This window comes from Bavariicoccus seileri WCC 4188, assembly GCF_000421665.1.
Classification (GTDB): domain Bacteria; phylum Bacillota; class Bacilli; order Lactobacillales; family Aerococcaceae; genus Bavariicoccus; species Bavariicoccus seileri.
Genome location: NZ_ATXL01000006.1, coordinates 1 through 56160 on the forward strand (window position 1 = coordinate 1; position 56160 = coordinate 56160).

A 56160-nucleotide genomic window follows, 5' to 3' on the forward strand; every position below is an offset into this window, starting at 1 on the left:
CATCTAAGCGTGAAGCCCCCCTCAAGATGAGATTTCCCATCTTTTTAAAAGAGTAAGATCCCTGAGAGACGATCAGGTAGATAGGCTGGAAGTGGACATTTAGTGATAAATGGAGCGGACCAGTACTAATCGATCGAGGACTTATCCAATTTTGGCTTCAAGAAGATTCAGTTTTGGGTAGATGGGTTTAGAGCAAGGAAGTTATTGTTAGATTCAGTTTTGAGAGAACAATGTTCTTTCGATTAGTGTGGTGATGATTGCCAGAAGGATACACCTGTTCCCATCTCGAACACAGTAGTTAAGCTTCTCGGCGCCGATAGTAGTTGGGGGTTTCCCCCTGTGAGGGTAGGTATCGCCGCGCTTTTTTATTATTCCGCAATAGCTCAGTTGGTAGTAGCGCATGACTGTTAATCATGATGTCGTAGGTTCGAGTCCTACTTGCGGAGTTTGTTTTTAAAAAGAGCTCTCTCCTTGAGCGATTATAAGTTGATTCCTGCCGCTTTAGCTCAGCAGGTAGAGCGCTTCCATGGTAAGGAAGAGGTCGCCGGTTCAAACCCGGCAAGTGGCTTCCAATAGTCCCGACAGGGGCTTATTTTTTTTGCCAAAATTTGATTGGTTGTATGTGCTAGCTTAGACAGCAATCAAAAGATAGTAATCAAAATCAATGACAAATGTCTCCTCACCCCTTAAAATGAATAGTAGGAAATGTGGATTGTATGGCGCTTAGTAAGGCTAATAAAAGTAGAAGGAGAGATAATAAATGATAAAACATGTGCCCGAGGCCTTTGAATATATAACTGATGAAGGAAAAAAACTAGGAGAGTTGACTTATAGTCAGAGTAATGGGGTCATAGATGGAAATCATACGTTTGTTGATCCAAGTTTGAGAGGACAAGGGATAGCTGGAAAACTATTTGATGCCTTTATAGCATATGCAAGGGAGAATGATTTGAAAGTAGTAGGATCTTGCTCATATGTGGAAAATAAGTTAAGAAGTGCTAGTGATTTGGACGATGTAAAAGCATAGAGGTGACTCTAGACTAGATTACAGCTTAACTATTTCTTTAGAGAAATTTTTCCAAGAGAGCTGGATTTGTCTATTTGTAGCCATGCACAAAACTCAAAAGCTTAGAACATCAAAAGCTCAATGGCCAAAAAGCTCAAAAACTAAAGAGATCAAATACACAAAAGATTAAAATTTAATGAAAAAGTATTGACATGAATTGTGATGTTTTGGTATTCTAGTGGCAATCAAATAATTTGCGATGAAAAGATAAGTAAGTTTAGCGTTTTCTTGAAGAGAGCTCATGGTCGGTGAAAATGAGTAAAACAAAGAACTGAAAATGGTCTTGGAGCATTTGACAGTGAAATTTAACTGTCACGGAGGGCAACCGATAAAATGTCGCAGTATATCATACTTTTATGACGTACTGACTGAGAAATAGATCGTGAGATTTATTTAAAATAGAGTGGTAACGCGAAACTTTCGTCTCTGGATAAACAGGGGCGGAAGTTTTTTATTTTATACTCAGTCAATCAACAAAAATAGTTAAATAAGGGGGCGAAGACTACTAGATTACTAAGAAAGAGATGTACAGTCATTATTTAAGTCATTAGGTGAAGCAGTATTTTAGGAACAAGAGACGATTTCCTAAGCGCAGCCACATTATAAAGATTATAATATATCCCAAATAGCCTTTTGGTTATATCAAAAAACAGGTTGAATCGGATAGAGAATCGAAATAACTCAAACATAACAAAGGAGATAAATAAAATGACGTTTAACAAATTAATCAAAGGATTCTTACTAACAGCAGCAACTATTTCTTTAGCAGCTTGTGGAAACAATGCGAATGACTCAGATAATGCTGATAAAGAACCAGAAGTCATCAAAGTAGTAGCTAGTCCAGCTCCTCATGCTGAGATTCTAGAACAAGTCAAACCAATTCTGGAAGAAGAAGGGTACGATTTAGAGATTAACATTGTGAATGACTATAACACACCAAATCAATTAGTGGTTGATGGTGGTGCTGATGCAAACTTCTTTCAACATACTCCATATTTAGATACATGGAATGAAGATCATGGTACCGATTTGGTAGGTGTTGGTAATGTCCATATTGAACCAATGGCCGTATACTCACAAAAATATGATTCATTAGAAGACTTGCCAGAAAATGCAACTGTCTATGCTTCTACTAATCCCGCAGAAGTTGGTCGTTTCTTAGGATTCTTTGTAAATGCTGGATTAATCACACTTAAAGAAGGCACTGACCCTGTTAAAGCGCAACTAGAAGATATCGAAGACAATCCAAAAGACATTACAATCGAGACTTCTATTGCGCCTGAACTATTGGTCCAAACGTATCAAGCTGGTGAAGGGGATGCTGTCATAATCAACTCTAACTTTGCAATTGATGCTGGTTTGTCACCAATCGAAGATTCAATTGCATTAGAAGATCAAGATTCACCTTATGCAAACTTAATAGCTGTCCGCCCAGATGAAAAGGATGATCCAAAAATCAAAGCATTGATAGAAGCTGTACAAAGTGAGACAGTTAAGAAATATATTGAAGATAACTACAAAGATGGTTCTGTTATTCCAGCCTTTTAATTGCTAGTATAGAGGTACTAGTCATATATAGGGATTACTGTGAAAGTACTAGCCTGTTGATATGATACAGCTTGCAGGTATTATCATGTAGGGACTAGCGTGTGTAGGTGTATAGTTGCCAGTATGATGGTCAACCCGTATGATAATCAATAGAATAACAGTTAATACTAAAATGACTGAGGATTAAGCTTTTATGGGTTAAGCCCTAGGAAGTAAAGTCCTAAGGTACTACTAATAAGTAATAAGTTAATAAACCGATAAACGTAATAAACGGATAAACAGAAGTAATTGTAAGACAAATTGGAAATGAAGGAGCACGTAGTGATATGATCTCGTTACAACATGTCAGTAAGCAATACGACACAAAAAAACATTCAATCAAGGCAGTTGATGATGTTTCATTGACAGTCGATGATTGTGATATATTTGGTATCATTGGCTTTTCTGGAGCGGGGAAAAGCACGTTAGTTCGTTTAATTAATGGACTGGAATCAGTTTCTGAGGGAAAGGTCATCGTTGATGGAAATGATATAACAACCTTAAAGAAAAAAGATCTTTTGAACGAGCGTAAGAAGATTGCGATGATATTCCAGCATTTCAACCTTTTGTGGTCGCGGACTGTTGCCGAGAATATTGAGTTTCCACTAGAAATTGCTAATGTTCCAAAAGCAAAGCGAAAAGAACGAGTGAAAGAGCTAATCCGGCTCGTTTCTCTTGAAGGGCATGAGGATTATTATCCTGCACAATTGTCAGGTGGTCAAAAACAACGGGTTGGTATTGCCAGAGCCTTAGCAAATGAGCCAAAGTTATTATTATGTGATGAGGCCACAAGTGCTCTTGATCCAAAAACAACTGATGATATTTTGGACTTACTAGTTAAGATAAATAAGGAACTCGGATTGACGATCGTCATCATTACTCATGAGATGCATGTGGTGAGCAAGATCTGCCACCATGTAGCTGTCATGGAAGATGGTAAGATTGTTGAAGAAGGATCGGTTGTAGATGTCTTTCGTAATCCACAACAACCAATCACGAAACAATTTATTGGTGATGAGCAAGAAACAGTACCATTAGATGATTTGTTAGAAACTCTATCAGATGAACTATCGACTGGTTATGTTATTAGACTTCACTATACTGGCGCCAGTGTGTTAGAAAGTCGTTTGACCAATACATCAAAAGAGTTGGATATTCCGATTTCAATCCTTCAGGCAAAAATGAATATCACTCAGGCTGGCAGTGTCGGTAGCATGGTCGTTCATGCCGCTTGTACACCTGAGCAACTTGAGCAATTAAAGAAGAAGTTTGACGTTCCAAGTATTAATTTGGAGGTGATCGCTAATGTTGAATAAGGCATGGGTTATTCTTGCTGCACAAAATGGATCAGTTAAAAGTGTTTGGCAAAATATGTTCTCTTTTGAAAATGTCAAATTAACGGACGTTTGGCAAGCAACTCTTGAGACGATGTATATGGTAGGTTTATCAAGTATATTTGTCTTAGTCCTAGGACTTTTGATTGGATTATTAATGTACTTGACAGAACCTAATAGGCCTCTGCAAAATCGATTCATAAATTTTGTGGTTAGTGCGATCGTCAACATCTTTAGATCAATTCCGTTTATTATCTTGATTTTACTGTTGATTCCATTTACCAAAGTAATCATGCAGACGATGTTGGGACCGAAGGGGGCCATTCCTGCACTTGTAGTCAGTGCAGCTCCATTCTACGCACGATTAGTCTGGATTGGTTTGAATGAAATTCCCAAAGGGGTTATAGAAGCATCAGAGTCTATGGGGGCTTCTACGACCCAAATCATTACAAAAGTTCTGATTCCAGAAGCATTACCGTCTCTTATCTCAGGTCTTACAGTCACTGCAATTGCTATAATTGGTTATACAGCTGTTGCGGGAGCTATCGGAGCTCGTGGCCTAGGTGATTATGCTTATCTAATTGGATATACGCGAACGAAGCTAGATATCGTGTTAGTGGCTACAATCGCTATCTTAATCTTAGTATTTATCATTCAATTTATTGGTGATGTAGCAACAAAACTAGTGGATAAACGTTGAAATCGTCTAACTTATGTCTGCTGGTAGTCTAGCAGACCAATTGCTTCAGAAACTACAATCCAAACTAAAGAGAACTAGAGTCACAGGAGAACTAGAGTCACAATTGAAATAGCATCACACTTTGAGATTACAAGCATAACTTTATCAACGATGACAGAAATATGATAAGATTGTTTTAGTAGTGATATGATATATGGAGTTTAAGGGGGAGAAACGATGACGAAAAAGAAATGGTCAACTATAATAGCAGCGGCATTGACAGGGTTGGTGTTGGTTGGCTGTAGCTCGTCTCCGAACACTGATAATGACAGTGCTGAAAGCAATGATACCGCAAGTATCACGACTTTCGGGGAGTTAACGACATTGGATAGTGCTGTCTATGATGATGTACCAACATCAGATGTGATCGGACAAGTATTTGAAGGCTTGTATCGTGTAAAAGACGGTAATACAGTAGAACCAGGAGTAGCGGATGAACCAGAAGTCAGTGATGACGGCTTGGTTTACACATTCAAAATAAAAGATAATGCTAACTGGACAAATGGTGATCCTGTAACAGCAGAAGATTTTGTATATACCTATAAAAAATTAGTTGATCCTGCTGAAGGGAACGTTGCTCAATCAGCAGATGTTTTTAAAAATGCAAAAGACATCCGAGAAGGCAATCAACCAGTTGAAAACTTAGGTGTAAAAGCTCTTGATGATAAAACACTTGAAATTACCTTAGAATACCCAGCTCCTTACTTATCAAAACTTTTGACAGGAACAAGATTCTTACCACAACATCAAGCAACTGCTGAAAAAGAAGGCGAAGATTACGGCACTAGTGCTGATAAAATCGTCTCTAATGGTCCCTTTAAAATCGAAGGGTGGACTGGTAGTGAAACTAGTTGGAAACTCTTAAAAAATAAAGATTATTGGGATGCTGATAATGTTAAGCTAAATGAAGTTGACATAGTTGTGTCTAAAGAAGTATCAACTGGTGCAAATCTTTTTGAAGTAGGAGATGTCGATTATACTGTCTTAACTGATGAATATGTGGCTCAAAATAAAGAGAATGAGCACTTCCATACTCAACCTAAAGCGTTGATTGGCTACCTTGGTTTTAATGTATCGGGCGACATAACCGGTAATGTGCATGTCAGACGAGCAATTGGTCAAGCTTATGATAAAGAAGCGTACGTCAATCAAGTATTACAAGATGGCTCTATTGCTTTGAATGGGCAAGTTCCATCTAATTTTGCCAAGAATGATCAAACGGGTGATGACTTCAGAGATGATAGCGGAGATTTGTTGACTTATAATGTCGAAGCTGCTCAAGAAGAATGGGAGAAGGCTAAAGAAGAACTCGGGCAAGACGAGATTACTTTAGAGATTATTACTTCGGACACAGGTGTTTCGAAGACAACTGGAGAATATTTGCAAGACCAATTGGAACGAAACCTACCAGGATTGTCAGTATCGTTAAAAAATGTTCCTTTGAAAAATCGGTTAGATTTACAACGTAATTTAGATTACGATATTTTCTATGGTACATGGACACCAGATTACCAAGATCCGTTGAACTTCTTGGAACAATACCAAACTGATGGTGGTATCAATTTCTCGGATTATTCTAATTCTGACTATGACGCGTTAGTGCAAAAAGTACGGAGTGATTTAGCGAATGAACCTGAACAACGGTGGGACGCTTTACTTGAATTGGATAAGAGATTGATTCAAGAAGATACAGTAGTTGCACCAATTTATCAAGGTTCACAAGCTTATTTATTAGATGATCGTTTGAAAGGATTAGAAATCTTACCATTTGGACGAACCATCAATCTCAGAACGGCTTATGTTGAATAAATTATGGCTGTTCAATCAGAGGTTAACTTCGAATCATAAGTCGTGATTCGAGTTATAAGTCATCATTAATGGTTACTTAATTTTAGAAAGGGACTGAGACAGGCATTTATCCTGTTTCAGTCCCTTTTCACAGTTCTAGTAATAAAATATTGAGTAATATAAATCTCTAGTGATGAAAAATCTGGTAATAAAAAAACTGGTAATAAAAAATAGTTAGGCCAATCCTAAAACAAACGAGTCATATGATCATACTGATGACCACTGATCACGCAATGGCCATTATCCTTAAATCCAAGCGATGTATAAACGGCTTTTGCATGTGGATTCTGGAGGTCTACGTTTAGATCTAATCGATGACCGTGTTCTTTTTTGACACGCTCAATAGTTGCATTGATCAATCCTTTTGCAACGCCATGTCCCCTTGCTGTTGATGACACCACAATGCTATCGAGATAGTATTCTCCAGGTCGTGTTTCTCTGTCAACAAATAGTTTTAAGGATTTATCGAATCCTAAATCACATAAAGCTTGGGTAAACGGCTTATCAACAATAGGCTCTTCTGCACCATCATAGCTTGCACAGACACCGACTATCTGGTTATCAATCACAGCAACAATACAACGGTTTTTACTGTAGCGATAGGTCGGATCAGCCATAGCCTGACATGTGATTCTCTTGATATCTGCTAGAGATAGGCGTTTTAAAAGAGGTAACTCCATATCTTGAAAAATAATAGTTAGAAGATCAAATACCACTGGGAAATCTGGGGTTTCCATTTGACGGTAGATGACAGTTGAATCGCTCATTTAGTTCTCCTTATTCTTCTAATGCAAATTTGCGAATGGCTTGAGCAACTCCTGCTTCGTCATTTGAACCAGTAATGAAGTTTGCTTCTTTTAGGACTATTGGGTTTGAGTTTGCCATCGCCACTCCATAACCAGCGTATTGGATCATATCCAAATCATTTTCATTATCCCCTAGTGCCATCACTTCATCAGGTTCCAAACCTAAATGTTCAGCTAAGCTCTTAAGTGCATGACCTTTGCTAGCTTTAGGATTAAGTATTTCCAAATAGTAATCTTCGCTTCTTAAGGTGTTAAATCGTGTTGTAAAGGTGTCATCTAGTGATGCGATAAAAGCATCTAAGCCTTCTTTAGTGTCGATGACCATCATTTTGGTGAAATTCTTGTCATCAGGTATGGCCTCTAAGGCACGATACCTAATGGGCATCCGAACTAGATAGGATTCTCGGCTAGTGTACCAACTCATGTCTTCTAACGAAGTGTAGATATGATCAGCATCGATAGCGTGATAATAGGTACCAAAATCTCTGGTAACTTGGTCCACGTAGGCATAGTCGTCTTTCGATAATTCGTATTGGACAAGTGCTTTTCCTGTGGCTATTTCTTGAACCAATGACCCATTATAAGTAATCGCATACTCGTTTGGACTATTGTAATTTAGTTGTTCTAGAAATGGTTTGATTCCTGGTAAAGGTCGTCCAGTTGCGATCACAACATATATTCCTTTTGAACGTGCTTCTGTGATGGCGTCAATGACAGGTTGTGTTAGTTGGTGCTTTGAATCAAGCAATGTGCCATCGACATCTATTGCAATGAGTTTTATGTTTGACATAGTAATCTCCTTTGAGTCAATAACTAGTTGTGTTTTCAAGTGTCGTCACGATAGTTTGAAATTCGAATTGATCATCCGCAAATAAATCATCAGATAAGGTATCGGATTTAATAACTTCTCTTGGAAAATAGAAGCGTTTATCTCCTCTAGCTTTCCCCGCAATGGTAGCTACAACTTCGCTAGCTTTCGATAATTCGATATGCTCCCCATTTTTTTGGATTAATTCAATCTGTGTTCTATTTTTGATTTGATCTGGTCGGTAAAAATCGTACGGTAAGTCATAGCTTGAGTTTTTAGCAACATAATAGCGTGTGTCATACCCCATATTATCAAGCAATTCGGTTAAATGTTCTATGGTGGCAGCGTCCTTATCGAAGTTGAGAGCAACTGATTTAAAAGGTTTGCGATTCAGAAAGCGACCAGCTAAATCACTTAATATTTGATCGGGTTCATCTAACCAATGCAAAAAGTAAGTCGTTAAAACCCCATCATCTAATTTAAGATAGTCTTTAAGCGTCCAGTTGTCCTCAAAAAATGGGATTAATAGGGAAGCACTATGATTCAAGCCATACTCAGGCGAGCGATAGCATTCGTGTGCTCTAGCAAGTAGTTTGTTCAAGATGACTTCAACACCCCGAGAAACGGGATGGAAGTAGACTTGCATATACATTTGATAGCGGCTTAAGATATAATCCTCTACTGCGTGCATTCCAGAAATGGTAAAGGCAATCCCATCTTTGTGAGGGCGCATAACTCTTAGAATACGGGAGATATCAAAGCGCCCATAATTAGCACCTGTATAATAGGCGTCGCGCAGTAAATAATCCATCCGATCGGCATCTATCTGACTGGAAATCAATTGGACAACTTGAGGGTTAGGATAGGTTTTGTTAATAACGCTAGCAACTTCATTAGGGAATGTCGGGCTTACTCTGCTCAGAACCTGGTTGACTTCAGTTTCTGGTGATAGGATGATATCGATTGTGATCTGTTCATGATTCGTTTGAAAAATCTTTTCAAACGCGTGAGAGTATGGGCCATGGCCGATATCATGTAATAAAGCTGCACAAAGAACAACCGGTCGTTCTCCATCATCCCACAAACCATCGCCAGGAGTCAAAGAAGGATAATTGCGGACAAATTTGTCGCAGATCCGTCTGGCTACTTCATATACCCCAAGGGAGTGGCCGAAGCGAGAGTGTTCTGCGCCATGAAAGGTAAAGAGTGTTGTCCCGGTTTGTTTGACCCGTCTAAGGCGTTGGAATTCCGCAGTATTAATAAGATCTAGGATCAATTGGTGTTGGACGTGGATGTAATCATGTACGGGATCTCGAAATACTTTTTCTCTAGGCAAAATAGGGATATTATAAGCCATATTCTATCACTCCTTTAAATCGACTTGTCGTCGCGCTAGTTTTGTTTCATTTTTCTGAAAATCAGTCTTGATTGTCTCTAAATCAAGAGGTAAAATGCCGCTGTCGTTCAATTGTAATTGTTCTTTTAAATGGGTTATCAGTTCTTTCTTAACGGTGTCAAGATCAGGTATTCGGTCATTAAAGTCGCTTAAGGATCGCATGCAATCAGGATCAATATCTGGATACTTGAATGCCGTCTGCTCACCCTGTAGTCCACAAGCGTAAAAGTGTTGCATCAATGCTGTTCGGCGGTGTTGATCGCCGTTGATACTGATATAAGTCATGATGGCTAAAGCGTTTCTAAAACGTCTTTGAGCGACACCAGCAACTTTATAGCCATTAACAACTAGATCATAGGTCCCCGGACAATACGAACGAGGGACTTCTTCAGCTTTAACGGTCAGTCCATAGTCTGACAGCCAGGTTGAGACAAGTTCTAACAAAAAGTCATAGGCATCATCAATGCTAATGTGATTGTCAGGATTCGGTAGTAGTATGGTAAAATTGAGAACACCTTTGTCAGCAACGACACCTAATCCCCCAGCTGCCCTTACGACGATAGACAGTCCCTTATTCTTGAGGAAAGTGATTGCGTCGGTGAGATGTGGTAGCCTTGTATCCGACATGCCTAATATAATGTAAGGATCCATTTCCCAAAAATGTAGCGCCCCAATATCTTGACGCTTATCGATATAATGTAAGAGACTCTCGTCAGTTGCAAATGGTGCTAAACGTGTCTTAAGTGATGATACAAGTGTTTGATGGACGAGCAATCTTGAAATAGCAGTCACAGTTATCCCCCCGATTGTTTATATTATAACAGATAGATACACTGTTGAGATGGTATTGTGTGGCTTTGGTCATATGGTTTCGATTTAAAGGTCGACAGCCAATACTATAATTATAGTATAATAGACGCTAGTGGTGTGGTAATGCACGTGAAAAATGGGATAAAATGGAAAATAGCTTTTGTGAGATAGAAAAGGAGAAATTTAGTGAAAGATAACTTTAAATTAACAGATATTGGCAACGGACTGTCACGACTCAAAAGAATCCTATACGCTAGTTTTATTGGTTTGATTGTGATGTTGTCATTTGCGGTTGTAGTTATGTCGAGTGGCGATTTTTCAAATAGGTCTCTACTTGAAATGGTGCTACGGTATGGGACTTTGGCAGTGTTGATCAGTTTGGTTGCCTACTGGTATCTTTTTTTGACACCAAAACCAGAGTTTGAACGCGTCACACGATTCACAAAGATGTTAGTCCTTATCTTTTCAGCACTCGGATTTAATGGGATCCTTGGTCTCAATCAACAACCTTATCTTGGTGTGACATATTTGGTGATTGCAGTGTTATTTACAGTTAGATATTATCAAAAATTCTGAACTCGCTTTTTCGAGTTCAGTTTTTTTATAAATTGTATTGGTACTGTTTTGAAGCTTTATGATGAGTTGATTTCTTGGAGATGGCTGTCTTGCTTTGTTAAACTATAGGTAAGCTTCGTTATGTACTACCTAGCGACCAAATTTATCTAGTGTTCGTAACAAAACGCTTAGTTATTACTATAGAAACACTTTTTGGAGATATACCTTAGAGACACTTCAGAGCTACTTCCGATTACTGAAAAGTGCTGTCTATAAGCTAATGACTTGTCAATCATACAAGGAGGAAGACCGTTATGGCTGAACCACATTTGATAGATCCAAGAACACTGTACAAAGCAAATGAGTATCCAAAGCAAGAACAGGATACGCCAGCTTTAGAGGAAAAAATGATTCCAAAACCGGATTGTGGGGAAACAAGCTACAAAGGTAGTGGTAAGTTACTGAATCGTCGTGTATTGATCACTGGTGGGGATTCTGGTATTGGTAGAGCTGCCGCTATTGCTTATGCTCGAGAAGGTGCTGATGTTGCCATCCAATTTTTCCCAGGAGAAGAACCTGATGCTGAGGAAGTGGCTGAACTGATTAAAAAAACTGGCCGTAAAGTCAAACTGTTGCCTTATGATTTAAGAGAAGACGAGGCTGCTACTGCCATCGTTTCTGAAACGGTTGAAGCTTTTGGAGGCTTAGACACTTTGGTTTTGAATGCTGCACAACAGATTTCAAGACCTACTTTGAGCGAACGCCCAATGAAACAAGTAGAAGATACGTTTAAGGTGAATATTATTTCAATGTTTGCGACAGTACAAGCGGCAGAAGCCTATCTGCCAGTTGGAGGCGCGATTGTCTTATCGACGTCGATCCAAGCTAATGATCCTAGTGAGGATTTAATGGATTATGCTGCCACAAAGGCTGCCATTGCTAATTATACTGTCAGTCTATCCAAGTATTTTGCACCAAAGGGTATAAGAGTTAATGCTGTAGCGCCAGGTCCGATTTGGACACCTCTACAATTAGATGGTGGTCAAACGCAAGAGGTCATTCAAAAATTTGGATTAGATACACCTCTAAAAAGAGCTGGACAACCAGCAGAACTTGCTCCAGTCTATGTTTTTCTGGCGTCTAATGACGCAAGTTATGTTACATCACAAATTTATGGTGTTACTGGTGGCGGAAATATCAACTTATAAAGGCATAGAAATAGGCTAAACATAGGCAAAATATAAGTGAAATTATGCTGAATATAGACGCTAATATAGGTTCTCAAAAAACTTTCTAAAAAATTAGCACTTTACTTGACTGAGTGCTAATGTGGGTGTACATTATAGTCGTAAGAACGATTTGGCTATAAGAATTAAAGAGAAAGAGGGAGTTTATGATGGCTAATATGATTCCTACAAACAGAGATATGCGTGTGAATGATTTCTTTGGAGATGTCTTTTCAAACTTCTGGCAAGATGACTCGTTCAAAGTCGACATCAAGGAAAATGATGACAACTTTGAAGTAGCTGCTGATTTGCCTGGTTTTGATAAGAAGGATATTCATGTAGACTATGATAATGATGTCTTGTCGATACAGGCCTCCCATGAACATGAGAGTGAAGATCAAGACGAAGAGTCTGGTTATATCAGAAAAGAACGTTCTTCTTATTCTCAAAGTCGTCAATTTATGTTGAAGAATATTGACGAAGATAAGATTTCCGCAGAATATGTTGATGGTGTTTTGAACATCACCTTACCTAAGGCTAAAGAAAACGACACGGAAAGAAAACAAATAGAAATTAAATAACGGATTAGAATAAATTAGTGATGCTCACTTAAGAGATGACACAAACGTTTATTCATTGATTTATGAGGATCATACCAGTAAGGAGTTACCCGAGAACAGTTCGTTCTTGAGTAGCTCTTTTTTTGTTATTTCCAGTAGTCTTCTGTTTCAATTTTCTCAGTGAAACGAGGAATTAGTCGGCACTGTAAGCGACAGAGTTGTTCTGTTTTAGCGATTTTATGGTGTCATTTTAGTCGCTATCTGGCTAATCAATATTAATAATACGAACAATAAAAGTGTAAAGATTAAATAATGTTTGCAAATTTGGTAGAATTATAACGTGCTTTGTGATATTCTTACTAAACAAAAAGGAATTGTCGACTAAAAGAAAGCAATGAAGTACAACTAAAGTGTTTGTCAAATTGCCATTAGATTTAGAAAATAAGGAGGGTTATCTTGCCAATAAATGAAGCGTCAAGGCCACGTGTGGCTGTGGTGATGGGAAGTATTTCTGATCTAGAACAATTAAAGGGGTGCTTAGACCTTTTAGAAGAACTGAAGATCGACTATATCAAGGAAGTGGTCTCAGCTCATCGCATGCCAGATGAAATGTTTTTATTTGCGGAAGAAGCAGCGGGAAAGGGCATCAAAGTCATTATTGCTGCAGCGGGGGGAGCTGCTCATTTACCAGGAATGATCGCAGCTAAAACGTATTTGCCAGTTGTTGGTGTTCCAATAAAATCGAGTGCTTTAAGTGGCTTAGATTCCTTATTATCGATTGTTCAAATGCCTGCAGGGGTGCCAGTAGCCACTATGGCGATTGGACCAGCTGGGGCTAAAAATGCTGCTCTTTTTGCTGCGCGAGTATTAAGCACGGAAGACCAGGCTATTTTAAATGCATTAAAAACCTATAGTAGTGAACAACATCAGAAAGCCAAAGAAAGTAGTGTCGTACTAAATGAAACTGTCTAAACCACTAGCTCCTTCAACGACAATTGGCATTGTTGGTGCCGGACAACTTGGAAAAATGATAGCCTGCTCTGCCCAGAAAATGGGTTATAAAGTAGCAACTTATGATCCAAACCCCACCTCATGTGCATTTGCTGTTTCTAATTGGTATAAGGTAGCCGCCTTTAACGATAGAGAAGCACTGTTAGAATTTGCACGCTCTGTCGATGTCTTGACCTACGAATTTGAAAACATTGATGGTCCACTGATCGAAGAGATCGCACAAGATACTGATTGTTTTTTGCCCCAAGGGTCTAAACTACTCCTTCTATCACAAAATCGTCTCACTGAAAAAAATTGGTTATCGTCAATCGGACTGCCAGTTGTTAACTACGAGGCTGTTTTGAGTCAAGATGACTTAAAAAAGGCTCTAACAACAATTGGTCTACCAGCGATCTTAAAAACGACACGCCTAGGTTACGACGGAAAAGGACAGATCAGAATCACTGATAGTACGGATGTGACAGAGAAAAAAGAAGAGATCAACCGTTTGTTGGAGTCGCCATGTGTTCTTGAAGCCAAATGCTCTTTTGAACTGGAATGCTCAGTGATGGTATCAAGAGACCAATCTGGCACTATTGAGTTGTTTCCAATCAGTGAGAATGTTCATCGCTCCGGAATCTTACACAGTAGCTTAGTGCCTGCTAGAATTTCTCAGGTAATCAGGGATGATATTCATCTGATGGCAAGGAAAATTGCAGAAGAGGGACAGCTAGTTGGTGTGTTGGGGATTGAGTTTTTTATCGAAAAAACACCATCTGGCGAAAAAGTGTTCATAAATGAATTGGCACCAAGGCCACATAATAGCGGACACTATTCTATAGAAGCCTGTAATTTTTCACAGTTTGATCAGCACGTCGTAGCAATCACTGGACGGCCTTTAGCAAGCATAAAACTGCTAAGCCCGGTGTTGATGGTCAACCTACTAGGACAAGATATGCCACTCGTCAAAGATATCTGGCAAAACGAAAAGAATGCCGTTGTCCACCTCTATCAAAAAGGAGAAGCCAAAGTAGGACGCAAAATGGGACATGTGACTTTCTTGGACAGTACCGTTGAAAAAGTGATCAAAAAAGCAGATTTGTGGTAAGACGCACTGTAAGATACGAGCCACTGATCTCAAAAAGTGAACTGACGCTTGAGCTGACTCTTGAACTGACCCTAATGAAGATAAACTTGCCAATTAAAAGGAGAAAAATAAGATGATCGAACGCTATACCCGGAAAGAAATGGCTGAACTTTGGTCTGACCAGACACGTTATAACACGTGGTTAGAGGTAGAGATAGAAGCCGTTGAAGCTTGGTCGACTCTTGGGGTAATTCCACCAAAAGAGGCCAAGGCTATCAGAGAAAAGGCGCGCTTTTCTATTGACCGGATCTTGGAAATAGAAGAAGAGACGCATCACGATGTCGTGGCTTTTACCCGTTGTGTCAGTGAAAGCCTTGGGGCAGAGCGCAAATGGGTCCACTATGGTTTAACTAGTACAGATGTCGTTGATACAGCTTATGGTTATCAACTACGGTTAGTCAATGACGTCTTAAGAAAAGACTTACATCGTTTAATAGATGTTGTTAAGGACAAGGCTCAAACTTACAAATATACGATTGAAATGGGACGTACACATGGCGTTCATGCAGAACCAACGACATTTGGGCTAAAACTAGCTGGTTTCTATTCTGAATTAAAGCGACAGTTGAAACGGTTTGAAGAGGCTGCTGACGGTATAGAGGCTGGAAAAATAAGTGGTGCAGTTGGGACTTTCGCCAATACGCCACCAGATGTTGAAGCTTATGTTTGTCAAAAATTAGGGATAAGGGCTCAAGAAATATCGACGCAAGTTCTTCCAAGGGACTTGCACGCGACTTATGTAGCGACTTTAGCCTTGATAGCAACGAGTGTTGAGCGATTCGCAACTGAAATCAGAGGGTTACAAAAATCTGAGACACGAGAAGTAGAAGAATACTTTTCGAAGGGTCAAAAAGGATCATCAGCAATGCCTCATAAGAGAAATCCTATTGGTAGCGAAAATGTAACAGGGTTAGCTCGAGTAATGAGAGGGTACATGGTTCCTGCTTACGAGAATGTATCGTTATGGCACGAACGCGATATTTCACACTCTTCCGCGGAACGAATTATTTTACCAGACTTAACGACGTTACTAGATTATCAGCTTAACCGTTTTGCTACGATCATCGAACGGCTAACAGTATTAGAAGATAATATGAAACGTAATATATCTGCCACGCATGGCTTGATCTTCTCACAACGCGTCTTGCTTGCACTTGTAGATAAAGGGTTGAGTCGAGAAGAGGCATATGACCTGGTACAACCACTAACGGCAATTTCATGGGATAAACAGACGGATTTCAAAACGTTAGTCAAGGCAGATCCAACTATTAGTTCAACGTTATCTAGTGATGAGATTGAAGATGCTTTCGACCCACGTTATCACCTCAAACAAGTAGACACCATTTTCAAACGTGTAGGCTTATAGCCGAAAAAAGACAAAGGACGGGTTGTGACATGAAAAAAATTTATGAAGGTAAAGCCAAAATTCTTTACCAACTTGAAGATCCAGAAACTATTTTGATGGTATTTACCAATCAAGCAACAGCACTAAATGGTAAGCGAAAAGAAGATATTGCCGGCAAAGCTATCCTTAATACCCAAATCTCCACACTGATTTTTGAATGGCTCGAATCAGTTGGCATCGCCACTCAGTTTATCAAAAAAATCGATGACGACCGTCAAGTTGTTAAACGATTGGAGATGATTCCTCTAGAAGTAGTGGTCAGAAACCGTGTAGCAGGATCGTTCGCTAAAAGATTTGGTCTAGAAGAGGGCGGTGTTCTTTCAAAACCAACTGTTGAGTTTTTCTTGAAGGACGATGAGTTGGATGATCCCTTCGTAAATGTCAGTCAATTGACTAGTTTGAATAAAATCACTGAGGAAGAGTGCCAAACAATCAGCGACTTAGCGCTGAAAATCAATGATAAATTAATACAATTGTTTGATGAGGCAGGGTTGATTTTAGTCGATATTAAGTTTGAATTTGGTAAAGATAGCTCAGGTAACATCATTTTGGGAGATGAAATTTCTCCAGATAATTGCAGATTGTGGGACAAGGTAACTGAAGAGAAGCTCGATAAGGATCGTTTCCGTCGTCATTTGGGGTCATTGACAGATGCCTATGAAGAGGTTAGCAAGCGATTGGATGCAGTGATTGCACATCAAAAGTAACCAAAATAGTAGAAAAAAGGGAGTGTCATCATGTTTTTAGCGAAGGTTTACGTCACTTACAAGGAATCGATCTTGGATCCTAAAGGTGAAGCAGTGAAGAAAGCCATCAATCAGTTGACAGACACTGATATCACATCAGTGCGTATCGGGAAATATTTTGAAATCAAGTTACAAGAATCCTCTATCGAGAAGGCTGAAGAAGTTATCAATACCATGGCGGATCAGTTGTTGGCCAATGTGACAATGGAAACTTACCGTGTTGAAATCGAGGAGGTCTAAGAGTGAAATTTGCAGTGATCGTCTTCCCAGGTTCTAATTGCGATATCGATATGTATGAAGCTATTGGCTCTGTATTAACTGAAGAAATTACCTATGTTAGGCATACTGAGACATCGCTTGATGATTATGATGCCATCCTCATTCCAGGGGGCTTCTCTTATGGTGATTATTTGCGGTGTGGTGCTATTGCACGCTTTGCGCCAATCATGAAAGAAGTCATTCGAAAGGCAAAAGAAGGTGTTCCTATTTTTGGGACATGTAACGGATTTCAAATTTTGACAGAAGCCGGCTTACTACCGGGAGCACTGCAACGCAATCAAGACCTACATTTTATCTGTAAACCCCAACGGTTGGTCGTTGAAAATAACCAGACAGCTTTTACTCACCTTTACGACAAAGGGGAAGAAATCGTCTTACCGATTGCTCATGCTGAGGGTAATTATTACTGTGATGAACAAACGCTTGAAACATTAGAAAAGAATAACCAGATTGTCTTTCGCTATGCGAAGGGTGATAACCCCAATGGAAGTGTCAATAATATCGCGGGTATCATCAATGAAGCCGGAAATGTGTTGGGCATGATGCCACATCCAGAACGGGCTGTTGAGGATCTATTAGGATACTCGGATGGTCTTCGATTATTTAAAGCGATGGTCGAAGCACACCAACAGAAGCTACAAGGCGCCAAAGTGAGAGAAGGTTGAATAATGGTTAAACAAGAGACGGTTCAATTGCAAGCCATGACGGAAGAAGAGTTGCGTGATAGCCAGTTTTATAAAGAGTGGGGATTAAAAGAAAAAGAATACGATTTAATTGTTTCCCTATTAAAACGTCTGCCAAACTACACTGAAGCAGCTCTTTACGCGGTAATGTGGAGTGAACACTGTTCCTATAAAAATTCCAAACCAGTTTTACGGCAGTTTTATACAGAGGGAGAACACGTTCTACAAGGCCCAGGTGAAGGAGCTGGAATCGTCGATATCGGTGATCAACAAGCAGTAGTGTTCAAAATGGAAAGCCATAATCATCCCTCAGCCGTTGAACCCTATGAAGGGGCTGCAACAGGCGTTGGTGGGATTATCCGGGACATTTTTAGTATGGGAGCACGACCAATCGCTATCCTTGACTCTTTACGATTTGGCGAGCTGACCGATCCCTTAACGCAATACATCTTTTCGGGCGTTATCGATGGGATTGGTGGCTATGGGAACTGTATTGGTATTCCAACAGTTGGCGGAGAAACGAAATTTGATAGTTCTTATCAAGGCAATCCACTCGTGAATGCCATGTGTGTGGGTCTGATAGAGCATCAACATATTCAAAAAGGCCAGGCAAAAGGAACGGGTAACCCGATCATGTATGTGGGAGCCAAAACTGGTCGAGATGGCATTCATGGTGCTACATTTGCTAGTGAAGAATTCAGTGAGAAAAACAGTGGTCAACGTTCAGCAATCCAAGTAGGAGATCCATTCATGGAAAAATTGCTTTTGGAAGCCTGTTTAGATTTGATCACTAACCATTCTGATATCTTAGTAGGGATTCAAGATATGGGAGCAGCTGGTTTAGTTTCCTCAAGTTCTGAAATGGCCTCAAAAGCTGGATCGGGTCTTGATTTAGATCTTGACTTGGTTCCAAAGCGTGAAACTGCAATGACACCATACGAGATTTTATTATCTGAATCGCAAGAACGGATGTTGATTTGTGTCAAAAAAGGCCACGAAAAAGAGGTCGAAGATCTTTTCAAAACCTACGACTTAGATGCAGTGGTTATCGGGGAGGTCACTGATGGTGATCGCTACCGCGTGTTTCAAGAGGGTGTCTTAGTAGCGGATATTCCCGTGAATAGTTTGGCTGAAGACGCTCCTATCTATCACAATCCAGCTGTTGAGCCCAAGCGATTAGCCCAATTTAGGGCCATGGCGCCTTATACACCTAAAATAAGTGATTTAAAAGAAAGTCTCTTTCAGTTGATGACAAGTCCAGATTTGGCCTCTAAACGGTCTATTTTTGAGACATATGATTCTATGGTGAGAACGAATACGGTTGTTGGTCCAGGTAGCGATGCAGCTGTTATTAGAATTCGCAATACCAAAAAAGCGCTTGCGATGACGACTGACTGTAACGCCCGCTATATTTATCTCGATCCGTTTCTAGGTGGACAAATTGCTGTGAGTGAGGCCGCTAGAAATATTGTGGCTTCTGGTGGGTATCCATTAGCGATCACTGATTGTCTGAACTTTGGAAACCCAGAAAAACCAGAAATTTTCTATGAATTACAAGAATCAGCACGAGGTATTTCAAAAGCGTGTCAAGCCTTCAACGCCCCTGTTATTTCAGGAAATGTCTCACTTTATAATGAAAATCAAACAGGAGCAATTTACCCGACTCCAACGATTGGAATGGTTGGATTGATCGAAGATACCGCACAAATTTTGAGACAGTCTTTTAAAAAAGGGCAGGATTTGATTTATGTGGTTGGAAGGACGACTACAGATTTTTCGGGATCAATGATCCAAAAGTTGCGGGAAGAAAAGATTTCGGGAACGATTCAGTTCGATTTAGAGCGTGAAAGTGCCAACCAAAAATTAGTTTATGAGTTGAATAAAGCTGGACTTTTGGAAAGTGCTCATGATGTGTCAGAGGGCGGTCTAGCAGCCGGGTTACTAGAGGCAGTCTTTGAGACAGAAGTCGGCTTTGATGTTCAACTAGACCTTGAGGATGCACTATTATTTAGCGAAACTCAATCTCGGTTTGTTGTGACAGTTTCTAAAGAGCAGAAACAAGCTTTTGAGGACTTTTATCAGTCGTATGAGGATGCTCACGTGGATAAACCTGTTCTGATCGGAACGGTGACGGAGCAACCAACAATTCGGTTAAAGACCCGTAATAGTCAGATTGAATTTCCAAAATCAGAGCTTGAAAAACAGTGGAGAGAGGCTATACCATGTCTAATCAACTAACAGCAAAAAATAGAGCATCCATGGCACTCGATACTGAAAAAAGTCTGAATGAAGAGTGCGGGGTCTTTGGGGTGTGGCGACATCCACATGCTAATCAAGTCACCTATTTTGGCTTACATGCGTTACAGCATCGTGGTCAAGAAGGGGCTGGAATCACGTGTGGTGATGAGAAATCCTTATCCAATTATCGTGGCTTGGGATTACTGAGCCAGGTTTTCTCGGACCCCTCTCATCTCGAAAAACTAGTTGGTGATCGATCAATCGGTCACATCAGATACTCTACTAGTGGTGGACGGAGCAACGTCAATAATGTTCAACCTTTTTTGTTTCATTTTAACGATTTTGATTTGTCTCTTGCCCATAATGGCAATCTAACGAATGCGCGATCCTTGCGAAAAGAATTGGAGGGAAATGGAGCTGTCTTCCATTCAACATCTGATTCCGAGATTTTGGTCCACTTGATCCGCCAAAGCAAGGCGATTAGTTTTCACGAAAAACTAACTGAATCTCTGAGACGATTACGTGGTGGGTTCAATTATGTGTTGCTAACGAATAATGAGTTGATCGGCATTGTTGATCCTAATAGCTTTAGACCTTTAGTTATCGGAAAAATGCAAGAAGGCTCCTATATTATTGCTAGCGAAAGTTGTGCCTTACAAGCTGTGGGAGCGACTTTTGTCAGAAACATTCATGCAGGGACTTTTGTAGTGATCACAGACGACGGTATTAGCGTTAAATTTTATACAGATAAGACAGAGATTGCAATTGAAGCGATGGAATATATTTATTTTGCCCGACCAGATTCTGATATTGCGAGTGTCAACGTTCATGCGGCTCGTAAAGCACTCGGAAAGCAATTAGCGATTGAAGAGCCGTGTCCAGAGGCAGATATGGTCATAGGAGTTCCAAACTCTTCTCTATCTGCTGCTAGTGGCTACGCTGAAGAGAGTGGGCTTCCTTATGAAATGGGTATTGTCAAAAATCAATATGTAGCACGGACTTTCATTGAGCCAACACAGTCATTAAGAGAACAAGGCGTTCGCAAAAAACTATCAGCTGTTGTCAGTGTAATCAAGGATAAATCGATTGTTTTGGTAGATGATTCAATTGTTAGAGGAACGACTTCGAGACGATTGATCAGCTTGCTCAGAGAAGCAGGAGCTAAGGAGATCCACTTAAGGATTTCAAGCCCACCTATCAGATTTCCTAATTATTACGGAATCGACATGAGCACGAGTGCGGAATTATTAGCTGCAAATCATACGATTAGCCAAATGCGCGATTATCTTGGAGCAGACAGCCTTGGATTTGTGTCAGTTCCAGGTTTAATCGACGCCATTGGACTTTCTTTTGATACCCCTAATAAAGGCCTCTGTGTGAGCACCTTTACGGGAGAATATCCAGCTGAATTATGTGATTATCAAGATTATCTGACCAACCAACTTACCCCTATTCAAAAAAAAGTATTAAAAGGAGAAGACGTTGATGGAATCCTCAAACAGTCAGGCGTATCAAGCAGCAGGCGTTAATATAGAACAGGGCTATGAAGCTGTCAAAAGGATGCAAAGACATGTTGCTCGAACGAAACGAGAAGGTGTTTTATCAGGTCTAGGCGGTTTTGGTGGTACATTCTCGCTCAAAGCATTTGATTATGCGCATCCCGTTTTGATCTCGGGAACAGATGGTGTTGGCACCAAGCTTTTATTGGCGCAACAATCTGGGAAATTAGATAGCATCGGGATCGATTGTGTGGCGATGTGTGTCAATGATGTATTGGCTCAGGGAGCAGAGCCACTGTTCTTTTTGGATTATCTTGCCGTTGGGAGTAATGACCCGGAAAAAATCGAGAAAATAGTAGCAGGTGTTGCTGAAGGCTGTGTTTTAGCTAATGCAGCATTGATAGGTGGCGAAACAGCTGAAATGCCCGATTTGTATGCCACCGATGAATTTGACCTCGCTGGTTTTTGTGTAGGGATAGCTGATCAAGAGAGCCTGATAGATGGCAGCAAGGTAGGCGTCAACGATGTCTTGATTGGTCTTCCAAGCAGCGGACTCCACTCCAATGGCTTTTCCTTAGTGCGTAAAGTTTTCTTCAAAGATCATGACTTTGACTTTAATCATCAACTGGCAGATGGCAGTAAGCTGATTGACACCTTATTAAAACCGACAAAAATCTATGTTGAAGAAGTATTACCATTGATCAAAAAAGGACTCGTCAAAGGTATCTCTCATATTACAGGTGGTGGTTTTTACGAAAATATCCCACGCATGTTTGACCAAGCATCTCTTAAAGCTGAGATTACTCGTCACCAATGGGAAGTTCCAATGATCTTTAATGAGATACAATTACTTGCATCTATCTCTGAAGACGAAATGTATCATGTTTTCAATATGGGAATCGGTTTAGTGCTCGCTATTTCTCCAAGTGATGTGGCTGATGTCTGTTCTGAGTTACCACATGCCATAATCTTAGGAAAAATCGCAGAAAGGCATGAAGGGGAAGAGGCAGTTCAGTTCGTTTTAGGAGAGGATAACAGATGAAAATAGCCTTATTTGCTTCTGGCAATGGGACAAATGTTGAATCAATCATCCGTTCTGTTGAAACAGGACAATTAACGGCAGAAATCAGTGGAATCTACTGTGATGTCGCTACAGCGAAAGTGATTGGAAGAGGGAAGAAGCATGGCTACCCTGTCTATGTGTTCTTACCAAGTGATTATCAGTCTCGCAGAGCGTTTGAAGAGGCTATCGTCGATCAACTCCAACAAGATCAAGTGGAACTAGTTGTTCTAGCGGGTTATATGCGAATCATTCGCTATGCCTTATTGGATCATTATACCAATAAGATTGTTAATATCCATCCGGCACTATTACCACAATTTCCCGGAAAACAAGGAATTAAGGATGCGTATGTAGCTGGTGTTACTGAAACGGGTGTTACAGTCCACTGGGTCGATCGCGGGGTCGATACCGGTCCAATTATCGCGCAAGAGCCGTTAAAGGTTGATCCTAATTGGGAATTGGCGGAATTAGAGGCAGAGATTCATGCCATCGAACATCGCTTGTATCCAGCTGTTCTCCAATCGATCATTGAAGGATCACACTAACTGTTTTATCTAACTAGCTCATCCAATTATTTCATACTCACTAGTCAACTCTGACTCATTCAATAATAGAAGATAGAATCATATAAAAGGGGCGATCATTTAAATGACACGTTATGCGTTGATCAGCGTATCAGACAAGTCTGGCATCGAAGAGGTAGCAAAAGCATTAGTTGAGAAGGATATCAAGATTTTATCGACAGGTGGGACATTCCGCTTATTGAGCAGCAAAGGGATTCCAGTCGAACCAGTCGAAAGTATCACGCACTTTCCAGAAATGATGGACGGGAGAGTCAAAACACTTCATCCTATGATCCATGGTGGCTTATTATCTGTTAGAAATAATCCAGATCATCAACAAGCGCTTATTGACCATCAGATACCTGTCATCGATTTTGTGGTTGTTAATCTCTACCCATTCAAGGAAACAATCCAAAAAGAAGATTGTCGTTTTGAAGATGCTATTGAAACAATCGACATTGGTGGACCTAGCATGTTACGCAGTGCTGCTAAGAACGCCGAGAGCGTGACAGTAGTAACAGACCCTAGGGACTATGACACAATGATTGCACAACTGAAGCAAAGTGGTCAAACGTCTGAATCATTCCGACGGTATTTAGCACGCAAAGTTTTCGCTTTGACTGCTTATTATGATTCATTGATCAGTAAGTATTTGTCTGAACAAGCACCAGAAGATGCTGATTTTAAGGCCTACGACTGGGACCACATCACACTGTCTTACGACTGGCAACAAACCCTACGCTATGGGGAAAACAGTCACCAATCTGCTGAATTTTATCGCGAAATCGCTGGGCCACAATTCTCAATTGCTAACGGGATCCAGTTACATGGGAAAGAATTATCCTACAACAATATTCGTGATGCGGATGCAGCTATCAAAATCTCGCGAGAGTTTTCACAACCATGTGCTGTTGCGGTCAAACATATGAATCCATGTGGTATTGCGGTAGGTGAAACGATTGAAAAGGCCTTTGACCTCTGTTATGCCGCTGATTCTATTTCTATATTTGGGGGCATTATCGTGTTGAATAGACCAGTATCACTTGCCCTTGCTGAGAAGCTCCATCATATCTTCTTAGAGTTGATTATTGCACCTTCTTTTGAAGAGAAAGCATATGATTTATTGGCTCGTAAGAAAAACCTAAGATTAATCACGCTTGATTTCGACAAGCGTTCTGACTCCTATGAAGATGAGTATGTGTCGGTTATTGGAGGAATGCTCAAACAATCTCCTGATCAGTCTCATGAACTAGCAATTGAAGCAATAGACACCTTGCCAGTGGAGTGGGAAGTCATGACTGAAACAGCCCCTAACGCTGAAGAAAGCGCAGCACTGAACTTTGCGATGAAGGCCTGTAAACACGTTAAAAGCAATGCTATTGTCATCAGTAATGGCAAAATGACGTTAGGAATCGGCGCTGGGCAGATGAACCGCGTAGGATCGGCAGCGATTGCGCTGCAAGAAGCCAAAGAAAAAATTGAGCAGTTAGGTGATACAACTGAACCATTTGTTATGGCAAGTGATGCCTTCTTCCCTATGGATGATACGGTTCAACTGGCACATGAGTACGGCATCAAGGCTATCGTCCAACCAGGTGGTTCGATCAAGGATAAAGATTCTGTCGATAAGTGTAATCAGTTTGGTATTGCAATGGTCAAAACTGGGATTCGTCATTTCAAACATTGATTTAGACTGCAATAATGAAGGAGATAAGCATGGCACAAAAAAATATACTGGTTATTGGTTCTGGTGGTAGAGAGCATGCGATTGCACGAGCATTTGCAAAAAGTAAGCAAGTCAAGACAGTCTATGTTGCCCCTGGGAACCCCGGCATGACTCTAGTTGAACGTCCTGGTGAATGGATCGAATGTGTCCCAATCGATCAGTTGGACTTTGAAGCACTGAAGTCATTTGTTAAGACTTATGATGTGACAGTCACTTTTGTAGGGCCTGAAGTCCCCTTAGACAAGGGAATCGTGGATAGTTTTCGTGAAGAGAATCTAGCAATCGTAGGACCGCAAAAAGAAGCCGCTCAAATGGAAACATCAAAAACATTTGCCAAACGGATTATGGAAGAAGCTCAGGTCAAAACAGCTGCTTATCGTTCCTTTAGTCCAGATCAATATCCCTCAGCAAAGTCATATCTTGAGACAACTGAATTACCGATTGTGATCAAGGAAGACGGATTAGCCGCTGGAAAAGGTGTTACAATTGCTGAGACGAGAGAGGTAGCACTTAATACGATTAAAACGATGATGGTTGATGAACAGTCTTCAATCGTGATTGAAGAATTTTTGACAGGTAAGGAATTCTCCTATTTCTTTTTGGTCAATCAAGAAGCTATTATCCCAATTGGAACAGCTCAAGACTACAAAAGAGCCTATGATGGACAAACAGGACCCAATACCGGCGGAATGGGAGCTTATGCTCCAGTAGATTGGGGGGATGAAACCTTGAAACAGCAAGTAATGACAGAAGTTATGCGCCCGCTGAGTCAACAACTCGTCAAAGGGGGTATCCCTTATACAGGTGTGCTGTACGCCGGAATGATGCTGACTCCAAAAGGGTTAAGAGTTATTGAATTCAACGCTAGACTCGGAGATCCTGAAACACAAGTGTTACTCCCGTTGATTGAGCAAGATTTCTACGATATCATCAGTGCTCATTTGAGCAAAAAAGAAATAGAAGTGACACTGAAAAAAGAAAGTAGCATCGGAGTCGTGATTGCTGCGAAAGGTTATCCAAGAGCTTATTCAAAAGGCATGCGGATTACGGAAATACCCAATGAAACCCTAGAACATACCCTGTTCTCAGGAGTCGATGTTGACCAAAATAAACACATAATTACCACCGGTGGACGAATCGCGATGGTGACAGCTACGGGGAGAAATCTTGAAACCTGCCGTCAAGAAGTCTATGATCGCGTTAAAACAGTGGAAATACCAAATACGTTCTACCGGTCAGACATTGGACAACTATAACTTTTGGGTGAAACCAATCATAGCAGAGTGACTTTGGTTGAGACAGTTTTAGTTGGGATTTAAACGATAGAATCTATCATCGCAAATTTGTTGCAGTTCATTTTTAAACACACCCTAATCACAAATTTGAATTGGCAGTAAAAAGTATTTGAAAATCCCACCTAAAACGGTTAAACTGGTTACTGTTGATTATGAGCCGGCTTAGCTCAGTTGGTAGAGCATCGCACTCGTAACGCGGGGGTCGTAGGTTCGAATCCTATAGCCGGCATATAACATGTTGATATATCAATGTTTTTAGGAGGTCGGTGCAAAATTAGCGCAAAATCTGTTCATTTTTGCTCTGAAAAATGTGACTGACCTTCTTATTTTCAAGTTGTTCCATCTCATCTATGACATGACTGTAGGTTCCTATAGTTGTGTCTATTTTTTTATGTCCAAGTCGTTTGCTAACATAATTGATGTTGATTCCTTTGAATATCAGAAGGCTAGCATGTGTATGCCTAAGTGAATGAAAAGTGATCTCTTTTATCCCTAATTGTTTGCAAAGACCCTTAAGTCTTTTCGAGACTCCATTGTGAGAGAAGGCAGGTTCCCTAAAATTATCTATATAAAGGTACTGGTAGGTATGCATCAATTTGAACTTCTTCAAATAAAGAATAGTATCATCATCAATAGTGATAGTTCTGTGGCTTGATACAGTCTTACCACTAGTAAAGTTGTGAGAGAAGACCGCATCGAAACTTTTGTTGATTCTAATGGTCTTAGACCCAAAATCGATATCTTTCCAAGACAAAGCTAGAATCTCGCCATAACGCATGCCAGTGGTTAGGCCAAGAATAATCATTAAGAACATATCTGGCTTTTTGTCGAAGTTGTTCTTAACATAGTTTAAAAGTTTGTTAGCGTCTTTCTCAGAAAGGTACTTTTTACTTTCATCTTTTGGCTTAACATCTGCTGATAAAGTAATTTGGTATGTAGGATCTTTAGAAATCAATCCATCGTAAATAGCATCCTTAATACACTTCTTGACGTGACTATGTGTTTTAACAACTGTATCCATGGATCTTCCTTTACCACGACTCGTTATGAAATCCTGGTACATGGACCTAGTTACTTTAGAAATTGGAGTTTTCTTGAAGTGTTTTTCAACCAAAATAATGTCACGTTTATATTTCTTTTGAGTGCCAATTGATAAATCATCTGAAACGTAACGAGCTACCCATTTTTTAAAGTAATCCGCAAATGGAATGTCTCCGCCAGTAAAGAATGATCCATCCTCTACTTTTTTCTTTATTTCAGCTTCTTTTAATCTTGCTTCAGTTTTAGTAGCAAAGTTTTTACGAGTGATCTGTTTGTATTTCCCATCATCATCCTTGTAGGAAACACGACAATACCATTTCTTAGTTTTCTTATTTTGTTTAACTGACATAGTTAACTCCTTTCTGCATTTGTACTTGTTGGAAAAATGTACTAAGGCCACTACATAGATACATTGACATGCTGATTTTTAGACTAATTGACGTATTTTTAGTTAATAAATACGAACATATGTTCTTTTAGAGGGTAAAAAGAAAAGCCCTAAGGCTAATCTTTGGAATTATACTTTTGTAAGCTCTACTTTGTCCGATGATTGAAGATTAAGAATTGGACTTGCAAAAATATACTCTTGAGCAACTCTTTTTTTATTTGCGGAGTAGGTAAGGTTATATTCGTAAGCTTGGTCCGCTCCACTATACAAGTCCGATATTTGAGCAGTTTTATCGTAAGTAAGAATCCAGTACCAGTCTTCTAATGATAAAATCTTATCTCTGACTTCTATATGTTGTTTGTGGTTGTAAAACGAAAGGTATAAAGATTTTCCTTGTTCATAATAAGGTGGGTCGAAGAAGATGAATAAGTTGTTTTGATCATAATTACTTTTTAAAATATCTACTAATTCGCAGGCGTCGACATTAAATAAAGTAATTTGATCTCGATAATGAGAAATTTCCTTTATCTTATTTATTGAGGTTTTCTTATTAAATCGACAATCCAATTTATACTTGCCTTGTTGAGATTTGCCACCAATCGGGCCACCAGAGATAATCCCACTAACATTAGTCCGGTTTAGAAAGAAAGTAGCAAATGCACCTTCGAGTGATCCAATAGTTTTCCCGTGTAGTTCGTATATTTCTTTTTGTCGATGCCAATCCTTTATTGTGATATCAGTTTGATTTATTAAGTCGATAAATTCATCAGTATCCTCAAGTATGGCTCTCCAAAAATTAAAGATTGCGGGATCATAATCATTAATAACGATTTCATTAACTGAGCCGGTTAAAAGTAGTTTTAGACCAACTCCACATCCACCGGCATAAGGCTCGCAATAAACGGTATCAGTGATATTGTTGAGTTCGATAGTATCTTTTACAAAATTACACAGCTGTGTTTTACCACCGGGATATCTTAGCGGAGAGTGCGTAACTGGCATTTTATACACATCCTTTTTTGTTCATGATAACAAAAAAATAAGATTATGGACAACATTAAAATTGCGTAGCTTTGTTTTTCACTTCTATATGATTAAGGGCTTCATTTAATTGCTTAATGAACGATTCTAATTGGACAGTGTTCTTATTAAAATAATCTTTCAAAATTTGTGTTTTTTCAGCGAATAAAATCATATCTTTCCAAATAGATTTTAAATAGTCAAGTTTTAAATTTTCATTATCTACAAGGAATTTTGATTCTACACGTTCGCTAGTATAAGTTGAAGTATCGGGATTTCTATCAAGGCTTCGCCAAAAATCTCTATGCTCTAAGTAGTTTTTGCAATAATCATAGATTACGGTATATAAAAATCCTTCTGGCGGTAAATAACTAGGAAGCGCCACAATGTTTTTTTTGAAATTTTTTGGTGTTTTTCCTTTATCAAACTCTTTGTTTTTAATCCAGTCTTCTATAGTAATTTTTTCCTTGGATTTGGCATCGCCATCAAGAATAATCAAAACTTTTTTAAAATGAGTGTCGCAATTGGGTAGCTTTTGTAGTTGATCACATCCTAGAAAAATAGGCATGATGTTAAGAGACAAAGTACTTATTTTTAATTTATCGTGTGCAGATAAGTTAATAATGTAATTAAATAACCAAACAGTCTGCTCGTCTTCACAATATACTTTTACTTTTGGAGCTATGCTAGAAATATCATCAAATAGGTCGGACTTCAAACTATTGTAATTGTGATAAGAAGTCAAATAAGGATCCCTTATTCCCTTTAAATAATTTAATCTGTATTTTTTAGGTTCATTATTTTGTAAATCAATCATTTGCTTTAATAATATGAGTGAATGAGATGTAAAAAATATTTGAAGGTTTAATTCTCCCGACAAAACTATTAATAAATCTAACAGTTTAATTGCTGCGCTAGGATGGAGAGCAGCTTCTATTTCATCAATAAATAAACAGCCACCATTATATCCTTTTTTTAAGGATAAGCTATAAAAATCTATAAGCGAAGATATAATACTACCTAAATTGTCTTGTCCAACTGATTGAGTATTTGCAAAACTATCCACTAAAGGCATATATAACTTTGAAGATTTAGTGACATTTTTGGTTAGAGTTTCGATGTCGTCAGATTTTGTATCTATTGATCCTGGTATTACAACGTTGTACCACTCTTTATATTTATTAAAATATTTATTTTGATATACATTGGTATTCTTACTAAGTTGTTCTGTCTTGATGTCTGATTCTCCAGGAGGTAATAATCTAGCTAAACTTACATATATAGAAGGGATAGGAATCCTTGAGGAATCAGTGAGACCAAGATTCTCTTTGACTTTCAATCTGGCTGTTTTGATTAGTTCATTGGAATTAGGACTTTTAGTAATTCTAGGAATCGGTCGAATGCCACGATTCGAGTCTCTATAATCATTAAAACTAACTCTTTTATAGAAATCAAAATCCTTCTCCTCATTAAAAAATTTAGTTACAACACTATATTCCGAAAACTTTTCTTCGGGATTTATTAAGAAATAATCAGTAAACTCAGGTTGAAATGATTGGTTGTCAATTCGTTTATCACTAGTACCACTGAGTGAAGCAAAAAGAGAAAGTAAGCTAGATTTACCAACACCATTATGCCCTGATAACATTGTAATATTACTTCCAAAGTACAAAGTATTTAGTTGATTCAATTTTCTAAATTTTTCAATATAAGCCTCTTTAAATTTGTATGTCATTTTATCCTCCAATCATCAATTTTTCATTCACCACATCAAAATTCAGCTGGTTTTACTAAGAAAGGGAAAACCAGTTTTCAATTATCAATTACTCCCCTTCCTGAAATCTTCAATAATCACGAAACAAAACTTACTGCCATTGTCATCCTAAATCCGTTTAAGCATCTCTTTCTTCTTATCATCAAATTCATCTTCAGTAATGATTCCGTTATCTAATAACTCTTTCAATTTTGTCAAATCTGAGAAAGCAGAATCTTTAGGATCGTCTACAGACCTATTGCTAATGATGTAATTTAAACCTGAAAGGGTAGCTTTGGCATTCGCTTGTGCCAACTTGTATATCGTTTTAGATTTGTCTGTCTTAAACGTAATCAAAGGAACTAACAATGATCCTTGTTTTGTATTTTTGAGGGTAAGTAAAATTTGCATGTTCGTGCAATAATGCTTATCCTCTTTTTTGATTTTAGACAGAGCTCCAATTGCTGCACCTTCAGTGCCAAACAAAGCACCTCCGATAGCAGCGTTCCCGATTCCTACGCCACCTTGTGTTACGGTAGTCCCATCTTCAACTAACTCAAAAGATACCAGATCAGCATAGTTAAAGACCATACCTTGAATTTTACATTGCTTTGTATCGTCATTTACTTTTAAAAGACCGTAAGTACTAGTTGCATCAAATTTAGGCTTTTTGCTAAACAGTCCCATTAGATCACCTACTGTGCTGCATAATCTGTATAGGCTTTTTGAATCTTAGCGGCTTCTGAAGAATAAACATCTTGTAACTTTTTGGCCCATTCTTCATAATCATCAGTTTTGCCAGAACCATTTTCCAAATGAACTTCTGCCATTTTTTCAGTGCCTTCAGTGGTAATCTCAGCCAGCTTTGTTACTTTTGCAGTAGATATTGTCGCAAGTCCCTCAAGTCCATCTTGGTTTTGATCAGCCTCAGAATTAAATTCATCAATTAAGCCCGGCGTTGCATTTTGAATTTTATTAGAATACTCGTCCAAAATAGATTGATATTGATCATCTGCACTTACCTCTTCAGTAGATGTATTTTCGGATGCTTCTTCTGTAGTAGTTTCTTTGTCACTAGTATCTTTATTTGAATTGTCGTTTGACGACCCACAAGCAGCTAATAATAAAGCGGTTGCAATTAATAGTAAAGATTTTTTCAATTTTTTCACTCCTAATAAAATGTTTTTAAAATCTCTTTATTCACAAAAATACTCCGCAAGTTCTTCTTTTACACCATATGAGTTAACCAACTCCTCATATCTTTCAGGCATTGAGCCTGTTTCTTCCACGTAACAAGACAACATCAATTCTGTTGCAAACAGATCAGCTTCGCGCTCGAATTTACCACGGCCATTATAGAAATTAGCATAGAAACCAGGTAAATCAGAATGGTAAAGGGCATGACATAGTTCATGTGCCATCACAGTATAGCTCGTCTTATTATCTAGTAAATTCTTGTTTAGTAAGATAGTCGGACTACCATCAAATGAAACTGTCGTTCCTGGTAATGATTTACCAAGATCTACTAAGCGGACATCTATTCCTTCTTTGGAGGCTATAGTGAAGGGATTAGCTGTCTTATACCTAGTAATTAAGCATTGAGCATTATTTTTGCTCGTCATTCTTTTCTTTCTTTCTTGCCTCCAGTTTTTCCCACATAACTGCACGAATAACACGATCTATCTGAGCACGATCCTCTTCATCCAATTCGATGCCATCATAATTCATTGGTACGTTATCCTTAATTGCTTTTTCTATATCTAAAACATCTTGATCAGTCGCCCAAGAGGGAACTTCTCTTCCATGTAAATAATCTAAGGAAACGCCAAAGTAATCAGCGAGTTTAGATTGTATGGTTGGGTCTGGAGTTCTAGCATTTTGTTCATATGAAGCTATAGTTGTTTTTGCAACACCAATTTTATTAGCAAGCTGTTCTTGAGTTAGTTTTGATGCTTTTCTAAGGACTTTCAAGTTATCACCGAACATAGATTCCCTCCAATCTGATTATAAAATAGCACACAAAATGCGTACATGATACCAACAATAATAAAAATACGCGAAAAGAGTAAATAAATGTTGACAAGTACGCAAAACGTGTTATTATAAAAGTACGCAATACGAGTAGGAGGTGATTTAATGGATTGGCTAAAAAAAATTAGAAAAGAAAAAGGTTATACACAAGAATCTTTAGCAAAAGCTATTGGTATCGCTAAAACTACATATAGTTCTTATGAACAAGGATACCGGAGACCAAGTGTGAAAACTGCAAAAGCATTAGCCGAAAAGTTAGACATTAAGTGGACTATTTTTTTTAAATAGTCAATACGCGTATTGCGTTATGAATCTATAGTAATACGGTTTGTATGGATATTACTCAATGTAATACGAAAGGAGGCGAACAACATGAACGAAGGGAAAAATAAAACACTTCGAACTGAAACCATGGAGATTTCAAAAACGAAGTGCAAAAGATGTGGCAATAATTTTCACAAACCATCTGCTAATTATTGCTGGAATTGTGGGACAAAATTGGAGAAGTATCCACAGGGACAAAATTCTTTTCATGAAAGTATTGTCTTTTACTCAAAGGTAAATAATAGAAATATTTATTTGTTTGAGTCAAATGAAATAGCAGGTACTGAAGAGTACATAGATATAAAATTCAAGCATTTAAAACCATATATTTATGCACTTGTGGCTGGGGTTGAAATAAAGCTTTTTAAAGACCAAGAAGTTTAGTAGAAATTGAACTTGCCACAGCACCTATTATCTGTATAGAAGCTGATCCAACGGTGTTAGAGATCTTATCCTTAGTTTTATTCCAAACCGTTTCACTTCTAATCGTATCTAAAAGCTCGTGTCCTTTCCAAGATATGTTTAGGAAAATTCCATCAAATGAGGGACCACCTAAACTTCTAATTACTTTAAATTCAATAAAACCTGCTTCAACAAGTTTTTCCATGGAGTAGCTAATATCTTCTTTAGAGTAGTTTGGTAAAACATCACTACCAAAAAAATAATCTAATGTCGGATGAGAATCATAAGGCAACTCCTCACACGATATTAGCAAATCTCTGACACAATCAACATTCAGTTTCATAAATTACATCTCCTTTGAGGTGATTATATCAAAACTTATATTAAAAAGTTAAAGGAGCAAAGGAAAATGAACAAAATAGGCAGATTGTTTAATTCTCTTTCGGAAAGAAGGGGGATAAAGCAAAAAGATTTAGCAGAAGCGGCGCATATCAGTAAGCAGTCAATGAATGGCTATTGCAATGGAGGAAATGTTCCACTTGATATTGGAATGACAATCTCAAGAACGGTTGGTGATGATCAATACAGGGCTGAGTTAGCTAGTGAAATACTTGGAGGACTTCCATATTTTAGCGGAGATGGCTTTGAATCTAGTTCGGTAGCATTGCAAGTGATCAGTGACAAAGAGCAGAGCGAACGGATGGCCTTGAAAGACAGAGCTATTTATCTCATGACAAAAAGAGACGGAAAGTTAACTGATTCAGATCGTGCCATTTTGGATGACTATCGAAATGAGTTCGAAGATGAGGTTCTTGTTGAACTTAGCTTGCTGATTACTATTGCTAACAAGTTAGGAACGACAACGCTAAAAAGCCGAGAAGCGCGAAAGGTTCAGTGGACTAGAGATGGTTACATCAAGAATTATTAATTAGGGAGGGATAAGTCATGGAGGAAGTTGAGGCATTAAATCTTTCAAATGTCGTTTTGATCTCTCGTAAAACTTATGATGAGTTAATTAATCGAGAAGATGATCTTGGAAAAGTAGAAAGCATGAAATGGTTCATGAATCAAATAGATCAAAAGAACCCAACGACAGTCAAAGCAAAAATTCTATATCCATATCGAGAAGAACTCGAAGCGTTTGTTAAATATCCTAAAAACTTGGGGCAACCTTGGAAGTTTCTAAAAAGACCAGTCCAACAATGGATTGAAAATAATCCAGAGAAGGTGCTGATATGACTGAAAAAGGGAAGCTAGCTATTCTTACTTTCAGCTTAATAGCTTTACTGCTGGTATTGGTTGTGCGCCCTGGAGAGCTTGATTCAGTTGAAAAACAAAGGTATGAGGAAGCCCAAGAGAGATTGGAAAACATGAACGATTGGAATAGCAACTATCATCCAAAAACAGTTTTCAACACTAACTGGAGTGGAAATCATGCGAAATGATGAATGGGTTAAAGGAAAAAGAGTAGCAAGCAAAATATTCTGGACAGTCGTTTTTATCTGGGTATTGATCATTTCTTTGATTGTTTTAGGTGTTGGAAGCTATGCCAGCTTATAGGGGGTGATTGAGTGACGAAGCAAGAAGTATTAAGGCAAGTTAACATTAGTGTTGCGATGTATATAAAAACTGGAGATAGAGAGCATCTTAAAGATGTGAATCGTATTTTGAGATTTTCAAACAACAAAAAAAGCCTGCTCACCACAGCAGACTAATAATACAAGGCTTTGTAAAAATGTTACATCTGTATTTTACCAGAAAGGAAGATCGTATGACAGGCCCATATGATGGAAATTTAATGTTTTTGCGAGAGTGGGAACACATGGAAGCAGAATCAGAGAAACGTGAACAAAGAGAAGAGTGGGAAGCGGAAAAAGCTGATGAATCTTACGATTCTGATATTCCCGAGCTAGAGGAGGACAAAACATGACTCAATACGATATTGCAGCTAACGAGAAAGAGTGGTTAGCGTTACGTTCAAAAGGTTTAGGCGGTTCAGATATTGGATCAGTTTTAGGTTTAAACCATTGGAAGTCTCCATTCCAATTGTGGGCAGAAAAGACAGGACAAGTTGAACCGGATGATATTTCGGATCACATTCCAATCATTGTTGGTAATGAGCTTGAAGAGACAGTTGCACGATTATTTGAACGTGAGAGTGGTCTAAAAGTTCAACGGGATAATAAAACACACTACCACAAAGAATTTCCGTTCTTATTGGCCAATATTGACCGCAAGATAATTGGTCAAAAAGCCTTACTAGAATGCAAAACGACCTCAGTCTTTAACAAAGACGAATGGACAGACGATGAAGTCCCAGTTAGTTACCTCTTGCAGGTACAGCATTACTTGAATGTATTAGATTATGACGTGGCTTATATTGCTGTTCTGATAGGCAATACAAACTTTGTTTATAAAAAGATTGAACGTGATGATGAGCTGATTGAAATATATCAAGCCAAAGCCGTTAAGTTTTGGGAAGAACATGTTGTTAAGGGTATTCCTCCAGTGATTGATGGATCAGATGCCTCAACAGCATTTATCTCAAAGATGTATGCAGACGATTACCAAGAAAGTGCTACAGAGCTTGACGTCAGAACGGTTCGCTTGATTGATGAACTGATGGAAATAAAGGAGGACAAAAAGCTCTTGGATAAATCAATCAAGGAGAAAGAAAACCGCATCAAAGACTATCTAGGAAGCCGAAAAGCCACCTATGGCAACAGTCCAACTTGGAAGGTTACTTATGATCTTCGAAATCGTGTTGGTGTTGATAGTAAGAAATTGAAGAGTGAATTTCCTGATATTTATGACCAAGTCGTTAAAACAACATCGTATAAAACAATGACAGTGAAAGGATTGAAATAAAAATGGCAACTAATACATCTTTAAAGCAACAAATGCAAAATGCTCCAGCAAAGACTAATCCAAACGAATATGGTCTAAAGGCCCTACTAAAAAGTGACACCATCAAACATAAATTTGAAGAGGTCCTTAAAGATCGCTCACAAGGCTTTACAGCCAGTGTTTTATCACTAGTGAATAATGATTCCTATCTGAGTGAATCTGAGCCAATGAGCATCATTACAGGTGCTATGACCGCAGCAACGTTAGACCTGCCTTTAGACAAGAACTTAGGTTATGCCTATTTAGTACCATTTAAAGACAAGAATAAGGGTTACAGACAAGTCGCACAGTTTGTTCTGGGTTATAAAGGCTATATTCAATTAGCACAACGTAGTGGCCAATATAAAGCATTGAATGTCATAGAAGTATATGAGGGAGAACTTAAGAGCTGGAACAAGTTAACTGAAGAAATTGAGTTTGATCCTGAAGGCAAGGTTAGTGACAAAGTGATCGGCTATGTTGGTTACTTCAAACTCGTGAATGGTTTTGAAAAGACAACTTATTGGACTAAGGATGAAATTGAGGCACATCGCATTAGAAACAACAAAGGGAAAGATGCAAAGGCGCTATCTGGTGTATGGCGTTCTGATTACGATGCTATGGCCAAGAAAACCGTTCTGAGAAACCTTTTAAGTAAGTGGGGTATCTTATCCATCCAAATGCAAACCGCTCAAATTACAGATGAATCAGTACAGGAAATTGATACTAACACAGGAGAAATTAAGTTTGCAGATCCTGTTGAAGATGACGAACAAGATGATTCAACTGATATTGAAGTTAACGAAGATGGTGAAATCATCGAACCAAATTCTAGTAAGACTGAAAATGTTGAAAAGGATCAAACTGAATTATTTAAGGGCTTAGGAGATTAATTCTCCTTTGCTTTGATGGGTGGTGAGATAGTGGCGATATTCAGACAGATCCATACGACATTTTGGGAAGATGCTTATATAGAGGAGTTAGACCCCTTGGGAAAGCTTTTCTACTTATATGTTCTAACTAACAGCAAAACATCGATATGTGGCGTTTTTGAGCTAACGGTTAAGAAAGCGGCATGGGACACAGGATTAACCATTGAGCAGGTTAAACAGTATATTAATCAACTTATCAAGGACCACAAAATTAAATATGATGTCCAGAACAAAGAAGTCCTGGTAATCAACTGGTTAAAGTACCAGGGACATCTAAAGTCAGAAAAAACAGCAATGTCTGTTGATAAAGAATTACTCGAAATAAAGACAAGTGAATTTGAATCAGAAGTCATCATGACTTGTCAGGGGTTGGGATACCCTATCAAAACTAAATTGAATGCAGATGATACGGTATCGATACCCTATACAGACGGTATAGATACGGTACCCATACCCTATGCATACAATAAGAATAAGAATAAGAATAAGAACAAGAATAATAATAAGAACAAGAAGGAGAAGGAGAATAAGAGTAATGGAGCTGACGCTCCTAAAGCACCTCCTGCGCCTGCAAATAAATCCACAAAGCCTTATGACATATACCAAGAAGAATTTGGAGTGTTGTCTCCAATGATTTCTGAGGATCTTGAACACTGGGTTGAGCAGGTGGGTGAAGATATGGTGATTGAAGCCATGAAACGTTCAAGCCTAGACAAAAAAGGTTATCGCTATGCGGTTGGCATTATTCGTAGTTGGATCAAGAATGGTATAAAGACCATCGAAGATGCCAAAGCGGAGCAAGTTCAATTCGAGAATAGAATGTCTAACAGTTCATTTCAAGGCAAAAAGCAAGGCAGAGTTGAACCGATGCCAGATTGGGCAAAAGAGGACTATGACAGTCTTTACAGTGATGTTTCAAGTCAAGAGGACAATCCTTCAGAAGAACTTAATGGGGTTGATAGCGAACAGGCTGAGAGCCTAAAAAAGCGCATTGCTAATCTGAATAAGCTGAAGGAGGGAAGACCATGATTGATAACACCGGGAGGCATTATGATCGTGCTAAATTTAAAGACCCTACAGCAATCAAAGCCATTTCTTTAGCGTCTAAGAATAAATACGGCAATAAAAAACTCGTGATCGATGATCACAAGTTTGATAGCAAACGAGAGGCTAGACGTTATCAGGAATTAAAGATGATGCTCCATGCAGGCATGATCACAGACCTGGAACTGCAGAAGCCATTCGTTCTTCAAGAGACCTGTAAAAATGGCAATGGAGAAACGGTTAGACGTATCAAATACGTTGCTGATTTTGTTTACAAACAGAATGGGATAACCATTGTAGAAGATACGAAAGGGTTCAGGACCAAGGATTACATAATCAAAAGAAAGTGGTTTGAGCACAAGTTCTATCCGTTGGTGATAAGGGAGATATAGCATACAAAAACGAGCTAGTTCAAAACTAGCCCGTTACAAAAGGTCTATCTATTGAATAACCGTTACTTTTGAGTAACACCTTTAAACTTCCCGCCAGAAGTTTTTACATCCATAAATTTTCCTGTTGCTCTATTAACTTTTACTGATAAACCAGTTTTAGGATTTTTGTACTGAACTCTTCCCTTAACTGCGCCTTTGCGTCCGCCACCTTTAGGACCATTCTTAGCCATAGTACTTCCTCCTTTCGTTTAAGAATTTGATTCGTATTTATATGGTTGAATGTACTTCCAACAGTTAGTTTTAAACAGTGGAATCTATGTGAATTATACCACGTATGAGTTATGAAACACAATATAATGTGTAGATAATATTAAAGAACACTATATATAGGGGTGGTAGTGTGAACAAACTAAAAAAATTGGTATTAAAAAATGGAATTACTCCATATAAGTTGTCAAAAAAGACTGGAATTGACCATTCGACAATTTATAGGCTAATAAGCGGAGAACAAGAGGATATTCTGCTTCAAAAGGCATTTAGAATTGCAGATGCATTGGGAGTAGACATTAACGATTTAAGAGAGGACGAGAAGGCAAATAATGATAAATAACGTAGTTTTAGTAGGACGTTTGGGAAAAGATGTGGACCTACGAGCAACTGCAAATGGAACATCGGTTGCGAATGCTTCACTTGGAGTGCCTAGATCTTTTACAAACGGCCAAGGGGAACGAGAAACAGATTGGATCAACTTGATATTGTGGCGAAAGACAGCAGAGAACTTTGAAAAATATACGCATAAAGGCTCATTAGTCGGTATTGAGGGAACACTAGAAACAAGAAACTATGAAAACCAACAAGGACAACGGATATATGTGACTGAAGTAAATGTTAATAAGTTTACCTTGCTAGATAGCCGAAATAATCAAAATAATGCAGGCACTGCAACTTCTAGCAATCAATCAGTTAATTATGCAGGCGAATCGCAAAATGCGTACACAAGGCAATCTAGCGCGTTAAGTGATGATTATGTGGCAGACATATCAGAAGAGGATCTACCTTTTTAAAAATTGTAGATTTTGTTGAAAGACATTGAGGTGAGGCATTTGGACGAAATAAAGAAGTACATAGTGAAAATAGGTGATTCTTTCCTGAAGTTTGATTTTAATCGTGGGGAAATTACTAATATAAACACTGTAATTGACGATGAGAAGGCAACTGTTTTAGTAGATTACAAGGCAGCAGATAGCTTAGCTAAGGAATTAGATGGAGAAGTTTACGAACGAGTGACTAAGCTGAGGAAGGTGACGAGATGAGTGAACTAGAACTAGAATATCAAAGACAAATTGCAATCCTAAAACGAGAAAATCAGCATCTTAAAATACAACTGGAACAAAAGAAAGAAAAACTCTCTTACTGTAAGAAAAAGGTTGATAAAGCCAAGCGCATATTAGGCAGATTATTTAATGACGATGACATTGACCGCTGGCAGAAACATCTAGCAGATGAAACTAAAGAACAATGCAATTAAAAAAAGTAGCACCCTTACGAATGCTACCTATCCAGTGTTGGACCACTAAGGAGATTATAGCATAAAGCATTTGAGAGGGTGAAGCGCTTGTCCTTATTCGAGATACCAGAACTAGATTTTTTTAAAACAAGACGCAAAGTTTTCAAAGAGATACGGAAATACGAGTTGGCCATGATGAAATTGGGTTGCAAGGGAACTCCAAAAATTACACCTTCCTACAGTGCTGAACCGATGGAACCTAACAATCAATTTCACTCGTCAACTGAAGCAGCGGCTATCTTTAATGTAGAAGATTATAAGCCATATCAGCAGTATATCGAGGCATTTAATACGAAATTCAACTGTATTAATGCCGAACAGCGCAAATTACTCTATTACTGGTTATTTCAGCATTACGATAATGATGAGTTAACACAGGTAATGAACTGCAGCTACTCTCGTGTCAGTCTTAAGAAACGTGAATCACTAGAATCATTTGCACTAGCTTTTGACTGTGAAGTCTACATGAAGCCAAAAAACGAGATGTAAGCGAGATGTATGCAAGACGAACGCAAGATAAAAACGATATGAAAAAAAGTGCAAAAAGTACGATAATTGTAATGTGAGGTTAGCAGGTACAACTGAATATAATAATTGACTATGGTTTTTCCGATCTTACTCCGCCTGCTAACCTCAATCTATTGCCAGATAGTGTAATGGCAACACAATGAGCTCCAAACTCATTATTCTAGGTTCAAGTCCTGGTCTGGCTGTTAGTCGTTGATCATGCGACAAAAACAACTAATATTTCTTCTTCATGATTGATGACTTAGCTTACTCGTAAGAGTAGGCTTTTTATTATGCAAGCAACTACAAAACAAACACGATTGGCGAGGTGGTGGAAGTGTCTTGATAGATTGGAATAAGATTCGCAAAGAATTTGAGGAAACTGATATAACTGCAAAGGCTTTAGCGGATAAATACGGTATCAAGCCATCAACGCTACGAAGTCGAAAGAATCGTGAGGGTTGGAAACGCAACGCAACACGTGGCGCAACAGATAACGATAACGTTGCAACACAACGCAACGCGACAGATAAGCCAGGTGGACAGCGTAATAATCAGAATGCTAAAGGCAATTCAGGAGGAAACGCACCACCGAATAATAAAAACGCAGTGAGTCACGGACTGTTTGCCAAATGGTTACCACAAGAAACGCAGAACATTATGTTAGAGCTGTTTACTAGTGATCCTGCTGATATTATTTGGAACAACATCATGATTCAGTATACGGCTATTATACGTTCACAGAGCATTATGAATGTGCGAGATGAATTTGACAATACATCAAACATTACTCGTGTTGACATTAATCCGATGTTGGTTGATCCAAAAACTAATGAACCTGCCAAAACTTCTGAACAAAGAGAGTGGCACATGGCGCTTGATAAGCAAGCTACTTTCTTGCAGGCTCAATCAAGAGCGATGGGAACATTGATGAATTTGATTAAGCAATTCGTTTCTTTAGCTGACGAGAAAGATGAAAGACGTTTGAAACTTGAAACAATGAAATCGAAAATCAAGATACTTGAAGCGAAAGCTCATGAAGATGATGTCGAAGATGACGATCAAGACGATGGTTTCTTAAGCGCTCTTGAAAGTGAGGGCGGTGAACTATGGCCAGACGAACAAAACGAGTAGTGTTTAAGTTTAAGCCTTTCAGCAGAAAACAAAAGCAGGTACTAACCTGGTGGACATACAAAAGCGCTGTTAATGGCAAAGATGGCATTATCGCAGATGGAGCTATAAGAAGTGGTAAAACGCTTTGCATGAGCCTTTCATACGTTATATGGGCGATGACAACTTTTAGAAATCAGAACTTGGGTATGGCTGGTAAAACGATTGGTTCTTTTAGGCGAAACGTTTTATTTTGGCTTAAGTTAATGCTTTGGTCACGAGGATATAAAGTTAAAGATCATCGTGCTGATAACATGGTTGAAATCACTAAGAATGGTATTATCAATTACTTTTACATTTTTGGCGGTAAAGATGAGCGGAGTCAAGATCTGATTCAAGGTATTACGCTAGCTGGTATGTTCTTTGATGAAGTAGCCTTGATGCCAGAATCATTTGTGAATCAAGCAACTGGACGTTGTTCAGTTGAAGGCAGTAAGTTTTGGTTCAACTGTAACCCAGATGGCCCATATCACTGGTTCAAAGTGAATTGGATAGATAAAGCTATTGAAAAGAATTTAATTTATCTTCACTTTACGATGGATGATAATTTGAGTTTGTCAGAAGCCATCAAAGAGCGATATCGTAAGATGTACTCAGGTGTGTTCTACAAGCGTTATATCTTAGGTTTGTGGACAGTTGCAGAAGGTATCATCTATGACATGTTCGATAGTGCTAAGCACGTATACGATAGCGTTATAAACTTTTTAACGAATGAAATATATATCAGTATTGACTACGGTACGCAAAATGCGACCGTTTTTTTATTGTGGCAGAAAGATAAAAATGGCATTTGGTACTGCGTTAAAGAGTTCTATTATTCTGGACGTGATAATAAGAAGCAAAAGACTGATAAAGAGTTTGCAGATGAGCTAGATAACTTCACTAAAGGTATCAAAGTCAAAAAAATTATCGTTGATCCATCTGCAGCATCGTTCATTGCAGTATTAAAGCAAAGAGGTTATAGCATTCGTAAGGCAAACAATGATGTTCTTGACGGAATTCGTTTTGTTGGCACGTTATTGAACGAAGGCAAGATTAAGTTTAACGCTTCATGTGTCAACACACTAAAAGAGTTTAGCGGATATATTTGGGATAAAAAGGCAACAGATCGTGGCGAAGACAAGCCAGTGAAAGTAGAAGATCATGCGATGGACGCAGTCAGATACTTCTGTTACACGATCATCAGAAAACCAGTAGGAGGTGTATCTGTTTGGAAATAGAAGCTATCAAGAAATTAATACAGCGGTCATTCATTAACGTTTCAAAGCGTAATAGTGACATGAATATCGCAGATTTGTATTATCGCAACGAGAATGACATTCTGAGAAATAAGCGTGTTGGTGATAAGAATGCAGATGACAAAGATAAAGAGACTAATCCACTTAGAAATGCCGATAATAGAATAAGTCATAACTGGCACCAGCTATTAGTGGACCAAAAAGCGGCGTATGGTTTTACCTATCCACCACAGTTTGATGTGGACCTAGCAAATGGCAAAGATAACAATGAAACAGAGCAGTTAAACCAAGAAATTGTCACAATCTTAGGCGACAAGTATCCTAATATCGCTAAGAACCTGTGTAAGAAGGCTTCAAATTTTGGCATCTCGTGGCTTCACGTTTGGATAGATGAAGAAACCAAAGCATTTAAATATGCAATTGTTGATTCGAGACAAATTGTGCCAGTTTGGGATAAATCGTTAGAACAAAACTTGAAAGGTATCTTTAGAACGTATGAAGATATTGACGATGACGGCAATGTGTTCAATGTGACAGAATATTGGAACGACACAGAATGTTCCGTTTATCGTACAGAAAAGTATGTCGCAGATGATTTAGATAGCTTAGAAGAGTACAACACCATTCCACTTTACTTTGCTAATACGCAAGTGGAAACTAATAGATTTAACCATTCTTTTCCTGGACGGATACCGTTCATACCATTTCCAAATAACGAACTAAAGACAGGCGATTTAAAGAAAACAAAGGCTTTGATTGATGTTTATGATCGTGTGTTTAGTGGTTTTGTTAATGATGTAGATGATGTGCAAGAAATCATATTTGTATTAACTAACTATGGTGGCGAAGATAAGCAGAAGTTCATCAACGACTTGAAGCAATATAAGACCATCAAAGTTGATAGTAATGGTGAGGACAAGAGCGGCGTTGATACGCTAGCAATTGACATTCCAATTGAAGCACGAAACAAGATACTTGATATCACGCATAATCAAATCTTTGTGAGCGGGCAAGGTGTTGATCCACAGAAAGAGTTAGGTAATAACAATTCTGGTGAGGCGTTGAAGTATTTGTATTCATTGTTGGAACTCAAAGCAGGCGATATTGAAACAGAATTTAGATTAGGTTTTGCGAAACTTATTGAATTTATTCTCGTATACCTCAATAAAGAAAGCCTGATTGGAAAGGTCCAAATCAAGCAAACGTGGACCAGATCATCAATCAACAACGATAAAGAACAAGCTGAAATAGTCGCAAGCCTTGCTTCTGTTACGAGTCGTGAAAACATCGCTAAAGCTAATCCAATCGTTGACAACTGGGAAGATGAAATCGATCTGTTGGATAAAGAAGATGACGATGCAGGTCGTATGAAGAACGACTACAAAGCCGAAGAGGTTGTTGATCTAGATGGCGAAGAAGAATGAACTAAGCAAGGATAAACTCAACTACTTCCAAAAGCGATTCTTACGCATTCAGAAGCATAACATAGAGCGCACTGATAATTACATCAAAGGTTTTGAAAAACGTCAGAAAGAGCTTTCTGATAGCTTAAACAAAGAGTTAGACATCTTTATTAAGCGTTATGCTGATGAAGATAAAATCTCAATGAAAGAAGCTAGCAAGCTCATCTCAAAACAACAACGTAGTGAGCTGAAGATGTCGCTTGAAGAGTTTAGGCAAAAAGCACTTGAAGGTGGCCATGATGTAGAACTCAACAAGATCTATTACACCACTCGCGTAACGCGTCTGGATGCCTTGCAAGCACAGTTAAACATGCTGACAGCTGAATCATCATTCAACGAAACAGATGAGCTAGCGCAGCATTTAAAAGACACTTACAAAGACACCTACTTGCGTAATATCTATGAATTGACAGATAGAGGTAATGTTACTTTAACGTTTAGTACATTTAGCGAAGCTAGACTGCAAAAAGTTTTATCTAAAGACTGGCTAGGCAGTGATTTTAGTAAGCGGATTTGGAAGAATCAAACGCAATTACTACCGCAACAACTTGAAAAAGTTATGGCACAAGCTACTGTAACAGGTTGGTCAATAGATAGGACAGTTAAAGAGTTCAAGAGATATACTGATAACGTTGCAACTAACCGCATGTACACGCTGATTAATACCGAATCAGCTCACATTGCAGATGAAGCAGCACAAGAAGCCTATCGGCGAACTGGTATAGAGAAGTATGATTGGATGGCGACATTCGAAATACACACGTGTCCTATCTGCGCTGACTTGGACGGACAATCTTTTAGAGTAGATGATCCATTAGCGCCAAGACCACCGTCACCACATCCAAATTGTGTGTTACCAAACAATATAGTCATAGCTCCTGATGCAGAAGCCATGACTAGAAGTTTTTATTCAGGTGATGTAATTGAGATTGCTACTTCCCAAACCGATGGGATTAGCGTCACTCCCAATCACATAATGCTTACATCTAGAGGTTGGGTCAGAGCGAAGGATATTATTAAGGGCGACAAGATAATCAACTATTCTAGATGGAAGGAATTCACGTCCAGATTTATCGCCAGTCCAACAAACGACGATAGTAAACCCACTGTCGAAAATCTTTTTACTGCGCTTCTCAAATCTGGATTTGTGTCTCCCAGTTCCATGCCAGCCACCTCCGTAGACTTCAAGGGCGATGTTATCGAAAACAGCAATATCGATATTATAAATATCAATAGCTTTTTGAGGGACAAATGGGATTCCTCGTTTGCTCAGCTCATCGGAAATGAGAATCTCGTCTCGACTTCTGAAAAGAGCTCTTTTTTGAACAGTGTTAGCTTTTTTAAGAAGTGTTTGGCGGGATTTGGGCTTGCCTCTGATGGCATCATGAGCGGCGCTCGAATTGCGGATATTCTCTTGCTTGGTTCTCTTAGCCATCATGATTTGATTAGCAAGCGTTTGCCCTCTCATTACAACGCTAGATTGTTCAAGGCGACGTTTGATAACTGTCCTAGAAACGCCAAACTTTTTAGCCAAAGCGTTAACGCTCATGCCGGATTCGTAAAGAGAAATGATCTTTCTAACTGGAATAGACTTTTTAGCATTAGGATTTCTAATACTAATTCCATTTTCTTTAATAATTTTAGTGATTGGTTTTCTAGAAACGTTAAAGACATTCGCGATCTGTGTGATAGATTGACCGGAATTGTATCTTGTGATGATGTCGTTGATATCAAGGTTTTTCATTATAGTGGTCACGTTTATGACATCTCCTCTCAATCAACATTATACACCATAAATGGTTATATTAGTAGTAATTGTCGTTGCACCACCGTACCACATCTTGATGGACTGGAAATAACAGAACGTTGGGCGCGTGATCCAGAGACTGGAAAAGGTGCATTGGTTGATAGCAAGACATTTGATGAGTGGAAGAAAAAGCAACATAATATAGCTAATGATGCTATAATTGGTATGAAAACTAGTGATGGAATTACCATAAGCAGAACGAGTCAGCATTTGGTGCAAAGAACTGTAGAGAGAAGCATCAAGCCGAATGAGATAAAAGAGGCGTTAACGAATCCAATTTACATTAGACCCGATAAAGTTCAAGACAGTGGAATATCAAGAAAATATGTTGGTAGAAGTGTTTCAGTAGCTGTAAATCCGGAAAATGGAACAATAATAACAGCTCATAAAACTGGCAGTCGTACAGTTCGTAAATATACTAAGGAGGAATGATGCGAATGATTTTAAGCAATGTATTAAAAAAAGAAGAAATTGAATATATTTCTAAGTTTGTATCAGTCAAAACTAAGTATAACGACGATGATTACGATAAACTGATAGAGGATTTAGAAGATGCCATGATGTCTTTTGCAATTGATGATGAAATCAAAGGCGAGGGATTGAAAATCGAAAAAGTAATTGATAAATTATCCGAAGAATAGCACCCAGTCATGAAAATTGATTGAGTGCTATTTTTGTACACAAAATTAGGAGGTAAATATGGACCAAGAACCAGTTGATTTCCAGGAAACAAAGCAAAAAAAAGAACGCGGTATGACCGTTAAAGACATTTTATCAAACAAGTTAAAACAATATAGTGATATTGAAACAGTTGTAGTAGTCTCGAAACACAAAGATGGTGTGATAGAAACAGCTTTTAGTTGGGAAGGTAGCACAGAAGCATTAGGAATGCTGACAATAGCTCAGGCAGACATTGTCGATTACATGAAGGATTAAGTCATCCAGTCGATGGCTTTTTATTTTGCACAATTTTAGACCTGCTCGGATGTCTCAAAAAGACGGCTCATAGTGGGAGTTGCCACTCTAAAAACACTTAGGAGGAACTGAAATGAAAAAAGAAGATTTATTGGCTTTAGGTATTGATGAGGAAGTTGCTAAGAAGGTAATGGCTTTACACGGTGCAGACCAAACGAAATTTAATACTAGATTAGCAACGGTTGAAGCAGAGCGTGATAACTATAAGCAAACAGCTGATGGTAATTCAGAAGCATTGAAAGCAGCTCAAGCTAAAGCGGTTAAGTATGACGAGTTGAAACCTAAGTATGATCAAATCAACTCAGACTATGACAAGCTCAAAACGTCCGGACAAGCGGCAATTGATGCAGAAGTTGCTAAGGTTAAGCGTCAGTCAGCTATTGACTCACTCGTTACTAGCTACAATCCAAAGAACAAGAAATCAGTCATGGCACTGATTGATGTGGAAGTCGTCAAATTAGAAGACGGCAAACTCACAGGACTTAAAGAACAATTGGACGGATTAGTTAAGTCAGACGCCTATTTGTTTGGTTCAAAATCTAGCTATAGTCCTGCAGGTGGTCAATCACCTAATACGGATTTAGACCTAGACAAAGCTATCAAAGAAGGTAATTTGACTGAATATCTCAAACAAAAAAAGGAAAAAGAAAAGGAGTAGTAAAACATTATGGCAGATAATATTACAAAATTAATCGATGTCGTTACACCAGAAATTTACAACCAATACATGAACAACTTTACTGCAGAAAAATCTGCATTTATTCAATCAGGTGTTGCGGTAGCAGACGAACGCGTTTCTAAAAACATCACAGCAGGTGGACTGTTAGTCCATATGCCTTTTTGGAATGATCTAACAGGTGATGACGAAGTTTTAGGCGATGGTGATAAAGCCTTAACAACTGGAAAAATAACATCTAGCTTAGATCAAGCCGCTGTTTTATATCGCGGACGTGGTTGGGCTGTTAATGAACTGGCTGGCGTTATTGCTGGAGATAAGCCGATGGATGCTTTAATGGCTAAATTAGGAGCATACAGACTTCGCAGAGAACAACAAGCTCTTATTGCGGTCTTAAATGGTCTTTTTGCAGAAAAAGGTGCTGCAGAAGATGCGATTGCTGGTCCTTTAAACGCTACACACTTGAATAGCAAGAAAACTTCAAGCATTAATGCTGAATTGATACTTGATACAAAACAATTGTTAGGAGATGCCTCTGAACAACTTAGCGTGATTGTAATGCATTCAGCTATCAAAACATCATTGCAAAAACAAAACTTGATTGAAAACATTCCGAACTCGCGTGGGGAAATTGTTTTTCAAGCGTTCATGGGATATCGCATTGTGGTTGATGACGGCGTACCAACATTTGGCACAGGAGCAAGCACCTCTTATCAAACATACTTGTTGCGCGGTGGTTCGTTTGGCCGTAATAGTGGTAATCCGTCACAATTAACGACGTTTGAAACTGATCGTGATTCTGCTAAAGGTAACGACAGAATCTTTACTCGTTGGGCATTAACCATGCATCCGTACGGCGTTAAATGGAATGATAGCACTCGTGAAGATGGCAATATCACACCAACAAATGTTGATTTGGCTAATCCTGCAAACTGGACTAAAGTTTATGAAGATAAGCAAATCGGTATCGTTTCTCTAATTTCTAAAGCGTAAGGAGTGGTTTAAATGGCAGCAATTGATGAAGTTAAAAATGTAGTGATTGAAAAAATTAAAGAATTGCGTGGTATCGAAGACGCTACGCAAGATACTTTGCTAGATTTCAGTGCTATATCTGCTATTAATGCCATTCTCAACTACTGTCATTTAGAAGAAGATGAGTTTCCTTATCGGTTGATTGAAGTAGCTGTCAATATGTCGCTGGATTTACTAAATGAAGGTGGCCTATTAGCTGATTCAAGCACTGGCGATGATGTGAAGTCGATTAAAGAAGGCGATATGCAGATTACTCGTGCAACAGCTATTGAGAAGATAACTGCACGCAAAGCTAATCCTGCTTTTATTCGACTTTACAGTAATCAACTAAACTCTTTTAGAAAGTTAGCGTGATGTGTATGTGTGAGTGGGCAAAAGAAGAGTTTGAAAAGCTCTATGATTCTAAACTTTCAATCATCGAAAAAGTCGAAAAGAAAGTTAATGGCATTACTAAATTTGTTGATTCTGTAGTTGCCTCAGATGTGCCATGTCGCATTTCTACTAAGTCCGCGATTAATCAAGTTAGCCAATCAGAAAATGCCAAGCAGACGTTTGTGTTAGCTTTATATGTCTCACCTAATATTGTTATTAAAGCAGGTAGTAAACTTGAAGTAACTAATGTTCATGGCGAAACAGTTGAGTATAGGCGGACTGGTGAAGGTATTGGAAGCTACAACACTCATAAGGCTTATCCAATCGAAAGAGCGGTGACAGCATGAGTAAATCGGCTACGTTTGATTTTAGTGAGTTTGAAGCATTTGCTAAGAACTTTCACAAGCAAGCTTATGAGGCTAACGCTAAAGAGTTCTTAATTGGTGCTTTAGAGCTGATTGGCGATAATACTCTTAGAGTGGTTAAGTCTAAAACGCCAGAGGGCCACTATGGTACTACTATTTTTAGGGCTGTAGGTGAACGCAATAACAAGAAACTAATAGTATTTGAAGGTGATTCCCAAGGTAAAACAGGAGGGAATTTGCGTAGAAGCTGGGAAGTTACAGAAGTTAAATATAGTGGCAAGACATTTTTCATACAGGTTATCAATCCTGAAGATTACGCTTCTTTCGTTGAAGATGGTCATCGTGGACTTGGCAAGAAAACCAAATGGGTTGAAGGAGAACATATGCTAGAGCTAACACTAGAAAAAATTGAGAATCAGATACCGAGACTTGTCAAAAAAGACTATATCAAGTACTTAAAGAAATTTGGTGTTGAGTAGTGATTAATCTGACAGAATCAATTGCAACAAAACTCATTCAATTATTTGGAGAAGACATAAACATTTATACAGATAATGTGGAGCAAGGCTTTAAAGAGCCTTGTTTTTATATTTATGAAGGTGAAACCGAAACTGCAGATGAATTGATGGGTTATCAAAAACTGACAAGGCATTTTTATTTGGTATTCTTTCCGAATGAAAAAAGTGAAGCAGAGTTTCGAGATCAATGCGCGCCGATTCAATACAAATTTTTAACGGAATTCGATGCAATTGAAATTGGACGGTTCACATCTGGTTGTTTAAACCGTAAGGCAAAATACAACGATGTTGAACGCGTGGCGCAACTACAGTTTGATTTAAAATATCGTCTTGCTGTAGATGAATCTGGCATCTCTATGGACGTTTTAGAGCAAGGAGGAGGAATTATAAGTGACAGTAAGAAAGAGCGTTAAAACAGAACCTAAAGTGGTTGAACCGACCGCAGTAAGTGAGCCTGTTAGATTTGGCATTGATGATCTTTGCAAATCAGATGAGTTCACACGAAATGAGAAAGATTTTTTAAAAGCAATTGTGGTAGACAAGCAATATACGGTTGCAGAAGCTAAGAAACTATTGAGTCAAACATTGAAAGGGGCAGTTAAATAATGGCAGGTGGAAATTTTACATCTCAAAATAAAGTAAGACCAGGCGCATATGTCAACATTCGTGCTAATGGTGGTACAGGAACAGCAGAAGGACTTAGCGGAGTCGTTGCGCTACCGCTAGCAATTTCTTATGGTCCTAAAGAAATTAAAGAAGTCACTGCAGTATCTAATCTAGACGATTATGCAAGTGATTTAGGTCAAGCAGAGTTATTGGTGCTGAAAGAAACGCTAAAACGTGCTTCTAAGGTGCTTTTAGGTCGTGTTGGCAGTGGTGCTAAAGCTAGTGCATCGAGTGATGCATTAACGGTTAATGCATTGTACGAAGGCGCTGGCGGTAACAAAATCAGTGTTGTCGTTAAAGCTGATCCTAACGATGATACTGTTTTTCATGTCTTAACTTACTTGAACGGTATTGAAAAGGATACACAATCAGTCAAAGACATCAAAGATTTAGTTGCTAACAAGCTTGTATCTTTTGCTGGAGAAGGTAAGCCTGCAGTTGCTACTTTAACATTGGAAAACGGTACTTCTACTGATCCAATCGCAGCAGATTATTTGGATTTCTTTGCAAAAGCACAATTATTCGACTTTAACACATTAGCTCTACCAGTTTCAGACGAAACCGTTAAGTTAGCAGGTGTAAACTTTATCAAACGTTTGAGAGATGAAGAAGGTCGTAAGTGTCAAATCGTTGTAGCAGGTTATGCAGCGGATAGTGAAGCAGTCATCAATGTTAAAAATGGCGTTATTTTGGCAGATGGCTCTATTGTCGATGCAGTCAAAGCGACTGGTTGGGTAGCGGGAGCAACAGCAGCTGCAGGAGTTGCGCAATCGCTAACTTACTCAGCTTATGATGGCGCGATTGATGTTAGTCCTCGCTATGTCGATTCTGATATTGTCGCAGCGCTAAGAGCAGGCGAATTTGTATTCACTGAAAAGCGTGGTACTGCAGTTGTTGAGCAAGATATTAACAGCTTAGTAACTTATGGTTCTGAAAAATCGAAAGCATTTTCTAAGAATCGTGTCATTCGTGTGCTTGATGACATCGCAAACAACACCAAAAAGACTTTCGAAGATTTTTACATTGGTAAGGTCAACAATAATGTTGATGGTCGTGAACTATTCAAAGCTGATCGCATTGCATACTTTGGCGCTCTACAAGATCAAGGCGCTATTGAAGCGTTTGATCCAGAAGAGTTAAATATCGAAGCTGGTATCGAAAAAGATGCAGTCGTAATGAACGTCGCAGTTCAACCAGTCGATGCAATGGAAAAACTTTATGCGACTGTAGTCGTGAGATAAGGGGGAAATAAAACATGGCATTTTTAAACGCAAATGACACGATTAACGGTAAAGAAGGTACTGCTTTCGCAACGATTGACGGTAGAAACATTGAATTGTTCTACTTGAAATCAATTGAAGCAAGCATTGAGTTGAACAAATCAGAAGTACCATCTTTAGGCAGACGCATGGTACAAAACAAGGTAACCGGTGCTAGTGGTAGTGGCTCGATCACTATTTACAACATCACATCAGAGTTTGCACAAATCGCAGTTGATTATGTGAAAACTGGTCGCATTCCTAAAATTCAAATTAAGACGACTAATGAGGATCCTAATTCTACAATCGGACGTGCTTCTGTTCTTCTAAAAGGTGTTATACCTGATGAAATTCAAGTCGCACAACTAGATGTTGATAGTGATTCATTAGAACAAGATATCGACTTCACGTTTGATGATTTAGACATCTTAGAAAAATTCAAAGCACCTACTGCAGGTTAGTTAATAGAAAAGGAGATATTCATTCATGGCAAACATTGAATCATTTTTAAAAGGCAAAGTTAGAGAACCAGAAGAACGCAAGGAAATCAAAGTGAGCAATCGCTTTGATGAACCTTTTGTAGTTAAACCTATTTCAGAAAAAGAAAACGCGGTTCTACGTAAATCATGCACATCAACACGCATCGCAAAAGGGGGCAATAGAGTAACTGATACAGATACTGAAAAGTATGTGGCCAAGCTGATGACATCATGCGTCGTTGAGCCTGATTTACAAAATTCAGAATTGCAAACCTCTTGGGGGACGCCTGGTAGTGCTATTGAAACACTGAAAGCAATGCTCTTGCCTGGTGAATATGCTGAACTTGGTAATCAAATTCAAGAGTTCTTAGGCTTTGATGTTGACATCAATGAGGTAAAAGAAGAAGCAAAAAACTAATTAAAGACGGTGAAAGCGGTGAATTCATTTATGCAGAACATGCGTATCATGAACACGGCATTTTGCCGTCTTTTTTTGCTAGTTTGCCAATTCGAGAAAAAGCTTTAATTATGGCTTTTATTGATGACAAGGTCGAGCGAGAAAAGAAAGAAGCCCAAAGAGCTAAAAGTAAGTCAAAACGGAAATGAGGTGAAACATAATTGGCAACTTTAGAAACAAGTTTAAGTTTGAACGATAACTTTTCAAGCAAGTTGAGCAAGATTGATTCAGCCATCAATAATACTATTTTTAGCATGCAGAATTTTGCTTCGTCTGCAGATACTAATTTAAGCTTCAAAGGTGTGGCGGACAACATTGCAAACGCTACTGACGGAATGGCGAATAGTATCATCAATGGCGTTAAGAAAGGTGTGGCAGTTGGATCTGTGGCGCTCTTAGGACTTGGCGCAGCTGTTTACAACGTGGCAGGTAATTTTGACGAGCAGATGGCACGTGTTAACTCTATATCTGATGAAGTCGGTGTTTCTTTCGCCGAGTTGCGTGAGCAAGCCATTGATTTAGGTGCCAAAACAGCTTTTAGCGCTACAGAAGCTGCAGGCGGTATGGAGGCTATGGCATCTGCAGGTTTTAACACTCAACAAATTTATGACTCAATGAGCGGTGTTCTAGATTTAGCAGCTGTATCTGGTGGAGATGTGGCAATGGCGGCAGAGAACGCAGGGGCAGCCTTAAACGGTTTTGGACTCGAAGCCAGTCAAGCAGGTCATGTTGCAGATGTGTTTGCGATGTCCGCGGCTAAAACTAATGCCGAAGTCGGCGATATGGGTGAAGCTATGAAATATGTTGCGCCACAAGCTAGTGCGATGGGTATTAGCTTAGAAGAAACGGCAGCTGCGATTGGTATCATGTCAGATAATGGTATCAAAGGATCTCAAGCCGGTACTACCTTGCGCGGTGCATTGTCAAGGTTGGCAAAACCTACAAAAGCAATGGATGATACTATGAATGCTTTAGGTATTTCTTTCTACGACTCACAGGGCAACATGAAGTCGCTGAAGGACCAGGTAGGTATGCTACAGGGTGCGTTTAAGAATTTGACACCAGAGCAACAACAAAATGCTTTAGTAACCTTGTACGGACAAGAATCGCTATCAGGAATGTTGTCACTGATTAAAGAAGGACCTGACGCGCTAGGTGAAATGACGAGTGCCTTAGAGAACTCAAATGGTGCGGCCGATGAGATGGCTAGCAACATGCAGAATAATATCAAATCTAAGGTTGAACAGTTCTTTGGATCTTTGGAATCAGTAGCAATCAGAATTGGCGATGAGATATTTCCAGTTGTAGGAAGCGCAATTGAAGATTTTACATCTTTAATTGACAATGCGTTTACTGCTGATAACATCAGCTCATTTGTAGATAATGCATCGAGGTATTTAAATGTCTTGAAAGACGGTTTTAACGAAGTCAAAGGTCCAGTTAGTGATGCGATTGGCGCAGTTATGGATAGCATGAATGAACTTAATGGCGCTTTTGGTAGTGATAAGAGTGTCGACAGTTTTTCTGACTTCGTAAGTGGCATTACTGATGCAATTAAAGGCTTAGCAGGTTTCATTGAAGACCATAGTGATACGATTGCGAAAGTTATCAGCATATTACCACAAGTTGCGATGGGTGTAGTTGCAGTTAACAAAGGGGCTAAAATGGCCAGTGCTTTATCGACGTTTGCGAGTGGTCTAATGGGCGTTGCTAAATGGACCACTGGCATGGCACTTAAATTAATCGGTATTGCGACAGGAAATACAGCAATAGGAGCAACAGCACCAGCAGCCGCGGGTGGCACTACAGCAATGGGTAAGGCCGCAGGAGCATCTGTAGGGCAAATGTTAGCACTTGGTGCAGCAGTTCTTATGATAGGTGGAGGTATTTTACTCGCTGCTGCTGGTTTTTGGATATTAGCACAAGCAGCTATAAACCTAGCGGGAGCTGGTTGGGGAGCTGTTGCAGTATTTTTCGGAATGATTATAGCGATTGGAGCATTAATTGCTGTTGTTTCAACGTTCGGTGTTGGTTTAACAGCTGGTGCTGTCGGAATGCTCGCGTTTGGTGCTATGGCTCTTATGGTTGGAATTGCTTTAGCTATTGCGACACCTGCAATAAAAGTAATGCCGCCACTTGTTATTGCTATTGGAATAGCATTTGCGACAACAGCCATAGCAGTTGGAGTTGCTATCGCCATCATAATTGGAGCTTTTGCAGGGCTTGTTACAGCAATTGCAGATGGAGTTACTCAAATAGTTACAGCAATCGGAGATGCTATTGTTGGAGTAATGGAACAAGGCACCAATATGATTGAGCAAGTTGGGTCGTCGATAGACCAAGTCATAACGTCTGTGGCTGATGGTATAACTTCGATTACTGATAGTGTTTCGACTGGTATAACCAATGTTATAGATAGCGTAGGAAACGCAATTAGTGGTGTTCTCGATTCAGTAGCTGGCGTTTTTGATAGCATAGGTAACTCGGCTTTAAATGCTGGTACAGGTATGCAAAAGATGGCTGATGCGATTAGTCAAATAGTTAGTTTGAATGTATTTGATCTTGGTACGTCATTAGCAGCAGTTGGTAAAGGATTAGGAGATATTGCGCGAAACGGTGATCAAGTTGCTGAAGTTGGCGCTTCAATGCAACAACTATCATCATCAATATTGATTATTGCTTCTTCTGCAACAAGTCTCACAGCTGTGGGTGTATCAATTCAAACAATGGCTTCTTCAATGTCAAGTGTCGAAGGAAGCATGACTGCTTTTGCATCAACATCATCAACTATGTCTACGGCTGTTATAGCAGCTTATACATTAATGGCTACAAACATATCAACGGTTAGTATAACGATGGTTGCTTCAGTACTTAAAATGGCAACAGGAACAAGTACAAATATGCAACAAATGGCAATAGCTGCAACAAAAGGGATGGCTTTATTTACTGCCGCTATATTAATGGGCATGAATCAAGCAACTTCCGCTGTTCAATCAGGAAATCTAAGAATTATTGCTTCAATGCAAC

General features: G+C 38.9%; 67 protein-coding genes, 4 tRNA genes, 2 rRNA genes, 1 pseudogene and 1 other annotated feature (1 of these 75 only partly in view). Of the genes and pseudogenes, 60 read left to right on the plus strand and 14 right to left on the minus strand.

Annotated elements, in window-relative coordinates:
- The 9 genes from H541_RS0102150 to H541_RS0102195 form a co-directional block, all read left to right on the plus strand.
- Nucleotides 1-149: ribosomal RNA gene (locus tag H541_RS0102150) — 23S ribosomal RNA — on the plus strand; the annotation flags it as partial.
- Nucleotides 150-246: 97 nt separating this feature from the next.
- Nucleotides 247-361, plus strand: a 5S ribosomal RNA gene (gene rrf / locus H541_RS0102155).
- An 11-nt stretch (nucleotides 362-372) separates the two neighbouring features.
- Nucleotides 373-446 (plus strand) — tRNA-Asn (locus H541_RS0102160).
- A 49-nt stretch (nucleotides 447-495) separates the two neighbouring features.
- A tRNA-Thr gene (locus tag H541_RS0102165) sits at nucleotides 496-568 on the plus strand.
- Between the two features lie 192 nt (nucleotides 569-760).
- A complete protein-coding gene (locus tag H541_RS0102175) occupies nucleotides 761-1027 on the plus strand; it encodes a GNAT family N-acetyltransferase (RefSeq protein ID WP_022795711.1) in 267 nt (88 codons plus the stop codon).
- A gap of 229 nt (nucleotides 1028-1256) precedes the next feature.
- Nucleotides 1257-1497 (plus strand) — a binding site (T-box leader).
- Nucleotides 1498-1774: 277 nt separating this feature from the next.
- Complete coding sequence (locus tag H541_RS0102180; RefSeq protein ID WP_022795712.1) at nucleotides 1775-2614, plus strand: MetQ/NlpA family ABC transporter substrate-binding protein; 840 nt, start codon at nucleotides 1775-1777, stop codon at nucleotides 2612-2614.
- A gap of 326 nt (nucleotides 2615-2940) precedes the next feature.
- The gene (locus tag H541_RS0102185; RefSeq protein WP_022795713.1) at nucleotides 2941-3969 is read left to right on the plus strand and encodes a methionine ABC transporter ATP-binding protein; all 1029 of its coding nucleotides are present in this window, start codon (nucleotides 2941-2943) and stop codon (nucleotides 3967-3969) included.
- A 55-nt stretch (nucleotides 3970-4024) separates the two neighbouring features.
- On the plus strand, nucleotides 4025-4687 hold the full coding sequence (locus tag H541_RS0102190; RefSeq protein ID WP_026501546.1) for a methionine ABC transporter permease: 663 nt from the start codon (nucleotides 4025-4027) through the stop codon (nucleotides 4685-4687).
- 216 nt (nucleotides 4688-4903) lie between these two features.
- Complete coding sequence (locus H541_RS0102195) at nucleotides 4904-6535, plus strand: peptide ABC transporter substrate-binding protein (protein ID WP_022795715.1); 1632 nt, start codon at nucleotides 4904-4906, stop codon at nucleotides 6533-6535.
- A 224-nt stretch (nucleotides 6536-6759) separates the two neighbouring features.
- Here the strand turns inward: H541_RS0102195 and H541_RS0102200 are convergent, their stop codons facing one another.
- The 4 genes from H541_RS0102200 to H541_RS11295 are packed head-to-tail and all read right to left on the minus strand — an operon-like array spanning nucleotide 6760 to nucleotide 10376.
- A complete protein-coding gene (locus tag H541_RS0102200) occupies nucleotides 6760-7341 on the minus strand; it encodes a GNAT family N-acetyltransferase (protein ID WP_022795716.1) in 582 nt (193 codons plus the stop codon).
- Between the two features lie 10 nt (nucleotides 7342-7351).
- Complete coding sequence (yidA, locus tag H541_RS0102205; RefSeq protein ID WP_022795717.1) at nucleotides 7352-8170, minus strand: sugar-phosphatase; 819 nt, start codon at nucleotides 8168-8170, stop codon at nucleotides 7352-7354.
- Between the two features lie 16 nt (nucleotides 8171-8186).
- Entirely contained in the window at nucleotides 8187-9545 is a 1359-nt protein-coding gene (locus tag H541_RS0102210; RefSeq protein WP_022795718.1) for an HD domain-containing protein, read from the minus strand.
- 6 nt (nucleotides 9546-9551) lie between these two features.
- The gene (locus H541_RS11295; RefSeq protein ID WP_022795719.1) at nucleotides 9552-10376 is read right to left on the minus strand and encodes a lipoate--protein ligase family protein; all 825 of its coding nucleotides are present in this window, start codon (nucleotides 10374-10376) and stop codon (nucleotides 9552-9554) included.
- 204 nt (nucleotides 10377-10580) lie between these two features.
- On the opposite strand from H541_RS11295, the gene H541_RS0102220 reads away from it, so the two are divergent.
- From H541_RS0102220 to H541_RS0102295, 16 genes are all read left to right on the plus strand, one after another.
- Nucleotides 10581-10970 (plus strand): hypothetical protein, encoded by a 390-nt coding sequence (locus tag H541_RS0102220; RefSeq protein WP_022795720.1) that lies wholly within the window; start codon nucleotides 10581-10583, stop codon nucleotides 10968-10970.
- Between the two features lie 293 nt (nucleotides 10971-11263).
- Nucleotides 11264-12157, plus strand: coding sequence for an SDR family oxidoreductase (locus H541_RS0102225; RefSeq protein WP_022795721.1), 894 nt, complete (start codon nucleotides 11264-11266; stop codon nucleotides 12155-12157).
- Nucleotides 12158-12342: 185 nt separating this feature from the next.
- On the plus strand, nucleotides 12343-12756 hold the full coding sequence (locus H541_RS0102230) for an Hsp20/alpha crystallin family protein (RefSeq protein ID WP_022795722.1): 414 nt from the start codon (nucleotides 12343-12345) through the stop codon (nucleotides 12754-12756).
- Between the two features lie 441 nt (nucleotides 12757-13197).
- Entirely contained in the window at nucleotides 13198-13707 is a 510-nt protein-coding gene (purE, locus tag H541_RS0102235) for a 5-(carboxyamino)imidazole ribonucleotide mutase (RefSeq protein ID WP_276202753.1), read from the plus strand.
- Nucleotides 13694-14833, plus strand: a complete 1140-nt coding sequence (purK, locus tag H541_RS0102240; RefSeq protein WP_022795724.1) for a 5-(carboxyamino)imidazole ribonucleotide synthase — start codon at nucleotides 13694-13696, stop codon at nucleotides 14831-14833. The genes purE and purK overlap by 14 nt, the downstream gene beginning before the upstream one ends.
- 112 nt (nucleotides 14834-14945) lie before the next feature.
- A complete protein-coding gene (gene purB, locus H541_RS0102245) occupies nucleotides 14946-16238 on the plus strand; it encodes an adenylosuccinate lyase (RefSeq protein WP_022795725.1) in 1293 nt (430 codons plus the stop codon).
- A gap of 29 nt (nucleotides 16239-16267) precedes the next feature.
- Complete coding sequence (gene purC, locus H541_RS0102250) at nucleotides 16268-16984, plus strand: phosphoribosylaminoimidazolesuccinocarboxamide synthase (protein WP_022795726.1); 717 nt, start codon at nucleotides 16268-16270, stop codon at nucleotides 16982-16984.
- Nucleotides 16985-17014: 30 nt separating this feature from the next.
- The gene (gene purS / locus H541_RS0102255) at nucleotides 17015-17263 is read left to right on the plus strand and encodes a phosphoribosylformylglycinamidine synthase subunit PurS (protein WP_022795727.1); all 249 of its coding nucleotides are present in this window, start codon (nucleotides 17015-17017) and stop codon (nucleotides 17261-17263) included.
- A gap of 2 nt (nucleotides 17264-17265) precedes the next feature.
- Complete coding sequence (gene purQ, locus H541_RS0102260; protein WP_022795728.1) at nucleotides 17266-17967, plus strand: phosphoribosylformylglycinamidine synthase subunit PurQ; 702 nt, start codon at nucleotides 17266-17268, stop codon at nucleotides 17965-17967.
- Between the two features lie 3 nt (nucleotides 17968-17970).
- On the plus strand, nucleotides 17971-20223 hold the full coding sequence (gene purL, locus H541_RS0102265; RefSeq protein WP_022795729.1) for a phosphoribosylformylglycinamidine synthase subunit PurL: 2253 nt from the start codon (nucleotides 17971-17973) through the stop codon (nucleotides 20221-20223).
- Entirely contained in the window at nucleotides 20208-21752 is a 1545-nt protein-coding gene (gene purF / locus H541_RS11300; protein ID WP_022795730.1) for an amidophosphoribosyltransferase, read from the plus strand. The genes purL and purF overlap by 16 nt, the downstream gene beginning before the upstream one ends.
- Nucleotides 21709-22764: a phosphoribosylformylglycinamidine cyclo-ligase gene (gene purM / locus H541_RS11305; RefSeq protein WP_022795731.1), complete on the plus strand. Its 1056-nt coding sequence runs from the start codon at nucleotides 21709-21711 to the stop codon at nucleotides 22762-22764. Before purF ends, purM begins: the two co-directional genes overlap by 44 nt.
- On the plus strand, nucleotides 22761-23330 hold the full coding sequence (purN, locus tag H541_RS0102280) for a phosphoribosylglycinamide formyltransferase (protein WP_022795732.1): 570 nt from the start codon (nucleotides 22761-22763) through the stop codon (nucleotides 23328-23330). The genes purM and purN overlap by 4 nt, the downstream gene beginning before the upstream one ends.
- Before the next feature lie 103 nt (nucleotides 23331-23433).
- Nucleotides 23434-25035 (plus strand): bifunctional phosphoribosylaminoimidazolecarboxamide formyltransferase/IMP cyclohydrolase, encoded by a 1602-nt coding sequence (gene purH / locus H541_RS0102285; RefSeq protein ID WP_022795733.1) that lies wholly within the window; start codon nucleotides 23434-23436, stop codon nucleotides 25033-25035.
- A 29-nt stretch (nucleotides 25036-25064) separates the two neighbouring features.
- Nucleotides 25065-26330 carry a phosphoribosylamine--glycine ligase gene (gene purD, locus H541_RS0102290; protein ID WP_022795734.1) on the plus strand — a complete coding sequence of 422 codons (1266 nt, stop codon included), beginning with the start codon at nucleotides 25065-25067 and terminating at the stop codon, nucleotides 26328-26330.
- Nucleotides 26331-26525: 195 nt separating this feature from the next.
- Nucleotides 26526-26598, plus strand: a tRNA-Thr gene (locus H541_RS0102295).
- Nucleotides 26599-26643: 45 nt separating this feature from the next.
- On the opposite strand, the gene H541_RS11310 is transcribed toward H541_RS0102295, so the two are convergent.
- From H541_RS11310 to H541_RS0102330, 7 genes are all read right to left on the minus strand, one after another.
- Nucleotides 26644-27759, minus strand: coding sequence for a site-specific integrase (locus tag H541_RS11310; RefSeq protein ID WP_022795735.1), 1116 nt, complete (start codon nucleotides 27757-27759; stop codon nucleotides 26644-26646).
- Nucleotides 27760-27927: 168 nt separating this feature from the next.
- A complete protein-coding gene (locus H541_RS0102305; protein WP_022795736.1) occupies nucleotides 27928-28800 on the minus strand; it encodes a DNA adenine methylase in 873 nt (290 codons plus the stop codon).
- Nucleotides 28801-28855: 55 nt separating this feature from the next.
- Nucleotides 28856-30553 carry an AAA family ATPase gene (locus H541_RS0102310; RefSeq protein WP_022795737.1) on the minus strand — a complete coding sequence of 566 codons (1698 nt, stop codon included), beginning with the start codon at nucleotides 30551-30553 and terminating at the stop codon, nucleotides 28856-28858.
- A 147-nt stretch (nucleotides 30554-30700) separates the two neighbouring features.
- Nucleotides 30701-31258, minus strand: coding sequence for an SHOCT domain-containing protein (locus H541_RS0102315; RefSeq protein ID WP_026501554.1), 558 nt, complete (start codon nucleotides 31256-31258; stop codon nucleotides 30701-30703).
- Nucleotides 31259-31266: 8 nt separating this feature from the next.
- Nucleotides 31267-31731, minus strand: a complete 465-nt coding sequence (locus H541_RS11315; protein ID WP_205617796.1) for a hypothetical protein — start codon at nucleotides 31729-31731, stop codon at nucleotides 31267-31269.
- A 36-nt stretch (nucleotides 31732-31767) separates the two neighbouring features.
- A complete protein-coding gene (locus H541_RS11320; RefSeq protein WP_022795739.1) occupies nucleotides 31768-32193 on the minus strand; it encodes an ImmA/IrrE family metallo-endopeptidase in 426 nt (141 codons plus the stop codon).
- Complete coding sequence (locus H541_RS0102330) at nucleotides 32177-32557, minus strand: helix-turn-helix domain-containing protein (RefSeq protein WP_022795740.1); 381 nt, start codon at nucleotides 32555-32557, stop codon at nucleotides 32177-32179. Before H541_RS0102330 ends, H541_RS11320 begins: the two co-directional genes overlap by 17 nt.
- Before the next feature lie 150 nt (nucleotides 32558-32707).
- Between H541_RS0102330 and H541_RS0102335 the strand changes: the two genes are divergently transcribed.
- Nucleotides 32708-32890: a helix-turn-helix domain-containing protein gene (locus H541_RS0102335; protein WP_022795741.1), complete on the plus strand. Its 183-nt coding sequence runs from the start codon at nucleotides 32708-32710 to the stop codon at nucleotides 32888-32890.
- Between the two features lie 84 nt (nucleotides 32891-32974).
- Entirely contained in the window at nucleotides 32975-33310 is a 336-nt protein-coding gene (locus H541_RS0102340; protein ID WP_022795742.1) for a hypothetical protein, read from the plus strand.
- Here the strand turns inward: H541_RS0102340 and H541_RS0102345 are convergent.
- Nucleotides 33291-33671, minus strand: coding sequence for a DUF2513 domain-containing protein (locus tag H541_RS0102345; RefSeq protein ID WP_022795743.1), 381 nt, complete (start codon nucleotides 33669-33671; stop codon nucleotides 33291-33293). The two genes, H541_RS0102340 and H541_RS0102345, sit on opposite strands and share 20 nt — an antisense overlap.
- 66 nt (nucleotides 33672-33737) lie before the next feature.
- On the opposite strand from H541_RS0102345, the gene H541_RS0102350 reads away from it, so the two are divergent.
- From H541_RS0102350 to H541_RS0102395, 10 genes are read left to right on the plus strand one after another with little or no spacing between them, the layout of a single operon-like run.
- The gene (locus H541_RS0102350) at nucleotides 33738-34256 is read left to right on the plus strand and encodes a helix-turn-helix domain-containing protein (protein WP_022795744.1); all 519 of its coding nucleotides are present in this window, start codon (nucleotides 33738-33740) and stop codon (nucleotides 34254-34256) included.
- A 17-nt stretch (nucleotides 34257-34273) separates the two neighbouring features.
- Nucleotides 34274-34567, plus strand: a complete 294-nt coding sequence (locus H541_RS0102355; protein ID WP_022795745.1) for a DUF771 domain-containing protein — start codon at nucleotides 34274-34276, stop codon at nucleotides 34565-34567.
- A complete protein-coding gene (locus tag H541_RS0102360) occupies nucleotides 34564-34773 on the plus strand; it encodes a hypothetical protein (RefSeq protein ID WP_022795746.1) in 210 nt (69 codons plus the stop codon). The genes H541_RS0102355 and H541_RS0102360 overlap by 4 nt, the downstream gene beginning before the upstream one ends.
- Nucleotides 34763-34888: a hypothetical protein gene (locus tag H541_RS13705; RefSeq protein ID WP_022795747.1), complete on the plus strand. Its 126-nt coding sequence runs from the start codon at nucleotides 34763-34765 to the stop codon at nucleotides 34886-34888. The genes H541_RS0102360 and H541_RS13705 overlap by 11 nt, the downstream gene beginning before the upstream one ends.
- 11 nt (nucleotides 34889-34899) lie before the next feature.
- Nucleotides 34900-35043, plus strand: coding sequence for a hypothetical protein (locus H541_RS13125; protein ID WP_022795748.1), 144 nt, complete (start codon nucleotides 34900-34902; stop codon nucleotides 35041-35043).
- A 56-nt stretch (nucleotides 35044-35099) separates the two neighbouring features.
- Nucleotides 35100-35258, plus strand: coding sequence for a hypothetical protein (locus H541_RS13130; protein ID WP_022795749.1), 159 nt, complete (start codon nucleotides 35100-35102; stop codon nucleotides 35256-35258).
- The gene (locus H541_RS0102380; RefSeq protein WP_022795750.1) at nucleotides 35255-36196 is read left to right on the plus strand and encodes a YqaJ viral recombinase family nuclease; all 942 of its coding nucleotides are present in this window, start codon (nucleotides 35255-35257) and stop codon (nucleotides 36194-36196) included. Before H541_RS13130 ends, H541_RS0102380 begins: the two co-directional genes overlap by 4 nt.
- Nucleotides 36197-36198: 2 nt before the next feature.
- A complete protein-coding gene (locus H541_RS0102385) occupies nucleotides 36199-37107 on the plus strand; it encodes a recombinase RecT (protein ID WP_022795751.1) in 909 nt (302 codons plus the stop codon).
- 30 nt (nucleotides 37108-37137) lie between these two features.
- Nucleotides 37138-38175 carry a DnaD domain-containing protein gene (locus tag H541_RS11325; protein WP_169461095.1) on the plus strand — a complete coding sequence of 346 codons (1038 nt, stop codon included), beginning with the start codon at nucleotides 37138-37140 and terminating at the stop codon, nucleotides 38173-38175.
- Nucleotides 38172-38582 carry a DUF1064 domain-containing protein gene (locus H541_RS0102395; RefSeq protein ID WP_022795753.1) on the plus strand — a complete coding sequence of 137 codons (411 nt, stop codon included), beginning with the start codon at nucleotides 38172-38174 and terminating at the stop codon, nucleotides 38580-38582. The genes H541_RS11325 and H541_RS0102395 overlap by 4 nt, the downstream gene beginning before the upstream one ends.
- Before the next feature lie 62 nt (nucleotides 38583-38644).
- On the opposite strand, the gene H541_RS13370 is transcribed toward H541_RS0102395, so the two are convergent.
- A complete protein-coding gene (locus H541_RS13370) occupies nucleotides 38645-38812 on the minus strand; it encodes a hypothetical protein (protein ID WP_022795754.1) in 168 nt (55 codons plus the stop codon).
- 170 nt (nucleotides 38813-38982) lie between these two features.
- Between H541_RS13370 and H541_RS0102405 the strand changes: the two genes are divergently transcribed.
- From H541_RS0102405 to H541_RS13790, 10 genes and pseudogenes are all read left to right on the plus strand, one after another.
- Nucleotides 38983-39192 carry a helix-turn-helix domain-containing protein gene (locus H541_RS0102405; RefSeq protein ID WP_022795755.1) on the plus strand — a complete coding sequence of 70 codons (210 nt, stop codon included), beginning with the start codon at nucleotides 38983-38985 and terminating at the stop codon, nucleotides 39190-39192.
- A complete protein-coding gene (gene ssb, locus H541_RS0102410; RefSeq protein WP_022795756.1) occupies nucleotides 39182-39646 on the plus strand; it encodes a single-stranded DNA-binding protein in 465 nt (154 codons plus the stop codon). Before H541_RS0102405 ends, ssb begins: the two co-directional genes overlap by 11 nt.
- Nucleotides 39647-39709: 63 nt before the next feature.
- Nucleotides 39710-39895: a hypothetical protein gene (locus H541_RS0102415; protein WP_156831859.1), complete on the plus strand. Its 186-nt coding sequence runs from the start codon at nucleotides 39710-39712 to the stop codon at nucleotides 39893-39895.
- Entirely contained in the window at nucleotides 39892-40110 is a 219-nt protein-coding gene (locus H541_RS0102420) for a hypothetical protein (protein ID WP_022795758.1), read from the plus strand. Before H541_RS0102415 ends, H541_RS0102420 begins: the two co-directional genes overlap by 4 nt.
- Nucleotides 40111-40197: 87 nt before the next feature.
- Nucleotides 40198-40638, plus strand: a complete 441-nt coding sequence (locus tag H541_RS0102425) for an ArpU family phage packaging/lysis transcriptional regulator (protein WP_169461096.1) — start codon at nucleotides 40198-40200, stop codon at nucleotides 40636-40638.
- A gap of 154 nt (nucleotides 40639-40792) precedes the next feature.
- Nucleotides 40793-40862: transfer RNA gene (locus H541_RS0102430), tRNA-Trp, on the plus strand.
- A 136-nt stretch (nucleotides 40863-40998) separates the two neighbouring features.
- Nucleotides 40999-41790 carry a phage terminase small subunit gene (terS, locus tag H541_RS11330; RefSeq protein ID WP_022795760.1) on the plus strand — a complete coding sequence of 264 codons (792 nt, stop codon included), beginning with the start codon at nucleotides 40999-41001 and terminating at the stop codon, nucleotides 41788-41790.
- Complete coding sequence (locus tag H541_RS0102440) at nucleotides 41766-43046, plus strand: PBSX family phage terminase large subunit (protein ID WP_022795761.1); 1281 nt, start codon at nucleotides 41766-41768, stop codon at nucleotides 43044-43046. The genes terS and H541_RS0102440 overlap by 25 nt, the downstream gene beginning before the upstream one ends.
- Nucleotides 43037-44488, plus strand: coding sequence for a phage portal protein (locus H541_RS0102445; RefSeq protein WP_022795762.1), 1452 nt, complete (start codon nucleotides 43037-43039; stop codon nucleotides 44486-44488). Before H541_RS0102440 ends, H541_RS0102445 begins: the two co-directional genes overlap by 10 nt.
- Before the next feature lie 349 nt (nucleotides 44489-44837).
- Nucleotides 44838-45365, plus strand: a pseudogene (locus H541_RS13790) (minor capsid protein); the annotation flags it as partial.
- A 72-nt stretch (nucleotides 45366-45437) separates the two neighbouring features.
- Here H541_RS13790 and H541_RS13795 read toward each other — a convergent pair.
- Entirely contained in the window at nucleotides 45438-46271 is an 834-nt protein-coding gene (locus H541_RS13795) for a helix-turn-helix domain-containing protein (protein WP_420805188.1), read from the minus strand.
- Nucleotides 46272-46765: 494 nt separating this feature from the next.
- Between H541_RS13795 and H541_RS0102455 the strand changes: the two genes are divergently transcribed.
- From H541_RS0102455 to H541_RS12715, 13 genes are all read left to right on the plus strand, one after another.
- The gene (locus H541_RS0102455) at nucleotides 46766-46975 is read left to right on the plus strand and encodes a hypothetical protein (protein WP_022795764.1); all 210 of its coding nucleotides are present in this window, start codon (nucleotides 46766-46768) and stop codon (nucleotides 46973-46975) included.
- Nucleotides 46976-47033: 58 nt separating this feature from the next.
- Nucleotides 47034-47270 (plus strand): hypothetical protein, encoded by a 237-nt coding sequence (locus H541_RS0102460; protein ID WP_022795765.1) that lies wholly within the window; start codon nucleotides 47034-47036, stop codon nucleotides 47268-47270.
- Between the two features lie 112 nt (nucleotides 47271-47382).
- Nucleotides 47383-47967: a phage scaffolding protein gene (locus H541_RS0102465; protein WP_022795766.1), complete on the plus strand. Its 585-nt coding sequence runs from the start codon at nucleotides 47383-47385 to the stop codon at nucleotides 47965-47967.
- 9 nt (nucleotides 47968-47976) lie between these two features.
- The gene (locus H541_RS0102470) at nucleotides 47977-48978 is read left to right on the plus strand and encodes a major capsid protein (protein ID WP_022795767.1); all 1002 of its coding nucleotides are present in this window, start codon (nucleotides 47977-47979) and stop codon (nucleotides 48976-48978) included.
- A gap of 12 nt (nucleotides 48979-48990) precedes the next feature.
- The gene (locus tag H541_RS0102475) at nucleotides 48991-49371 is read left to right on the plus strand and encodes a head-tail connector protein (protein WP_022795768.1); all 381 of its coding nucleotides are present in this window, start codon (nucleotides 48991-48993) and stop codon (nucleotides 49369-49371) included.
- 5 nt (nucleotides 49372-49376) lie between these two features.
- Entirely contained in the window at nucleotides 49377-49736 is a 360-nt protein-coding gene (locus H541_RS0102480) for a hypothetical protein (protein WP_156831860.1), read from the plus strand.
- A complete protein-coding gene (locus tag H541_RS12705) occupies nucleotides 49733-50233 on the plus strand; it encodes an HK97 gp10 family phage protein (RefSeq protein ID WP_022795770.1) in 501 nt (166 codons plus the stop codon). Before H541_RS0102480 ends, H541_RS12705 begins: the two co-directional genes overlap by 4 nt.
- Nucleotides 50233-50685, plus strand: a complete 453-nt coding sequence (locus tag H541_RS12710; RefSeq protein WP_022795771.1) for a phage tail terminator family protein — start codon at nucleotides 50233-50235, stop codon at nucleotides 50683-50685. Before H541_RS12705 ends, H541_RS12710 begins: the two co-directional genes overlap by 1 nt.
- Nucleotides 50663-50878 (plus strand): hypothetical protein, encoded by a 216-nt coding sequence (locus H541_RS0102495; RefSeq protein WP_022795772.1) that lies wholly within the window; start codon nucleotides 50663-50665, stop codon nucleotides 50876-50878. Before H541_RS12710 ends, H541_RS0102495 begins: the two co-directional genes overlap by 23 nt.
- Nucleotides 50878-52179, plus strand: a complete 1302-nt coding sequence (locus H541_RS0102500) for a phage tail sheath family protein (RefSeq protein ID WP_022795773.1) — start codon at nucleotides 50878-50880, stop codon at nucleotides 52177-52179. Before H541_RS0102495 ends, H541_RS0102500 begins: the two co-directional genes overlap by 1 nt.
- Nucleotides 52180-52193: 14 nt before the next feature.
- Complete coding sequence (locus tag H541_RS0102505) at nucleotides 52194-52658, plus strand: phage tail tube protein (RefSeq protein ID WP_022795774.1); 465 nt, start codon at nucleotides 52194-52196, stop codon at nucleotides 52656-52658.
- 25 nt (nucleotides 52659-52683) lie between these two features.
- Nucleotides 52684-53094, plus strand: coding sequence for a phage tail assembly chaperone (locus H541_RS0102510; protein WP_022795775.1), 411 nt, complete (start codon nucleotides 52684-52686; stop codon nucleotides 53092-53094).
- A gap of 293 nt (nucleotides 53095-53387) precedes the next feature.
- A protein-coding gene (locus H541_RS12715) for a phage tail tape measure protein (protein ID WP_084684500.1) crosses the window boundary here: on the plus strand, nucleotides 53388-56160 show its 5' portion. The gene runs 551 nt beyond the window's last position; the window shows 2773 of its 3324 coding nt (coding positions 1-2773); its start codon is at nucleotides 53388-53390; the stop codon falls past the right edge of the window.

Excerpts from the sequence above, each read along its gene's own strand:
- H541_RS0102175 (WP_022795711.1), top strand. The coding sequence starts at position 761 with ATGATAAAACATGTGCCCGAGGCCTTTGAATATATAACTGATGAAGGA.
- H541_RS0102180 (WP_022795712.1), top strand. The coding sequence starts at position 1,775 with ATGACGTTTAACAAATTAATCAAAGGATTCTTACTAACAGCAGCAACT.
- H541_RS0102185 (WP_022795713.1), top strand. The coding sequence starts at position 2,941 with ATGATCTCGTTACAACATGTCAGTAAGCAATACGACACAAAAAAACAT.
- H541_RS0102190 (WP_026501546.1), top strand. The coding sequence starts at position 4,025 with ATGTTCTCTTTTGAAAATGTCAAATTAACGGACGTTTGGCAAGCAACT.
- H541_RS0102195 (WP_022795715.1), top strand. The coding sequence starts at position 4,904 with ATGACGAAAAAGAAATGGTCAACTATAATAGCAGCGGCATTGACAGGG.
- H541_RS0102200 (WP_022795716.1), bottom strand. The coding sequence starts at position 7,341 with ATGAGCGATTCAACTGTCATCTACCGTCAAATGGAAACCCCAGATTTC.
- yidA (WP_022795717.1), bottom strand. The coding sequence starts at position 8,170 with ATGTCAAACATAAAACTCATTGCAATAGATGTCGATGGCACATTGCTT.
- H541_RS0102210 (WP_022795718.1), bottom strand. The coding sequence starts at position 9,545 with ATGGCTTATAATATCCCTATTTTGCCTAGAGAAAAAGTATTTCGAGAT.
- H541_RS0102225 (WP_022795721.1), top strand. The coding sequence starts at position 11,264 with ATGGCTGAACCACATTTGATAGATCCAAGAACACTGTACAAAGCAAAT.
- H541_RS0102230 (WP_022795722.1), top strand. The coding sequence starts at position 12,343 with ATGATGGCTAATATGATTCCTACAAACAGAGATATGCGTGTGAATGAT.
- purK (WP_022795724.1), top strand. The coding sequence starts at position 13,694 with ATGAAACTGTCTAAACCACTAGCTCCTTCAACGACAATTGGCATTGTT.
- purB (WP_022795725.1), top strand. The coding sequence starts at position 14,946 with ATGATCGAACGCTATACCCGGAAAGAAATGGCTGAACTTTGGTCTGAC.
- purC (WP_022795726.1), top strand. The coding sequence starts at position 16,268 with ATGAAAAAAATTTATGAAGGTAAAGCCAAAATTCTTTACCAACTTGAA.
- purS (WP_022795727.1), top strand. The coding sequence starts at position 17,015 with ATGTTTTTAGCGAAGGTTTACGTCACTTACAAGGAATCGATCTTGGAT.
- purL (WP_022795729.1), top strand. The coding sequence starts at position 17,971 with ATGGTTAAACAAGAGACGGTTCAATTGCAAGCCATGACGGAAGAAGAG.
- purF (WP_022795730.1), top strand. The coding sequence starts at position 20,208 with ATGTCTAATCAACTAACAGCAAAAAATAGAGCATCCATGGCACTCGAT.
- purM (WP_022795731.1), top strand. The coding sequence starts at position 21,709 with ATGGAATCCTCAAACAGTCAGGCGTATCAAGCAGCAGGCGTTAATATA.
- purN (WP_022795732.1), top strand. The coding sequence starts at position 22,761 with ATGAAAATAGCCTTATTTGCTTCTGGCAATGGGACAAATGTTGAATCA.
- purH (WP_022795733.1), top strand. The coding sequence starts at position 23,434 with ATGACACGTTATGCGTTGATCAGCGTATCAGACAAGTCTGGCATCGAA.
- purD (WP_022795734.1), top strand. The coding sequence starts at position 25,065 with ATGGCACAAAAAAATATACTGGTTATTGGTTCTGGTGGTAGAGAGCAT.
- H541_RS11310 (WP_022795735.1), bottom strand. The coding sequence starts at position 27,759 with ATGTCAGTTAAACAAAATAAGAAAACTAAGAAATGGTATTGTCGTGTT.
- H541_RS0102305 (WP_022795736.1), bottom strand. The coding sequence starts at position 28,800 with ATGCCAGTTACGCACTCTCCGCTAAGATATCCCGGTGGTAAAACACAG.
- H541_RS0102310 (WP_022795737.1), bottom strand. The coding sequence starts at position 30,553 with ATGACATACAAATTTAAAGAGGCTTATATTGAAAAATTTAGAAAATTG.
- H541_RS0102315 (WP_026501554.1), bottom strand. The coding sequence starts at position 31,258 with ATGGGACTGTTTAGCAAAAAGCCTAAATTTGATGCAACTAGTACTTAC.
- H541_RS11320 (WP_022795739.1), bottom strand. The coding sequence starts at position 32,193 with ATGACGAGCAAAAATAATGCTCAATGCTTAATTACTAGGTATAAGACA.
- H541_RS0102330 (WP_022795740.1), bottom strand. The coding sequence starts at position 32,557 with ATGTTCGGTGATAACTTGAAAGTCCTTAGAAAAGCATCAAAACTAACT.
- H541_RS0102335 (WP_022795741.1), top strand. The coding sequence starts at position 32,708 with ATGGATTGGCTAAAAAAAATTAGAAAAGAAAAAGGTTATACACAAGAA.
- H541_RS0102340 (WP_022795742.1), top strand. The coding sequence starts at position 32,975 with ATGAACGAAGGGAAAAATAAAACACTTCGAACTGAAACCATGGAGATT.
- H541_RS0102345 (WP_022795743.1), bottom strand. The coding sequence starts at position 33,671 with ATGAAACTGAATGTTGATTGTGTCAGAGATTTGCTAATATCGTGTGAG.
- H541_RS0102350 (WP_022795744.1), top strand. The coding sequence starts at position 33,738 with ATGAACAAAATAGGCAGATTGTTTAATTCTCTTTCGGAAAGAAGGGGG.
- H541_RS0102355 (WP_022795745.1), top strand. The coding sequence starts at position 34,274 with ATGGAGGAAGTTGAGGCATTAAATCTTTCAAATGTCGTTTTGATCTCT.
- H541_RS0102360 (WP_022795746.1), top strand. The coding sequence starts at position 34,564 with ATGACTGAAAAAGGGAAGCTAGCTATTCTTACTTTCAGCTTAATAGCT.
- H541_RS13705 (WP_022795747.1), top strand. The coding sequence starts at position 34,763 with ATGCGAAATGATGAATGGGTTAAAGGAAAAAGAGTAGCAAGCAAAATA.
- H541_RS13130 (WP_022795749.1), top strand. The coding sequence starts at position 35,100 with ATGACAGGCCCATATGATGGAAATTTAATGTTTTTGCGAGAGTGGGAA.
- H541_RS0102380 (WP_022795750.1), top strand. The coding sequence starts at position 35,255 with ATGACTCAATACGATATTGCAGCTAACGAGAAAGAGTGGTTAGCGTTA.
- H541_RS0102385 (WP_022795751.1), top strand. The coding sequence starts at position 36,199 with ATGGCAACTAATACATCTTTAAAGCAACAAATGCAAAATGCTCCAGCA.
- H541_RS0102395 (WP_022795753.1), top strand. The coding sequence starts at position 38,172 with ATGATTGATAACACCGGGAGGCATTATGATCGTGCTAAATTTAAAGAC.
- H541_RS13370 (WP_022795754.1), bottom strand. The coding sequence starts at position 38,812 with ATGGCTAAGAATGGTCCTAAAGGTGGCGGACGCAAAGGCGCAGTTAAG.
- ssb (WP_022795756.1), top strand. The coding sequence starts at position 39,182 with ATGATAAATAACGTAGTTTTAGTAGGACGTTTGGGAAAAGATGTGGAC.
- H541_RS0102420 (WP_022795758.1), top strand. The coding sequence starts at position 39,892 with ATGAGTGAACTAGAACTAGAATATCAAAGACAAATTGCAATCCTAAAA.
- H541_RS0102440 (WP_022795761.1), top strand. The coding sequence starts at position 41,766 with ATGGCCAGACGAACAAAACGAGTAGTGTTTAAGTTTAAGCCTTTCAGC.
- H541_RS13795 (WP_420805188.1), bottom strand. The coding sequence starts at position 46,271 with ATGAAAAACCTTGATATCAACGACATCATCACAAGATACAATTCCGGT.
- H541_RS0102455 (WP_022795764.1), top strand. The coding sequence starts at position 46,766 with ATGCGAATGATTTTAAGCAATGTATTAAAAAAAGAAGAAATTGAATAT.
- H541_RS0102460 (WP_022795765.1), top strand. The coding sequence starts at position 47,034 with ATGGACCAAGAACCAGTTGATTTCCAGGAAACAAAGCAAAAAAAAGAA.
- H541_RS0102465 (WP_022795766.1), top strand. The coding sequence starts at position 47,383 with ATGAAAAAAGAAGATTTATTGGCTTTAGGTATTGATGAGGAAGTTGCT.
- H541_RS0102470 (WP_022795767.1), top strand. The coding sequence starts at position 47,977 with ATGGCAGATAATATTACAAAATTAATCGATGTCGTTACACCAGAAATT.
- H541_RS0102475 (WP_022795768.1), top strand. The coding sequence starts at position 48,991 with ATGGCAGCAATTGATGAAGTTAAAAATGTAGTGATTGAAAAAATTAAA.
- H541_RS0102480 (WP_156831860.1), top strand. The coding sequence starts at position 49,377 with ATGTGTGAGTGGGCAAAAGAAGAGTTTGAAAAGCTCTATGATTCTAAA.
- H541_RS12705 (WP_022795770.1), top strand. The coding sequence starts at position 49,733 with ATGAGTAAATCGGCTACGTTTGATTTTAGTGAGTTTGAAGCATTTGCT.
- H541_RS0102500 (WP_022795773.1), top strand. The coding sequence starts at position 50,878 with ATGGCAGGTGGAAATTTTACATCTCAAAATAAAGTAAGACCAGGCGCA.
- H541_RS0102505 (WP_022795774.1), top strand. The coding sequence starts at position 52,194 with ATGGCATTTTTAAACGCAAATGACACGATTAACGGTAAAGAAGGTACT.
- H541_RS0102510 (WP_022795775.1), top strand. The coding sequence starts at position 52,684 with ATGGCAAACATTGAATCATTTTTAAAAGGCAAAGTTAGAGAACCAGAA.